This window comes from Pseudomonas sp. NPDC098740 (assembly GCF_044760065.1).
Lineage (GTDB): Bacteria > Pseudomonadota > Gammaproteobacteria > Pseudomonadales > Pseudomonadaceae > Aquipseudomonas > Aquipseudomonas rossensis.
The window spans coordinates 110731-165540 of sequence record NZ_JBIWAM010000015.1 but is presented as its reverse complement, the minus strand read 5'-3'; the positions used below and the strand labels follow the sequence as shown (position 1 = coordinate 165540).

46 protein-coding genes and 2 pseudogenes (1 of these 48 only partly in view) are annotated in these 54810 nt (G+C 58.5%); 28 read left to right on the top strand and 20 right to left on the bottom strand.

What is annotated here, in order from left to right; genetic code table 11:
- Positions 1–6: 6 nt before the first annotated feature.
- Positions 7–1017: a GNAT family N-acetyltransferase gene (locus ACIQU2_RS19630; protein WP_403143437.1), complete on the top strand. Its 1011-nt coding sequence runs from the start codon at positions 7–9 to the stop codon at positions 1015–1017.
- Here ACIQU2_RS19630 and ACIQU2_RS19625 read toward each other — a convergent pair.
- The gene (locus tag ACIQU2_RS19625; protein WP_403143428.1) at positions 1006–1932 is read right to left on the bottom strand and encodes a LysR family transcriptional regulator; all 927 of its coding nucleotides are present in this window, start codon (positions 1930–1932) and stop codon (positions 1006–1008) included. The genes ACIQU2_RS19630 and ACIQU2_RS19625 overlap by 12 nt on opposite strands.
- Positions 1933–2050: 118 nt before the next feature.
- Between ACIQU2_RS19625 and ACIQU2_RS19620 the strand changes: the two genes are divergently transcribed.
- Positions 2051–3046, top strand: a complete 996-nt coding sequence (locus ACIQU2_RS19620) for an aldo/keto reductase (RefSeq protein WP_403143426.1) — start codon at positions 2051–2053, stop codon at positions 3044–3046.
- A 49-nt stretch (positions 3047–3095) separates the two neighbouring features.
- Here ACIQU2_RS19620 and ACIQU2_RS19615 read toward each other — a convergent pair whose 3' ends face one another.
- Together ACIQU2_RS19615 and ACIQU2_RS19610 are read right to left on the bottom strand one after the other, a co-directional pair.
- Complete coding sequence (locus tag ACIQU2_RS19615; protein WP_134420076.1) at positions 3096–3626, bottom strand: hypothetical protein; 531 nt, start codon at positions 3624–3626, stop codon at positions 3096–3098.
- A 264-nt stretch (positions 3627–3890) separates the two neighbouring features.
- A complete protein-coding gene (locus tag ACIQU2_RS19610) occupies positions 3891–4097 on the bottom strand; it encodes a hypothetical protein (RefSeq protein ID WP_403143439.1) in 207 nt (68 codons plus the stop codon).
- Positions 4098–4222: 125 nt separating this feature from the next.
- Here ACIQU2_RS19610 and ACIQU2_RS19605 point away from each other — a divergent pair, with 125 nt between their 5' ends.
- The 4 genes from ACIQU2_RS19605 to ACIQU2_RS19590 all read left to right on the top strand — a co-directional run bounded on the left by ACIQU2_RS19605 (position 4223) and on the right by ACIQU2_RS19590 (position 7181).
- Positions 4223–4669 (top strand): DUF411 domain-containing protein, encoded by a 447-nt coding sequence (locus tag ACIQU2_RS19605; protein WP_403143424.1) that lies wholly within the window; start codon positions 4223–4225, stop codon positions 4667–4669.
- Positions 4669–5103 (top strand): YqaA family protein, encoded by a 435-nt coding sequence (locus ACIQU2_RS19600; RefSeq protein WP_403143422.1) that lies wholly within the window; start codon positions 4669–4671, stop codon positions 5101–5103. Before ACIQU2_RS19605 ends, ACIQU2_RS19600 begins: the two co-directional genes overlap by 1 nt.
- A gap of 85 nt (positions 5104–5188) precedes the next feature.
- On the top strand, positions 5189–6214 hold the full coding sequence (locus ACIQU2_RS19595) for an alpha/beta fold hydrolase (RefSeq protein ID WP_403143421.1): 1026 nt from the start codon (positions 5189–5191) through the stop codon (positions 6212–6214).
- A 13-nt stretch (positions 6215–6227) separates the two neighbouring features.
- On the top strand, positions 6228–7181 hold the full coding sequence (locus ACIQU2_RS19590) for a D-2-hydroxyacid dehydrogenase family protein (protein ID WP_403143419.1): 954 nt from the start codon (positions 6228–6230) through the stop codon (positions 7179–7181).
- Between the two features lie 139 nt (positions 7182–7320).
- On the opposite strand, the gene ACIQU2_RS19585 is transcribed toward ACIQU2_RS19590, so the two are convergent.
- A complete protein-coding gene (locus ACIQU2_RS19585) occupies positions 7321–8094 on the bottom strand; it encodes a methyltransferase domain-containing protein (RefSeq protein WP_403143418.1) in 774 nt (257 codons plus the stop codon).
- 137 nt (positions 8095–8231) lie between these two features.
- Here ACIQU2_RS19585 and ACIQU2_RS19580 point away from each other — a divergent pair, with 137 nt between their 5' ends.
- Genes ACIQU2_RS19580 through pncA form a run of 4 tightly spaced genes read left to right on the top strand, consistent with a single transcriptional unit; the run spans position 8232 to position 10773 of the window.
- Positions 8232–8768 carry a hypothetical protein gene (locus ACIQU2_RS19580; protein WP_403143416.1) on the top strand — a complete coding sequence of 179 codons (537 nt, stop codon included), beginning with the start codon at positions 8232–8234 and terminating at the stop codon, positions 8766–8768.
- A gap of 54 nt (positions 8769–8822) precedes the next feature.
- Positions 8823–9320: a sigma-70 family RNA polymerase sigma factor gene (locus ACIQU2_RS19575; RefSeq protein WP_403143435.1), complete on the top strand. Its 498-nt coding sequence runs from the start codon at positions 8823–8825 to the stop codon at positions 9318–9320.
- Positions 9317–10093, top strand: coding sequence for an anti-sigma factor family protein (locus tag ACIQU2_RS19570; RefSeq protein ID WP_403143415.1), 777 nt, complete (start codon positions 9317–9319; stop codon positions 10091–10093). Before ACIQU2_RS19575 ends, ACIQU2_RS19570 begins: the two co-directional genes overlap by 4 nt.
- A 50-nt stretch (positions 10094–10143) precedes the next feature.
- Positions 10144–10773, top strand: a complete 630-nt coding sequence (pncA, locus tag ACIQU2_RS19565; protein WP_347805169.1) for a bifunctional nicotinamidase/pyrazinamidase — start codon at positions 10144–10146, stop codon at positions 10771–10773.
- 239 nt (positions 10774–11012) lie between these two features.
- On the opposite strand, the gene ACIQU2_RS19560 is transcribed toward pncA, so the two are convergent.
- From ACIQU2_RS19560 to ACIQU2_RS19550, 3 genes are all read right to left on the bottom strand, one after another.
- Positions 11013–13283 (bottom strand): hypothetical protein, encoded by a 2271-nt coding sequence (locus ACIQU2_RS19560; protein ID WP_403143413.1) that lies wholly within the window; start codon positions 13281–13283, stop codon positions 11013–11015.
- Positions 13284–13447: 164 nt separating this feature from the next.
- The gene (locus ACIQU2_RS19555) at positions 13448–14749 is read right to left on the bottom strand and encodes an ATP-binding protein (protein WP_403143411.1); all 1302 of its coding nucleotides are present in this window, start codon (positions 14747–14749) and stop codon (positions 13448–13450) included.
- Between the two features lie 4 nt (positions 14750–14753).
- Positions 14754–15455: a response regulator transcription factor gene (locus ACIQU2_RS19550; protein ID WP_008155184.1), complete on the bottom strand. Its 702-nt coding sequence runs from the start codon at positions 15453–15455 to the stop codon at positions 14754–14756.
- A 266-nt stretch (positions 15456–15721) separates the two neighbouring features.
- Between ACIQU2_RS19550 and ACIQU2_RS19545 the strand changes: the two genes are divergently transcribed.
- The 5 genes from ACIQU2_RS19545 (at position 15722) to ACIQU2_RS19525 (ending at position 22400) form a co-directional block, all read left to right on the top strand.
- Complete coding sequence (locus ACIQU2_RS19545; RefSeq protein WP_347805171.1) at positions 15722–16879, top strand: efflux RND transporter periplasmic adaptor subunit; 1158 nt, start codon at positions 15722–15724, stop codon at positions 16877–16879.
- Positions 16880–16894: 15 nt separating this feature from the next.
- Positions 16895–19993, top strand: a complete 3099-nt coding sequence (locus ACIQU2_RS19540; protein WP_403143409.1) for a multidrug efflux RND transporter permease subunit — start codon at positions 16895–16897, stop codon at positions 19991–19993.
- A gap of 189 nt (positions 19994–20182) precedes the next feature.
- Positions 20183–20824, top strand: a complete 642-nt coding sequence (locus ACIQU2_RS19535) for a DUF1345 domain-containing protein (protein ID WP_403143408.1) — start codon at positions 20183–20185, stop codon at positions 20822–20824.
- Between the two features lie 76 nt (positions 20825–20900).
- On the top strand, positions 20901–21740 hold the full coding sequence (locus ACIQU2_RS19530; RefSeq protein WP_403143407.1) for an AraC family ligand binding domain-containing protein: 840 nt from the start codon (positions 20901–20903) through the stop codon (positions 21738–21740).
- A 51-nt stretch (positions 21741–21791) separates the two neighbouring features.
- Positions 21792–22400: a LysE family translocator gene (locus tag ACIQU2_RS19525; RefSeq protein ID WP_347806384.1), complete on the top strand. Its 609-nt coding sequence runs from the start codon at positions 21792–21794 to the stop codon at positions 22398–22400.
- Between the two features lie 86 nt (positions 22401–22486).
- Here ACIQU2_RS19525 and ACIQU2_RS19520 read toward each other — a convergent pair whose 3' ends face one another.
- Both ACIQU2_RS19520 and ACIQU2_RS19515 read right to left on the bottom strand, forming a co-directional pair.
- The gene (locus tag ACIQU2_RS19520) at positions 22487–25387 is read right to left on the bottom strand and encodes an autotransporter outer membrane beta-barrel domain-containing protein (protein WP_403143405.1); all 2901 of its coding nucleotides are present in this window, start codon (positions 25385–25387) and stop codon (positions 22487–22489) included.
- A gap of 243 nt (positions 25388–25630) precedes the next feature.
- Positions 25631–28447: a hypothetical protein gene (locus ACIQU2_RS19515; RefSeq protein ID WP_403143403.1), complete on the bottom strand. Its 2817-nt coding sequence runs from the start codon at positions 28445–28447 to the stop codon at positions 25631–25633.
- Between the two features lie 245 nt (positions 28448–28692).
- On the opposite strand from ACIQU2_RS19515, the gene ACIQU2_RS19510 reads away from it, so the two are divergent.
- The 5 genes from ACIQU2_RS19510 to ACIQU2_RS19490 all read left to right on the top strand — a co-directional run bounded on the left by ACIQU2_RS19510 (position 28693) and on the right by ACIQU2_RS19490 (position 34077).
- Positions 28693–29718 carry a LacI family DNA-binding transcriptional regulator gene (locus ACIQU2_RS19510; protein ID WP_403143402.1) on the top strand — a complete coding sequence of 342 codons (1026 nt, stop codon included), beginning with the start codon at positions 28693–28695 and terminating at the stop codon, positions 29716–29718.
- Between the two features lie 179 nt (positions 29719–29897).
- Positions 29898–30680: a sugar phosphate isomerase/epimerase family protein gene (locus ACIQU2_RS19505; protein WP_403143401.1), complete on the top strand. Its 783-nt coding sequence runs from the start codon at positions 29898–29900 to the stop codon at positions 30678–30680.
- Positions 30673–31734, top strand: coding sequence for a sugar kinase (locus ACIQU2_RS19500; RefSeq protein ID WP_403143400.1), 1062 nt, complete (start codon positions 30673–30675; stop codon positions 31732–31734). Before ACIQU2_RS19505 ends, ACIQU2_RS19500 begins: the two co-directional genes overlap by 8 nt.
- Before the next feature lie 45 nt (positions 31735–31779).
- Positions 31780–33078, top strand: a complete 1299-nt coding sequence (locus ACIQU2_RS19495) for an MFS transporter (RefSeq protein WP_403143398.1) — start codon at positions 31780–31782, stop codon at positions 33076–33078.
- A gap of 21 nt (positions 33079–33099) precedes the next feature.
- Entirely contained in the window at positions 33100–34077 is a 978-nt protein-coding gene (locus ACIQU2_RS19490; RefSeq protein WP_403143397.1) for an NAD(P)-dependent oxidoreductase, read from the top strand.
- 99 nt (positions 34078–34176) lie between these two features.
- Here ACIQU2_RS19490 and ACIQU2_RS19485 read toward each other — a convergent pair whose 3' ends face one another.
- The 5 genes and pseudogenes from ACIQU2_RS19485 to ACIQU2_RS19465 form a co-directional block, all read right to left on the bottom strand.
- Positions 34177–35364: a pyridoxal phosphate-dependent aminotransferase gene (locus tag ACIQU2_RS19485; RefSeq protein WP_403143395.1), complete on the bottom strand. Its 1188-nt coding sequence runs from the start codon at positions 35362–35364 to the stop codon at positions 34177–34179.
- A gap of 41 nt (positions 35365–35405) precedes the next feature.
- Positions 35406–36005, bottom strand: a pseudogene (locus tag ACIQU2_RS19480) (methyl-accepting chemotaxis protein); the annotation flags it as partial.
- A 306-nt stretch (positions 36006–36311) separates the two neighbouring features.
- A pseudogene (locus ACIQU2_RS19475) lies at positions 36312–37031 on the bottom strand (MCP four helix bundle domain-containing protein); the annotation flags it as partial.
- A gap of 375 nt (positions 37032–37406) precedes the next feature.
- On the bottom strand, positions 37407–38549 hold the full coding sequence (locus ACIQU2_RS19470) for a glycerate kinase (protein ID WP_403143394.1): 1143 nt from the start codon (positions 38547–38549) through the stop codon (positions 37407–37409).
- A gap of 268 nt (positions 38550–38817) precedes the next feature.
- Positions 38818–39948, bottom strand: coding sequence for a sugar diacid recognition domain-containing protein (locus tag ACIQU2_RS19465; protein ID WP_403143393.1), 1131 nt, complete (start codon positions 39946–39948; stop codon positions 38818–38820).
- Positions 39949–40117: 169 nt separating this feature from the next.
- Between ACIQU2_RS19465 and ACIQU2_RS19460 the strand changes: the two genes are divergently transcribed.
- The 3 genes from ACIQU2_RS19460 (at position 40118) to rarD (ending at position 43566) form a co-directional block, all read left to right on the top strand.
- Positions 40118–41428, top strand: coding sequence for an MFS transporter (locus tag ACIQU2_RS19460; RefSeq protein WP_347805560.1), 1311 nt, complete (start codon positions 40118–40120; stop codon positions 41426–41428).
- A 95-nt stretch (positions 41429–41523) separates the two neighbouring features.
- Positions 41524–42531: an aldo/keto reductase gene (locus tag ACIQU2_RS19455; RefSeq protein ID WP_403143391.1), complete on the top strand. Its 1008-nt coding sequence runs from the start codon at positions 41524–41526 to the stop codon at positions 42529–42531.
- 153 nt (positions 42532–42684) lie between these two features.
- Positions 42685–43566, top strand: a complete 882-nt coding sequence (rarD, locus tag ACIQU2_RS19450; protein ID WP_403143390.1) for an EamA family transporter RarD — start codon at positions 42685–42687, stop codon at positions 43564–43566.
- Positions 43567–43641: 75 nt separating this feature from the next.
- Here rarD and hppD read toward each other — a convergent pair whose 3' ends face one another.
- Both hppD and ACIQU2_RS19440 read right to left on the bottom strand, forming a co-directional pair.
- Positions 43642–44718 carry a 4-hydroxyphenylpyruvate dioxygenase gene (hppD, locus tag ACIQU2_RS19445; protein WP_046054072.1) on the bottom strand — a complete coding sequence of 359 codons (1077 nt, stop codon included), beginning with the start codon at positions 44716–44718 and terminating at the stop codon, positions 43642–43644.
- 252 nt (positions 44719–44970) lie between these two features.
- Positions 44971–45915: a DMT family transporter gene (locus ACIQU2_RS19440; protein ID WP_403143388.1), complete on the bottom strand. Its 945-nt coding sequence runs from the start codon at positions 45913–45915 to the stop codon at positions 44971–44973.
- Between the two features lie 79 nt (positions 45916–45994).
- On the opposite strand from ACIQU2_RS19440, the gene ACIQU2_RS19435 reads away from it, so the two are divergent.
- The 3 genes from ACIQU2_RS19435 (at position 45995) to ACIQU2_RS19425 (ending at position 49111) form a co-directional block, all read left to right on the top strand.
- Complete coding sequence (locus tag ACIQU2_RS19435) at positions 45995–46867, top strand: LysR family transcriptional regulator (protein WP_403143387.1); 873 nt, start codon at positions 45995–45997, stop codon at positions 46865–46867.
- Positions 46868–46979: 112 nt separating this feature from the next.
- A complete protein-coding gene (locus tag ACIQU2_RS19430) occupies positions 46980–48515 on the top strand; it encodes an EAL domain-containing protein (RefSeq protein ID WP_403143385.1) in 1536 nt (511 codons plus the stop codon).
- Positions 48516–48748: 233 nt separating this feature from the next.
- Positions 48749–49111 carry a histone-like nucleoid-structuring protein, MvaT/MvaU family gene (locus tag ACIQU2_RS19425; RefSeq protein ID WP_347805566.1) on the top strand — a complete coding sequence of 121 codons (363 nt, stop codon included), beginning with the start codon at positions 48749–48751 and terminating at the stop codon, positions 49109–49111.
- Positions 49112–49285: 174 nt separating this feature from the next.
- Here the strand turns inward: ACIQU2_RS19425 and ACIQU2_RS19420 are convergent, their stop codons facing one another.
- On the bottom strand, positions 49286–49810 hold the full coding sequence (locus tag ACIQU2_RS19420) for a DUF4946 domain-containing protein (protein ID WP_403143384.1): 525 nt from the start codon (positions 49808–49810) through the stop codon (positions 49286–49288).
- 145 nt (positions 49811–49955) lie between these two features.
- Between ACIQU2_RS19420 and gloA the strand changes: the two genes are divergently transcribed.
- The gene (gene gloA, locus ACIQU2_RS19415) at positions 49956–50477 is read left to right on the top strand and encodes a lactoylglutathione lyase (RefSeq protein WP_033055156.1); all 522 of its coding nucleotides are present in this window, start codon (positions 49956–49958) and stop codon (positions 50475–50477) included.
- 176 nt (positions 50478–50653) lie between these two features.
- On the opposite strand, the gene ahpF is transcribed toward gloA, so the two are convergent.
- The 3 genes from ahpF to ACIQU2_RS19400 form a co-directional block, all read right to left on the bottom strand.
- Positions 50654–52216 carry an alkyl hydroperoxide reductase subunit F gene (gene ahpF, locus ACIQU2_RS19410; RefSeq protein WP_403143382.1) on the bottom strand — a complete coding sequence of 521 codons (1563 nt, stop codon included), beginning with the start codon at positions 52214–52216 and terminating at the stop codon, positions 50654–50656.
- 137 nt (positions 52217–52353) lie between these two features.
- The gene (ahpC, locus tag ACIQU2_RS19405; RefSeq protein WP_007975937.1) at positions 52354–52917 is read right to left on the bottom strand and encodes an alkyl hydroperoxide reductase subunit C; all 564 of its coding nucleotides are present in this window, start codon (positions 52915–52917) and stop codon (positions 52354–52356) included.
- 145 nt (positions 52918–53062) lie between these two features.
- A complete protein-coding gene (locus tag ACIQU2_RS19400) occupies positions 53063–54007 on the bottom strand; it encodes a site-specific integrase (RefSeq protein ID WP_403143380.1) in 945 nt (314 codons plus the stop codon).
- 178 nt (positions 54008–54185) lie between these two features.
- Here ACIQU2_RS19400 and ACIQU2_RS19395 point away from each other — a divergent pair, with 178 nt between their 5' ends.
- A protein-coding gene (locus ACIQU2_RS19395; protein ID WP_403143378.1) for a DNA-binding protein crosses the window boundary here: on the top strand, positions 54186–54810 show its 5' portion. It continues 395 nt past the right edge of the window; only the first 625 of its 1020 coding nucleotides appear in the window; it begins with the start codon at positions 54186–54188; its stop codon lies off the right edge, out of view.

The window sequence follows — 54810 nt, the reverse complement described above, 5'->3', positions numbered from 1 at the left end:
GGTCGCATCATGACGTGCTGGCTCCAGAGAGAAAACGGAGTACAGCTTCGGGGATCAACTGCTGGCTTTGAATGTGGGGTTCATGGAGCGGTTACATCCGACGCACGTGCCGTGAGCCAGTTGTTTCGCGAGGTCTATGGCGATCATTACGTTCAGCCGGATGTTTACTTGCCGAATATGATCAATCAGCACAATGCCGAGGGGCGCTGGAAGTCGATGCTGGCGGTGGGCGACGTGCGCGTTCTGGGGCATGCCGCGTTGTGCCATGACACACCTGCGGACACCACCGAGCTGGCCCTCAGTGTGGTGCATCCCGCCGCGCAGGGGCAGAGTATCGCGACCCGTCTGGGACGGGAGTTGCTGTCGCGGTCAGGTTCCATGGGGTTCAAGAGCGTCTCGATCAAACAAGTGACACACCATCCCTACACGCAACGCATGGCAGCAAACATCGGCTTCCACAGCACGGGTTTGCTTCCTGACTACGTCCCTTCGCCCTTCGCTGAGCCGCTGCCGGAAACCATCGTGATGGGTTGTCATGTAGTCGAAGGACATACGCGTCCACTCCCCGACATCCCATGGCCTGACAGCTGCCGGGGGTTTATGCAGCACGTGTGTTCCGTGTTCGGGACTCATCCGGACACGACGCCGTTGTCTTCTCTGCCCTTGCAACTCAAGCAACACCATAAAAGATTCGACATGGTCATTCAGCGTTTGACCAAACGTCTGCTTGAGCAGATCCGGCAATTGCCCAGGCACTGGCTGATCTCGGCCAAACTTCAGTTATCACGGCACTTTGCCCAGGACTTTCGCAATTTGGCGGCCCTTGGCTTCACCTTTACCGGGGTGATGCCTACATCAAACCCCAATGGGTGGTTCGCATTGTTTCATCGAGGGGCGCAGTCTCGACACCTCAACCTGCACTGCCCGCACATGCAACGCTTGCATGACGATTTACAGCAAAACGTTAACACGCAGAGTAGCGCCGAAGCGCTGAACAGAGCCCGCTCAGCCGCGTGAGTCTATTCGATAAAAGTCATTGCCCGGCTGCGCGCAAATCTCCACCAGCCAGTCGACAAATACCCTCACCCGCCGGGACAACTGGCGGTGTGGCGGGTAGAGCGCCGTCAGCGGCATCCCCGGCGTCGGCACCGTCCTGAGGACCTCACACAAACGGCCTTCGCTCAGCTGGCGGGCAACGTGGTAATACGGGGTCTGGACCAAACCATATCCCGCCTCACAAGCGGCCAGGTAACCATCGGCGTTGTTGACCGAAACTTGCTTAGGCAGATCAATGAGCTGAACCTGATCATTGACCATAAACTCCAGCCCATACCGTTTGCCGTTGCTGCTGGAGAAGTACTCCACCATCTGATGACCCTCAAGGTCAGCCAGGCACTGGGGCGTTCCGTATCGCTTCAAGTAGTCAGGGCTGGCACAGGTGACCTGGTCCAGCATGGCCAACGGCCGCGCCACCAGTGAATCGTCCAGTGAGTCGCCGCCCCGCAACACGCAATCGACGCCTTCGCGTATCAGGTCGACAGGCCGGTCGTTCAAGCCGATTTCCAGCTCGATCAAGGGATATCGAGCAGTAAATTGCGGTAATGCCGGGATCACCATCAACCGTCCCACGCCCGCCGGCATGTCCACGCGCAACAGCCCCTTGGGGTTGTTGCGTGCAGCGCTGAACACCGCTTCGGTTTCCTCCAGGTCCGCCAGCAACCGCACGCAACGAGGGTAATAGGCCGCACCGTCGAGCGTCAGGCTGATCTGCCGCGTCGTGCGTTGCAGCAGCTGCACACCGAGATGCGCCTCCAGCTGCTTGATCAGAATGGTCACTGAGGCCCGGGGCAATTGCAGGCTATCCGCCGCCTTGGCAAAGCCTCCCAGTTCGACGATTCGGGTGAACACGCGCATCGCGTTAAAACGGTCCATTGCTTTTGCTTACCGGCTGATTATTTAGAAATTACGAACAGTGATAGCAGTTTTAGCCGGTTTATCTTGTTTCTGTCGAGGTCAACAATGGACTCCACACTCACAGGGAGCTGATTTCATGCAAACACGACAACTGGGCAAAAACGGTCCACTAGTGAGCGCGATTGGTCTGGGCTGCATGGGCATGACCGATTTCTACACGACTGGCGTGGACATACGCGAAGCCACGGCCACTCTGCACCGCGCGCTGGAACTGGGAATCAACCTGCTCGACACCGCCGACATGTACGGCCCGCACACCAACGAAGAACTGATCGGCAAAGCCATCGTCGGCAAACGCGACCAGGTGTTTCTGGCCAGCAAATTCGGTATCGTCCGCGACTCGGCCAATCCGGTTGCGCGGGGCGTCAACGGCCGACCGGAGTACATTCGCGCCTCTATCGACGGCACCCTCAAGCGCCTCGGTGTCGAAACCCTGGATTTGTACTACCAGCACCGCATCGATCCGCAGGTGGCCATCGAGGAAACCGTCGGCGCCATGGCCGACCTGGTGAAAGCCGGCAAGGTTCGGTACCTGGGTTTGAGCGAAGCCTCGGTCGCAACACTTGAGCGGGCACACAAGATTCATCCGATCAGTGCACTGCAAAGTGAGTATTCGTTGTGGAGCCGTGATCAAGAGGAAAACGGTTGTCTGGCCGCGTGTCAGCGTCTGGGGGTTGCCTTCGTCCCCTACAGCCCTTTGGGTCGTGGCTTTCTCACCGGAGCGCTGAAAAGTCCTGATGATTTCGCGGCAGACGACTACCGGCGCTTCAGCCCGCGTTTTCAAGGCGAGAATTTCGCCAAAAATCTGTTGCTGGTGCAGCAAGTGCAGGACCTGGCCGCAGAAAAAGGCGTGACCGCCGGCCAACTGGCGCTCGCATGGGTACTGGCTCAGGGTGATTACGTGATCCCGATTCCGGGAACCAAACAGCGTAAATACCTGGAAGAAAATGTGGCCGCACTGGATGTGAAGCTTAGCGGCGACGACTTGCAAGCGCTGGAAGCAATATTCCCGGCCAATGCCACGGCTGGCTTACGTTACCCGGAGGAAGTCATGAAGTTGCTTGACCGGTAACCGACACCTGGCCCATTCGACAAGTTGAGTGGGCCAGGACAATCGGGCTTCACGCCTTGGAGCTGACGCCCTTGTCGGTCGGCACCGTCGTGCCGTTACCCTTGCCGTAAGTTTGTAAATTCTGCAGCACGTAGATCGCCGTTTTGTATTCAGGGATCAGGCCCACGGCGTACTTGTCACCCCTGATACTGTTGTTCTGAATGGTGTCCAGTTGGGTGGCGAAATACTCCAGTGCGTTGAATTTCGCATCCGGGTCTTTCTGTATCCCAAACCGGTCAAACTTGTCACCGGCATTCATTAGCGTCATCGACGTAATATCGGAAATCAGGCCTTTGCCTCTCAAGAAGGCACTGAGATTGCCCAGCTGTTTGGGGGTGACGTTTTCCGGGTCGAAGCCTTTGATGTTTCTGTGCAGTTTCTGCTCATCCATTTTCGCGGTGTTCAGCAAGGTTGGATTGGTACCCACCAATGCCAGCATCTGCTTGACCCTGGCGTTATGCGTCACAGGCTTGCCGCCCGCCGTGTCCTTGACCAGCAACCCTGCCTTGGCCGTCCAGGCCCCGGTATAGCCGATAGTCATGACCGAACTCCCGACTGCGCTATCTGATGCAGACGTCCGTGTGAGGCGACCATAAAAAGTTCCTTGTTTAATCTGGTTTAGAGCGCGCGAGTATCAGCCTGGCCACTAGCCACACCAACAATTATTTCCGACTTTTTACAATTCTTGTACATTTACGATACAACCGGGCAAGAGTCCTGTTTCATTGGTCTATACATTAATTCAGAAAGTGGTACAGACACTAAATATGTACTACTAACCTGTTGGTTAGTTAGTTTGTATCCATTACGACACCTCGACAACTTCGCCATCGACACCGTCCTGCCGGGTCGCCTCAGCACCCAGATCGCCACGGCCGCCGAGCAGCAAAGCGCGGTGACCGAAGAGATCAACCGCAGCATGGTGCAAATCCGCCACATGGTCGACGAACGGGTGAAAAGCGGTCAGGCCAACCCTATGACCCGAAACTTGCGCTTGCCCGGTGAGGTTCAAGACGGTATCTACAAAGAATGCGTGGCTGCTGAAACTCGTATTACTTCGAAACAATCTCCTGCCTCGATGCTGGCTAAAATGGTCAGAATGCATTTTCTTGGCCGCAATTCGAAACGAGATTCCCCATGCGAACCCACCTGCGTCTGGTCGCCCTGAGCGCCCTGTTCATTTCCTCCCTGGCCCAGGCCGCCAACTTGATCCCGATCGAGGTTCACCGCGATGCCAATTGCGGTTGCTGCAAAAAATGGATCAGCCATCTGGAAGCTAACGGCTTCAAAGTCGAGGATCACGTCGAAGCCAATATGAGCGAGTTCAAGCAACAGCACGGCGTGCCTCCGCGTCTGGCGTCGTGCCATACCGCCTTGATCAACGGCAAATTCGTTGAAGGTCATGTCCCCGCCGATCAGGTGCTGGCCTTGAGCAAGCGCGACGATCTGTTGGGCGTTGCCGCCCCCGGCATGCCCATGGATTCACCCGGCATGGAAATGGACGGCATGAGCGATGCGTATCAAGTGATCGGTCTGAAAAAAGACGGCACTGACGTGGTAGTGGCGGACTACCCCGCCCATTGATGTTCGGTGCGTACATCGGGCTGTTCTTCGCCGCATTCGGTGCGGCAACCTTGCTGCCCTTGCAGTCCGAAGCGGTGTTGGTGGGGCTGTTGCTCAGCGGCAAGTATTGGCTCTGGTCGCTGCTCGCCGTGGCGACGTTGGGCAATGTTCTGGGGTCGCTGGTGAACTGGTGGCTGGGGCGCGGTATCGAGCGGTTTCGTGATCGGCGCTGGTTTCCGGTCAGCCCGCGCCATCTGGAAAAAGCCCGAGTCCAATATCAGCGCTACGGTCATTGGTCGTTGCTGCTGAGCTGGGTGCCCGTGATCGGTGATCCGCTGACCCTGGTGGCCGGCGTGATGCGCGAGCCGCTGGGGCGATTCCTGCTGATCGTGACCCTTGCCAAAGGCGCCCGTTATGGTGTGTTGGCCATGGCCACATTGGGCTGGATGGGTTGAACGATTATCCACGGCGATTGCCTGTGTTTAATGTCGCCCTAATCATGCCGATCCAGCATCGGCCGATTTCCAATGGAGTTCACCCATGTCCCTCACCCGCTCCCGCTGGCTGCCCGGCCTGCTGCTGACCGCTGCATTGCCTGTCATCGCCCACGCCGAAGGCCCGGAATACGGACCGGAGCTGCAAGGTTTCGAGTATCCCTACACGGTCAAGCATTTCGCCTTTGAGTCCCAGGGCAAATCCCTGCAAATGGGTTACATGGATGTCGCCGCCCACGGCAAGGCCAATGGACGCAGCGTGGTGCTGATGCACGGCAAAAACTTCTGCGGTGCCACCTGGGACACTTCGATCAAGGCCCTGAGTGAGGCCGGTTACCGGGTCATCGCCCCGGATCAGATCGGTTTCTGCACCTCCAGCAAACCCGACAATTATCAGTACAGCTTCCAGCAACTGGCGGCCAACACCCAGCAACTGCTCAAGGCCCTCGGCATTCAGAAGGCCAGTTTGCTCGGGCATTCCACCGGCGGCATGCTCGCCACTCGTTATGCGTTGCAATACCCCGATCAAGTCGAACAATTGGCACTGGTCAATCCCATCGGCCTGGAAGACTGGAAAGCCCTCGGCGTGCCCTATCGCACGGTTGATCAATGGTACGAACGCGAGCTGAAACTCACCGCCGACGGCATCCGCACCTATGAACGCAACACCTATTACGGCGGCCGCTGGAAGCCGGAATTCGATCGCTGGGTAGACATGCTCGCCGGGCTGAACAAAGGACCGGGGCATACACAGGTGGCGTGGAATTCGGCGCTGATCTACGACATGATCTTCACCCAACCGGTGTACTACGAGTTCAAGGACCTGAAGGTGCCGACCCTGCTGCTGATCGGTACGTCCGACACCACGGCCATCGGCAGCGACATCGCACCGCCCGAGGTCAAGGCGAAAATCGGTCACTACGACGTGCTCGGCAAGCAGGTGGCGAAACTGATTCCCCAATCGACCCTGGTTGAATTCCCCGGCATGGGCCACGCGCCGCAAATGGAAGAACCGGCGCAATTCCACCAGGCCCTGCTCGCCTGGCTGAACAAAACCAACCCCGTTCATTGATGAGGTAAGGGTGATGGCAGTGCAGATTGCGGTGATTGATGACTGGCAGGACGTGGCCCGTGATGTGGTGGACTGGTCGGTGCTGGACCTCATCGGCCAGGTAAGCTTCATCCATGACTACCCTGCCGACAACGAAACCCTGGCGGCACGGTTGGGCGAGTTCGAGGTGATCTGCGTGATGCGCGAGCGCACCCGGTTCGATGAGGACCTGCTGCGGCGCTTACCGAAACTCAAGCTGCTGGTCACCGGCAGCATGCGTAACGCCGCCCTGGACCTGAAAGCCGCCGCCGCGCAGGGTATCCAGGTTTGTGGCACTGACAGCTACAAGCACGCCGCGCCGGAACTGACCTGGGCGCTGATCATGGCGGCGACCCGCAACCTGGTGGTCGAAGCCAACGCCCTGCGCGCCGGTTTATGGCAGCAATGCCTGGGTGGCGACCTGCACGGCAAGACCCTGGCGATCCTGGGTCTGGGCAGCATCGGCACTCGCGTTGCCCAGTTCGGTCAGGTGTTCGGCATGCGGGTGATTGCCTGGAGCGAGAACCTGAGCGCCGAGCGCGCAGCCGAAGTCGGCGTGACCTACGTCAGCAAACAGGAACTGTTCGAACAGGCCGACGTGCTGTCGGTCCATCTGGTGCTCAGCGATCGCAGCCGAGGCTTGGTGGACGCCCAGGCGCTGGACTGGATGAAACCCTCGGCGCTGCTGGTCAACACTGCCCGTGGTCCGATTGTCGATGAGGCCGCGTTGATCAAGGCGTTGCAGAAACGGCGACTGGCAGGCGCTGCGCTGGATGTCTTCGAGCAAGAACCCTTGCCGCCTCATCATCCGTTCAGAACCCTGGACAATGTGCTGGCCACGCCCCACGTCGGGTATGTCAGCCAGCAGAACTACCACCAGTTCTTTTCGCAGATGATTGAGGACATTCAGGCCTGGTCAGCGGGAGAGCCGATTCGCGTACTGAGCTGATAGCAATCAGTTAAGCACTTGCACACCGCAGACCTTGTGGGAGCGAGCTTGCTCGCGATGGGGCCGACACATTCAAAGTCAATGTTGGCTGAAAGTCCGCCATCGCGAGCAAGCTCGCTCCCACAAAGTTGCGGTCTGGCTAACCGCCTTTCACCGCCACAAACGCCGCCGTCTCATAGGGCACCGTGACTACGTCTCTCCCACGCAGGTCAGACTCCGCCGCGATCATCGCCCTGATCTGCTCGTCAACCTTCGCCCGCTCCTCCGCTGGTAATGCCGCCACAAAACTGGTGGAGCGCACGCGGTTGAAAATCACATCTTCCGGCGAACCTATATGCCCATGGCTGAAACGCTGTTCCGCCAGCGATCCGAACGCCGCATGCGCAAACGCCTGCCGCCAGGGTCCCGTGTAATAGCGCGGCGTATCGCCCTCCAGCGCATTGACGATCGCATCCAGTTTCGGCACCCAACTCACCCGGGAATCGCGCTGATTCCACACCAGCCCCAGCTTGCCGCCGGGTTCGAGTACACGGGCAATTTCGGTCAGTGCCTCGGTGCTGGCAAACCAGTGAAACGCCTGGGCGCAGATCACCACGTCCACCGACGCATCCGGCAGCGGCAGGTCCATGGCGGTGCCGCTGACGGCCAGCACTTCTGGGAAGGCTTCGGACAATTTCTCGAGCATCTGCGCCACTGGCTCCACCGCAATCACTTGCGCACCGGTCGCCACCAGCCGACCGGTGAACTTGCCAGTGCCGGCGCCCAGATCAACCACGGCTTTGTCCGCGTGCAAACCAAGAGTGCCCGTCAGCCAATCGGCCACTTGCGGCGGATAGTCCGGACGACCGCGAACGTAGATCTCGGCGCCGGTTTTATAGCCGGCAGCCGCCGAGTGATGGACCTGATCTTTCATGGCAGTGCTCCAGATCGACAACGAATGCTGTCGAGCATAGCGCCTCGATTTGAGCTTTCCTTGCACAGACCGCCAGAAAGAAATGAATAATTGTTCACCCTGTGGTGTTCATCTCTCACCGACCAGGAGAATTGCCCATGACTATCCGTTTTGCTGTTTTCACCGCCCCGCTGTTGCTCGCCGTCGCGTTCTCCAGCTCGCTTGCGTTGGCTAACGGCGACGACGAAGAAGAGCCTGCCAAACCCAATTGCCCCAAAGGCCAGGTCTGGGACAGCAAGCAGCAGAAATGCCTCAAGCAAACCAGCAGCCTGGTACCGGACGCCGATCGCACCGATTATGCCTATCGCCTGGCCAAGGACGGTCGTTATAAGGAAGCGCTGGCCCTGCTCGACACCCTCAAACAGCCAAACACCGCCAAGGCCTTGAACTATCGCGGCTACGCCACGCGTAAACTGGGGCGCACCGACGAAGGCATCGGTTATTACCTGCAATCGGTCAAACTTGACCCACACTACGCGCAAGTTCGCGAATACCTCGGCGAAGCGTATGTGATCAAAGGTCGGCGGGACCTCGCTCAGGAGCAGTTGCAGCAGATCAAAACCATCTGCGGCAGCAACACCTGCGAGGAATACCAGGACCTGGCCGAAGCCATCAACGATTCATCGAAAACCTGACACACCGAGCAGACGGAGGTCGCCATCGCCAGCGATCAGGCAATACGGGCAGAACTGGGCCAGCACCTGGCGCGTTTATGGCGCTACGGCCTGCTGTTGTCCCGGCAACGGCATGTCGCCGAAGACCTGGTGCAGGCGACCTGCGTGCGGGCACTCGAGCGAGCCGGGCAGTTTGTCCCGGGCACCCGCATGGACCGCTGGTTGCTGAGTATTCTGCATTCGATCTGGCTCAACGAAGTTCGCTCCCGAAGAGTGCGTCATGGACAGGGGCTGGTGGATGCCGACAACGCTTTGTCGTTCGACGGTGAATACGCGGCGCAAACCCATGTCCTCGCGGCTCAGGTGATCAGGCGTGTGGATGCCCTGCCCGAAACCCAGCGGGAAACAGTGTTTCTCGCCTATGTCGAAGGTTTGTCCTACCGCGAAGTGGCCGACGTGCTGGACGTGCCCATCGGCACCGTCATGAGTCGCCTGGCCGCTGCACGCGCGAAACTGGCCGAGTACCCGCCATTGCACACCGTGCCGAACCCTTCCACTGGAGAACGTCGATGAATGATCACGCACGCCCGACGATACCCTCGGATGAGCAACTGGTGGCCTACCTCGACGACCAGCTCGACAGCGAACAACGCACTCGCATCGACGCGGCCATTGCCGAGGACCCGACGCTCAACCTGCGCCTGCAATGGCTGGCCCGCAGCAGCCTGCCGTTCAAGGAGGCCTACGATGAGTTGGGTCGACAGGCGCCCGTGGACCGCTTGCAATCGATGCTCGACACCCTGCCTTCACCTGAACGCCCGACCATGAATCGACGCTGGTTTCTCGCAGCCGCCGCCGGGTTGGTGCTGAGTGGCGTGGTGGCGGATCGGTTGTTCCTCGGTTGGCAGTTGAGTCAGCAAACTACCAACTGGCGCGGGCTAGTGGCCGAGTACATGTCGCTTTACGTACCGCAAACCCTGGACCACTTGCCCACTGACGAAGCCGCTCAGCGAGCACAACTGCGGACCATCGATGCGCGTCTGGGCCTGAATCTTGTGCCGGCGCAACTGGCCTTGCCACGCTCCGAGTTCAAGCGCGCGCAAATCCTCGAGTACGACGGCGTCGCCATTGCCCAAATCACCTACCTGGACCCGGCGCACGGCCCCATGGCGCTGTGCGTCACCCGCTCCAACAGCGGCAGCCGGCATTTCACCCGCGAGCGCCGGCATGGGATGAACATTGTCTATTGGGCTGACATGCAACATGCCTGGATGTTGATCGGGCATAACCCGGTGGCGGAACTGGAGGACATGGCGAAATTGTTGAGAGGCCGGCTTAGCGCGTGATCCGTTTTGTCACTATGCTGGGTGTCTCATTTCCAAGGAGGAACCTACCCATGCCGATTGCTTCACGCACAGCCTTGCTGGTCATCGACGTACAGAACGACTTCATCCCCGGCGGCCATCTACCGGTGCCGGAGGGCGACCGGATCGTCCCATTGATCAATCGCCTCGGCGCCCGATTCACCCAAGTCATCATCGCCCAGGACTGGCACCCGGCCGGACATGCGTCCTTCGCCTCCAGCCACCCGGACCGAAAGCCTTACGATGTAATTGAACTGCCGTACGGCGAACAGACGCTCTGGCCGGACCATTGCGTGCGGGCCACGCCCGGTGCCGAGTTGCACAAGGATCTGCACTTGCCCCACGCCCAATTGATCATCCGCAAGGGCTGCAACCCGGACATCGACAGTTACTCGGCGTTTCTGGAGGCGGACCGAACGACCACCACAGGCTTGGCCGGGTACTTGAAGGAACGCGGTGTCGACACGGTCTATCTGGTTGGGCTGGCACTCGATTTCTGCGTGATGTTTTCCGCACTGGATGCGCGGGCGGCAGGGTTTAACGCGTTTGTGGTGATGGATGCGTGTCGGGCGATTGATCTGGAAGGCTCGCTGGCCGCGGCAATCGATCGGATGCAGGGAGCTGAGGTTGGGTTGATTCAATCAACCGAAGTGCCAGGCTAACCCCCTGTAGCAGCTGTCGAGCAGCGCGAGGCTGCGTTCGGCTCGGTCCGCGCTCGGGCGAAGCAGCCGTAAAATCAAGCACTCCGTTCTTTCAGGAAAACCGCATCCGCCGGGTTGGCGAGGACTTCGCCCTCGAACGCAGCCTCGCAAGCTCGGCAGCTGCTGGTATCTACGAGAGAATGCAGACGCTAACTGACCGGTAAATAAATCCGTCCCGTTATTTGCTAGTTCCGATACAGTCAACGACTCAAAACAAATGAAAAGTTATCTAACACAAACCAGTCGTCACTTGAGCTTTGGATCTCTATTCGAACAATGCCTGGCTCAGAAAAAACAATTTCACTGGGACCTGGCCCGGTCCTAAGCAAAGATCGCTGCCCTAATAGGCCGTTTACCCCATAGAAATATGCATTCGTGGCGTAATTAATCGCCGCATACCAGAACGAGACTTCAAGGCATGGATACTTCAGGGTCAAAGCAATGAGTTGTCGCCCTACATTTTCATAACTTAAATGCAAAGTTTGACGTTCTAATTTCCCCGGGAAGGACACACCCGGAATACGTGCAATCCCCGCCCGCCCGCTCCCTGATAAAAACCCAATCTTCATAGTTGAGGTTTCAATCACTTGACCTGAAGTTATAATTTGCGTCAATTGATCATCAAAGTTTTCAGTGAGAATCGTAGGTGAAACTCGTACATTCAATTCACGCATCGGAAACAGAACCGACCTTACCTCATCAGTTTTCTGACCTAGCAAACCACTCAAACTCACCTTAAACGTGCTGTCATTTTTCAATCCCTGCAGTTTCCCCCGCGGCACCGGTACACTCAGCCCCGAGTTCATCTCCGCCGCCGTCACTTTATGTGCTTCCAACAGTGGAATCACATACTCAACACCCCCGCTATCTATCCCTACACACTTCAGTTCAACTTCTTGCCCTTCCCGAATCCCCAACCACGGCAACACCCTCACCTCGGCATCACCTTCAAACTTACTCAAATCCAACACCTTGTCATCCGGCGCCTGAGGCACCTTCGGCGTTGGCAGTCTCGAATCCCCATCGGCAATTTTCTGAACCGTCAGCAATGTCGGTTTCGAGCGGGTCTTGATGCCGTTTCGCGTCAGTTCCCACGGCAAGCGGATCACCGTGCCGTGTCGGGCAACCAGGTCTTCAATCGTCAGCGTGTTATTGACCCGTTTATTAGCATTGAACGCCTTGGCGGTAAATGTCGGCAGGCCATCCGCCGTCACGGGGCGGGCAAAGAGTTGGCATTGGTCGCCCGTCTGCGCTTGGGCAAATTCGACGCGCGCGATTTGGCCAGCCAAACTGGCGAGCGGATCAACCACCAGTCCCGGTACACCCACAACCGTCACCAGCGGCAGATCGATCAGCGCCTCGCCAATCACATCGACCCGAGTCGTGAAGGACCGGCCTACCTCTTTGCCCGCGCGCAGCAGCTTATATTTGAACGTGGCTGAACCACCCACCGCTGCCACGAAGTGAGCGTGGGGCACCGACAGTTTGTAAATGAATGGTGCACTGACGACCGTTTCTTTCAGGATCAGCACCTCCGTCGAGCCCGTCGCGGACGTGAACGTGCAGGTCAGTTCGATAACGTCTTGGCGCTGCCAGGACCGCTGCGCATGCACTTGGGCAATCGCCGGCCTTCCTCCAAGCTTGCCCAAATCGATACTGTCCGGATCGTCCGAGGCATCGTTCGGGTCTTCGCTCACCAGCGGTGGTTCCAGCCAGATGCCGTTCAGGCTGACGAACAGTTCGAGGGCCGCCGACCAGAGTGCGTCCAGGTCAACGCTGTTGCCAATCCAGTCCCATACGGTATAGGTCAGAACGCATTTCGCGGTGTCACCGACCTCTTTGAACACCGCTTCCTCGATCCGCACCTGAACGGGGTCGCCAGATCTAGCCTCATCCTCGGTGACTACGTGGTCGATCGTTTCGCCCCCGCACCTCACGCGAATCTTGTCGAACGCTCTCGTCAAAGGATAAGACGCGGTACAAATCACCCCTTGCCGGGCCTGTTCAGGGTCTACCCCGTCGTCCAGCACGTTGGGCGGCAACACATTGATCGCCAGTTCCGAGTGCCACTCGTGGTTACCTTCAAGGTCCTTGAGTCCTGGACGTAGCTTGTGGAACCACGCCCGCAACGTCGTCGAGGAGTCGATATTCTCCGAGCCGCGCCGGACGGTGTAGTGGAGGGTATTGAGTCCGTCGAGCAGCGCTTTTACGGGCAGGTATAGGCTAAACAGCTTGTCCGTCGTGGACTTGACGATAGCCACATCCACCACAACGCCATTGAGGTAAAGATCGATGCTGTCTTCGGCCAATTGTTCCAGATAAGCGTCGACCAGTACTTTTACCCCTTGTCCGGGATAGAGATAGGTCAGCGCCAGTGGAATCCCGCCGTGAGCGTTGATTGCGCCAGGCACAACATCTTTCCAGCCTGGAATTCGTGGCGCGTATAGCGTCAGTACGGACATGTCGGTCATGGAAGCGCTCCCTGTCATTGGCAGCGTTCCGGGGATGGAAAAGGTGGAAGGCTGTGGAGGCTATGGAACATCCATGGCGCCTGTCTGGCTACTGTCAAATGTGACAGGTCAGGCCGAAAACAGCCCGACAATCACTACCGTCCGTCGATTCGGGTGTTCTCGATTCAAGCCGTAGCTGGCAACCACAAACGGAACCGTGCCCCACCCAGCGGCGACGCTTCAACGGTGAGCGTGCCGCCCTGTGCTTCCAACGCCCGACGACTGATGGCCAACCCCAGACCAAACCCGCCAGTGGCCCGATCCCGACTGCGATCCAGCCGATAGAACGGTTCGAAAATCCGCTCACGCTCCTCATCCGGAATACCGATCCCGTCATCGTCCACCCAGATTTCAGCCCCCTTGGCACACACCCGCACACCAATCTGAATGCGTTTTTCGCAGTAGCGCATCGCATTGCGCAGCAGGTTCTGAATAGCGCGGGCAGTCAGCCTTGGGTCGAGGGCGAAGCGTTCAAGTTGTCCGTGCAGGAGCACATCGATAACGATGTCCGGGGATTCCAGTTCTTCGTCGACGCTGCCAAGGATGCTGTCGATAAACTCATCCAGCGACACCTCGACCCGCTCCGGCAGCCGCGCCGGGTTTTGCAGGCGGCTGTAGGACAGCAGTTCCAGCACCAGCTCATCGAGTTCGCGAATGTGCGCAACCAGACCTTGCAGACGCTCGCGGCTGGCGGCTGGCAAATCGTCGGACAGTGCCAGCGCCAGGCCGAAATCCAGTCGTGTCAGGGGCGTGCGCAATTCGTGAGAGACGGCATTGAGCAGGTCGCGCTGCTGGTTAAGCAGGTTCTCGATGTCGCCGGCCATGGTGTCGAAGACATTGGCCAGGCTGCCGATGTTGGAGCTTTGGGGAATCTGTGTGCGCTCGCTCAGGTGGCCCTTGCCGAAACGTTCAGCCGTACCTTTGAGGCGTTCCAGGTCGCGCCAGTGCGGGCGCAGCCACAGCAACAGGCAGGCGAGCATGGTCGCGCCGATCAGCACGTTGATGCTCCAGTACAACAGGCTGACGTCCATCGGGTCCGGCGGCACGACCATCTTCACCACCGTCCGCTCGTTCAGCGGCGACACCGCCAGGGTGCGCCAGCCCCAGTCGCCAATGCGCACGACGTTCTCGCCACGCTGCAAACGCTTGCGCTCATCGGGGGTGAAATCAGCATCGTCGTTACCGGTGAGCACGATGTGCAGCGGCTGGAATTCCTTGTCCATCTCCGCGGCCAATGCCGACCACTGCTCCGGGGGCACGGCGTGAAACTGTTTGACGATGAGGGTTTGCAGCCCGCGCGAATAATCGAGGTTGTAGGTGACAAAGCGCTCCTGGAAGACCTTGATCACCACGTCAGGTACCAGATAGATCGCCGCGCTGTACGAAACGATGGTCACCAGGTACAGGCGAAACAGGATTCTGAACATCGACTCAGCATTCCCACTCGGAACGGCTGAACAGATAACCCTTGCCCCACACGGTCTTGATCTTGCGCGCCTCGCCAGCGTGGTCGTCGAACTTGCGCCGCAGCTTGGAAATCGCCACGTCCACCGAGCGGTCGGTGCCGTTGAACTCGATGCCGCGCAGGCGTTGCAGAATCTGGTCGCGACTGAGCACTTCGCCGGCATGCCGGGCCAGCACCACCAGCAGGTTGTATTCACCGCTGGACAGTTCGACCAATTGCTCGCGCCAGGTCACGGTGCGCTCGGACAGGTCGATGCACAGATTACCCATCAGAATGCGGTCGTTGGCCGTCTGCGGTTCGGTGAGGCTGCTGCGCCGCAGCAACGTCCGCACTCGGGCCAGCAACACGCGCGGTTCGCAGGGTTTGGTGACGTAGTCGTCGGCGCCCATTTCCAGGCCCAGCACCTGATCGTGACTGTCGTCGCGGGCGGTGAGCATCAGGATCGGCAACGTGGCCGAATCGGCGCGCAGCAAGCGGCATACTTGCAGGCCATCGAGCCCCGGCAGCATCAGGTCGAGGATCACCAGGTCCGGCGGATTGACCCGCGCACGTTCGCGCACATGGTCACCACGGCTGATCACGCTGACGCTATAGCCGTTGCGTTCCAGGTAACTGGCAATCAATTCGGAGAGCGCGGTGTCGTCTTCGACCAGGAGGATGTTGGGCATGGGGTGTTCCAGAAAGTGCTGTGGCGATGCTTAGGGCCTCTTCGCGAGCAAGCTCGCTCCCACAGGGGAATGCATTTCAAATGTGGGAGCGAGCTTGCTCGCGATAGCGGCATAACAGTCGCAGAAAAAATCAAGTCGCCAAGGATATACGCCCTCGCCCATGCCTGAGTAAAACCCTTACACAATTTCACACAGCGCCTACAAAGCTTCACCGCTACCCTCGTCGCCTCCCCGTAGGATGCGGGGGGTCATTATTGGGGTATTACATGTCAAAGAATCTGCTTGCCAGGCTCAGCCTGATTGCACTGGCGGTGACGCTGAGCGCTTGTGACAAGGCCTCGACGGCCGAAGAACAGGCGCCTCTGGCCACGGTTCGCATCGAAACCATCCAAGCCAGCCCCCTGTCGATCACCAGTGAACTGAGCGGGCGGATTGCCGCGCCACGCATTGCCGAAGTCCGCGCCCGGGTTGCCGGGGTGGTGTTGCAACGGGCGTTCCGTGAAGGCAGTGATGTGAAAAAAGGCGAAGTGTTGTTCCGTATCGACCCGGCGCCGTTCAAGGCAGACCTGGACAGCGCTGAAGCGGCGCTGCGCAAGGCTGAAGCCAATGCGTTCCAGGCGCGCCTGCAAGAGCAGCGTTACGCGCAGTTGATCGAAGGCAATGCCATCAGCGGCCAGGATTATGACAACGCCCGGGCCAGTGCCCGGCAAACGGCTGCCGACGTCGCTGCGAACAAAGCCGCCGTGGAACGGGCGAAACTCAACCTGGGTTACGCCACGGTCACGGCGCCGATCTCCGGGCGCATCGGCCGCGCGTTGGTGACCGAAGGCGCACTGGTCGGGCAGAACGAAACCACACCGCTGGCATTGATTCAGCAACTGAACCCGATCCACGCCGACCTTACCCAATCGACCCGCGAACTCAACGACCTGCGCCGGGCGTTCCGTTCCGGCCAGTTGCAGCAGGTCGGTCAGGACCAGGCCAAAGCCACGCTGATCCAGGACGACGGCAGTCTCTATCCGTTGCCCGGCAAGTTGCTGTTCGCCGACATCACCGTCGACCCCGGCACCGGCCAGATCATTCTGCGCAGCGAATTCCCCAACCCCGACCTCGACTTGCTGCCGGGCAGCTTCGTGCGCGTGCGTCTGGAGCAAGCGGTCAATCACCAAGGCATCAGCGTGCCGCAACGGGCCATTCAGCGTGACAGTGCCGGCATCGCCCAAGTGCTGTTGCTCGACGCCGAACAGCGGGTCGGCCAGCAACCGGTCGAACTGGGCGCCGTGCAGAACGATCGCTGGATCGTCACCGGCGGCCTCAAGCCCGGTGATCGCATCGTCACCGAAGGCCTGCAGCACGCTCGTCCCGGCGAACAGGTGCAGATCGACGACACCCCTCTTCCACTTGCCCAGGCTTCTGGTCAGTAAGCAGGACGCTTCTTTATGCCGCAGTTCTTTATCGATCGCCCGGTGTTCGCCTGGGTGGTTGCCCTGTTCATCCTGTTGGCCGGCGCCCTGGCCATTCCACAGTTGCCGGTGGCGCAATACCCCAACGTAGCGCCGCCGAAAGTCGAAATCTACGCCGTGTACCCCGGTGCTTCGGCGCAAACCGTGGACGAAAGCGTGGTCAGCCTGATCGAGGAAGAACTCAACGGCGCTGACCATCTGCTGTATTTCGAATCCCAGAGCAGCCTCGGCAGCGCCACCATCACCGCGACGTTCCAGCCGGGCACCGATCCGGAAATGGCTCAGGTCGATGTGCAAAACCGCTTGAAAGTGGTCGAGTCGCGTCTGCCTCAAGCGGTGACACAGCAGGGTTTGCAGGTGGAGAAAGTCTCCGCCGGCTTCCTGCTGCTGATCACCCTCACCTCCAGCGACGGCAAGCTCGACGACGTGGCGCTCAGCGATTACCTGGCGCGCAACGTGATGAACGAGATCAAGCGTCTGGACGGCGTCGGCAAGGCGCAGCTGTACGGTGCCGAACGGGCCATGCGGATCTGGATCGACCCGCAAAAGCTGATCGGTTTCAACCTGACCCCGGCCGACGTCAATGCCGCCATCGTCGCGCAGAACGCGCAAGTGTCGGCGGGCAGCATCGGCGACTTGCCGACCCGCACCACTCAGGAAATCACCGCGACCATTCTGGTCAAAGGCCAGTTGTCGACACCGGAAGAATTCGCCGACATCGTCCTGAAAGCCAATCCCGACGGCTCAACTGTGCGCATCAAAGACGTGGCGCGCGTCGAGATCGGCAGTCAGGAATACCAGTTCTCCACCCGCCTCAACGGCAAACCGTCGACCGCCGTCAGCGTGCAGTTGGCACCGGGCGCCAACGCCTTGAGTACCGCGACCCTGGTGCGGGCGAAGATGGACGAACTGGCGCGCTACTTCCCGGCTGGCGTGGAATACAAGATCCCGTATGACACCTCGCCCTTCGTCAAAGTCTCGATCACCAAGGTGGTTTACACCCTCGGCGAGGCGATGTTGCTGGTGTTTGCGGTGATGTTCCTGTTCCTGCAAAACATCCGCTACACGCTGATTCCGACCCTGGTGGTGCCGGTGGCGCTGATGGGCACCTTTGCGACCATGTTGGCCCTCGGCTTCTCGATCAACGTGCTGACCATGTTCGGCATGGTACTGGCGATCGGCATCCTGGTGGATGACGCGATTGTGGTGGTGGAAAACGTCGAGCGGATCATGGCCACCGAAGGCCTGTCGCCCAAAGAGGCAACGCGCAAGGCGATGAAGCAGATCACCGGGGCGATCATCGGTATCACGCTGGTGCTGGTCGCGGTGTTCATTCCGATGGCGTTCATGCAGGGGTCGGTCGGGGTGATTTACCGGCAATTCTCGCTGTCCATGGCGACTTCGATTCTGTTCTCGGCGTTCCTCGCCCTGACCTTGACCCCGGCGTTGTGCGCGACGCTGCTCAAGCCGATTGCCAAGGGCGAACATCACGAGAGGCGCGGGTTCTTCGGCTGGTTCAACCGGCGTTTCGAGCAACTGACCGAGCGTTATCAGGGCTGGGTCGCCTATGCGCTGAAACGCACGGGACGTTACTTGCTGATCTACGGCGTGCTGCTGATCGGATTGGGCGTGTGCTTCAGTCGACTGCCCTCCTCGTTCCTGCCGGTGGAGGATCAGGGTTACACCATCACCGACATTCAACTGCCGCCGGGTGCGAGCAAGAACCGCACGGTGCAGGTGGTCGAGCAGATCGAAGCCCACAACGCTAACGAGCCGGGCGTTGGCGACAGCACGGTGATTCTCGGTTTCAGCTTCTCCGGTAGCGGGCAGAACGCCGCGTTGGCGTTTACCACGCTCAAAGACTGGTCTGATCGGGGCAGCGATGACTCGGCCAGTTCCATTGCTGATCGCGCCAACATCGCGTTGAGCCAGATCAAGGAAGCCGTAGCTTTTGCGGTACTGCCGCCGCCGGTTGACGGTCTTGGCACCTCCAGCGGTTTCGAGTTCCGCCTGCAGGACCGTGGCGGTCTTGGCCATGCCACGCTGATGCAGGCACGCAGTGAATTGCTCGCTGCCGCCGAAAAAAGCCCGATCCTGATGAACGTGCGCGAAAGCGCGCTGGCCGAAGCGCCGCAGGTGCAACTGGTAGTCGACCGCAAACAGGCGAACGCGTTGGGCGTTTCCTTTGCCGACATTGGCAATGTGCTGTCCACCGCCGTCGGTTCGGCCTACATCAACGACTTCCCCAATCAGGGGCGGATGCAGCGGGTGGTGGTTCAGGCCGAAGGCGATCAGCGCAGTCAGGTCGCCGATCTGCTGAAGATTCACGTGCGCAACAGCGTCGGGAAAATGGTGCCGTTGTCGGCCTTCGTCCAGGCCAAGTGGACCCAGGGGCCGGCGCAATTGACTCGCTACAACGGCTACCCGGCGATCAGCATTTCCGGCGAACCGTCGCCCGGTCACAGCACCGGCGAAGCCATGGCCGAAATCGAACGGCTGGTGGCGCAAGGGCCGGCGGGATTGGGCCAGGAATGGACCGGGTTGTCGTTGCAAGAACGCTTGTCCGGCAGTCAGGCTCCGATCCTGCTCGGGCTGTCGCTATTGATCGTGTTTCTGTGTCTGGCCGCGTTGTATGAGAGCTGGTCGATTCCGACCTCGGTGCTGCTGGTGGTGCCGCTTGGCGTGCTCGGCGCGGTACTGGCCGTGACTTTTCGCGGGATGCCCAACGACGTGTTCTTCAAGGTTGGATTGATCACCATCATCGGGCTGTCGGCGAAGAACGCGATCCTGATCATCGAATTCGCCAAGAGCCTGTACGACGAAGGCCATGACCTGATCGACGCCACCCTGCAAGCCGCGCGCCTGCGACTGCGGCCGATCGTGATGACGTCGATGGCGTTCATCCTCGGCGTGGTGCCGCTGGCGATTGCCACCGGTGCCAGTTCGGCCAGTCAGCAGGCCATCGGTACGGGGGTGATTGGCGGGATGATCACGGCGACGCTGGCGGTGGTGTTTGTGCCGGTGTTTTTTGTGGTGGTGATGAAATTGGTCCGCAAGCGGCATAACGACCTCTAACCCACACCACCTACCCTGTGGGAGCGAGCTTGCTCGCGATGAGGCCATAACAGTCGATACCCATGTTGGCTGTTATGCCGCTATCGCGAGCAAGCTCGCTCCCACAGGGATCCTCATTGGTTTCACCAGTGGTCACAACGAACTGCGCTGGGCTAAGGTGTTTGCAAAGCCCTGACGCATCGAGTTCACATGCCCTTCCTCGCCCGCACCCACCCTCGCCTCTCCTCCGCCGCCGCGCTTGGCATTGCCGTGGGCATTCTGACGCCGGCCGACTCGATCATCAGCAAAATCCTCTTCGGCTGGAACGCCGGGGTCTGGACTTACCTGGTCCTGATGCTCTGGCTCACCGCGCGCGCCAAAGCGCCGGACGTGAAGCGCATTGCCGAGGTCGAAGACGAAAACGCCGGGCTGGTGCTGTTTGTTGTATGCATCGCCGCGGTGGCGAGCCTGGCGACCATCGCCTTTGAACTGGCCGGCAGCAGGGACCTGGAAACGACCCGCAAACTGTTGCACTACGGCTTTACTGCATTGACCGTGATCGGTTCATGGCTGCTGATCGGGGTGATTTTCAGCGTGCACTACGCCCGTCTGTTCTACACCTGGGACGGTAAGGACTTGGCGCTGCGCTTTGCAGAAGGGCTGGAAACCCCCAATTACTGGGACTTTCTGTATTTCTCGTTCACCATCAGTGCGGCGGTACAGACGTCCGATGTCGGCGTGGCAACTCGGGATTTGCGCAAGATTGTCCTGGCGCAGTCGCTGATCGGCTTTCTGTTCAACACGGCCATTCTCGGGTTCTCGATCAACATCGCGGCGGGACTGTTCAACTGATCCCTGCACAAACGTTCTAGTCATCGCCCTCGGCGCAGGCGTTAAATAAGTCGGCTAACCGTCTCACAGGTGCAGCATGACGACTCACAACTGGATCGACCTGGCCCAGGACGCCGACACCGGCATCGAGACCCTGCGCGCGCATTTCGAAGGACATGCCTACGACCCGCACTGGCATGACAGCTATCTGGTGGGCGTCACCGAACAAGGGGTTCAGCAGTTTCACTGTCGGCGAGCAAAGCACCAAAGCACGCCGGGCAAGGTGTTTCTGCTCGAGCCGGGTGACATCCACGACGGTGAAGCGCCGACCGAAGACGGTTTCACCTACCGCATGCTGTACCTCGACACGCAGTGGCTGAAACGTGAACTCAGTGCAGTCTTCGAAAATGCCCCCGACAACAGTCAATTGAGTTTCGCCAACACCCTGGCCAGCGACTCGCGGCTCGCCCACGCCACCAGCCTGGCGTTTCAAACCCTGCATCACGGTGAGCTGAAAATCGTCCGCCAGACCGCCCTCGACGGTTTGCTCGAACGCCTGACCAGTCATCTGCACTGGCGCGCCCGGTATGGCGAGGATCCGCGCCTGCCGCTGGTGGCGCAGAAGGCACGGGAGTACCTGCACGCCAACGCTCAATACGACATCGGCCTCGACCAACTGGCTGTCGCAACAGGCGTTGACCGCTTCCGCCTGACCCGCGCCTTCAAGGCCGCTTATGGCATGGCACCCCACGCCTACCTCGTGCAATTGCGCCTGGCGACCGCCCGGCGAAAGCTGGCCCGTGGCGAGCAACCGGCGACGGTGGCGATGGAACTGGGGTTTGCCGATCAGAGTCATCTAGGGCGCTGGTTCGTCCGCGCTTATGGTTTGACGCCGGCGCTGTATCGCAAGCGCTGCTCAAATCTTCCAGACGCATGACCCGGACTTTGTGAGGATCGGCTCCTGAGATCATTCAAGGAGTCCGATGCCATGTTGTCCACCTTTCCGACGCTGTTGCCATTTTTGCTGTTCGCTTTCGTCGCCTCCATCACGCCGGGGCCGACCAATATTCTGGTGCTGAGTAATAGCGCGAGGTACGGTTTCAAAGCCGCATTGCCGATCATTTTTGGCGCCTGCGCCAGTGCGGCATTGATTGTGTTGTTAGTAGGCAGCGGTGTTGGTCAGTCACTTGCCGGACTACCACGGGTGCAATCGCTGATGAAATGGAGCGGAATCGCCTGGCTTAGCTATTTAGCCTGGCAAATATTCCATACACCGGTCACGACCTTCGATGTTGATGAAGGACACAAGCAAAGGTTTGGATTATGGGCGGCCGCTGGCTTACAACTGGTCAATCCCAAGACCTGGATGATGGCCTTTGCCGTGGTCGGTGTATTTGCCGGATCCGGCGATAATCGACAGTTGCAAATTGTCTGCCTGTCGCTGGCATTTTTCCTGGTCTCGCTGCCGTGTCTGGGTGTTTGGGCATTGTTGGGAAAGGGAGCAACCAGATGGCTTGGCTCGGCAAAAGCCATCCAGCGGTTTAATCAGGCAATGGCACTGCTGCTACTGGGTTCTGCCTGGCTCACGTTGACTTGACGCACTGCGTCAGCACAACAGGTATAAAAATGCCCCGAAACATTCGGGGCATTTTTGTGTTGAATGGCCGCAAGCCACTCCCTCTATTAGAAGAAGTAACTCAGCCTCAAGCTACCGCTCCAATCCTGACTGACCGTTGTACCTTTGCTGCCACCCACTTGGCCGGAAACCTGCCAGTTGCGTTGCGCCGGTGTCCACTTCAAGCCGGCGCCATATTCGATAGAGCTGCTGGCGCGATCATCATCGAAGCTGTCGTCGTTGATCTTGACCTCGTTGGTTTTCACAAACTCATGATTGACCGCTGTGGACAGGCTCGGCTCTAACAGGCTGCCGTTGTCGAGGGTGATGACACGTCCACCACGAACACCCACCTTGCCTTGAAAGGAACGCATGGTATCGGCTTTGACTTCGAGACCATTGTCGAGCTTGTAGCTCTCACTTTGGATGACCCCCGTCGAGACCTGTACTTGAGGCTCGACAAAATAATCATCCTTGAGACGGATATGCTTGCCTACGGCCACCGATCCACTGGCGCCCAAGGCCTTGTAATCACCCTTGGCCCGAGTGCCATCACTCATGGTGACCTTGGCCTTGTTATCGAACTGGTTGATCTTGGCCATGACATTGACGAATACACCGCTTTCAACATCGAACGTGCTGCCGTAAACACCGGCATTCAGGCTGTCGACGGTGGCGCTGGAGTCGTATTTGAGGTCCATTTTGGTATGGCTTGTTCCGACGAATCCGCCCAACACCCAAGACCTGCCACCAAGATCCACTGTTGTGTCGGCACCACCAGTAATGCCGGTCTGATTCTGGGTGTAGCCATCACCATAGGCGTTACCCACGTTGTACTGGTTGCCATAAGTGCGAACCCAGACACTGTTGCTGAGGTTTTTCACCGAGCTGTCGTTCATCGAGCGCATCGATGCTTCCGGTCGGACGCTCAGGCTTCGGTCTCCCAATTGGTCGCTGAGCATGGCCCCTTCAGCATTCAGCACACTGCGCGCACTCCCGGCCAGGGCCAACGCAGTATTACTTGAAGTACTGACGGTTTCCTTGTCCGGGTTCAGGTACAAACCCTGACCTTCCTTGGCCAATCGGTACACAAACGTACCTGCGTCCACGGTTTCACGACCGCCCAGCGAGAAGCTCGCGTCGCCAGCGGCGATATTACCGACCTTCACCGCTTCGGCCGTGACAGGTGTCGTACCGGTAGCGGTGATCTGCAGTTGATGTTGCCCGCTCGCGTTGCCGGTGACGTTCAGGAAATCGGTGTCACCGTTGCCCAGATCGCTGCCCATCACAAACGTACCCTTACCGGAAAGATCACCCACGTTCAGTTGCTGGAACTGCTCGTTGGTACCCATGCGAACCACGCCGTCATTCAGGGCAAGTCGTTGCACGTTACTGTCGCCGGTCATCACCCACTGCGCTGCGTTGTTGATATTGAGGTTGCCGGAATTGTTGATCTGGCCGGTCAGTACCGAACTGTTGTCCAGCAGCACGCTGCCATTGGTATCCGTACTGACGTCCCCGGTCATGCTGCTCGCATTGTTCAGCGACAGGCTGGCGACATTTTCGACATTGCCGTTGATCGCAGAGCGGTTGTTCAGGTCGACCGTAGCACCCGTGCCTGCAACTGCCAGCACATTGCCGTTCAATACGCTGCCGGTGTCGAGAGTTACCCGCGAGCTGCCGGTGTCCATGTTTACGTCCCCGGTCATGCTGCTCGCATTATTCAGCGACAGGCTGGCGACATTTTCGACATTGCCGTTGATCGCAGAGCCGTTGTTCAGGTTGACCGTGGCACCCGTGCCTGCAACTGCCAGCACATTGCCGTTCAATACGCTGCGGGAGTCGAGATTTACCCACGAACTGCCGGTATCCGTGTTTACGTCCCCGGTCATGCTGCTCGCATTGTTCAGCGACAGGCTGGCGACATTTTCAACATTGCCGTTGATCGTAGAGCCGTTGTTCAGGTTGACCGTGGCACCCGTGCCTGCAACTGCCAGCACATTGCCGTTCAGTACGCTGCGGGAATCGAGATTTACCCGCGTAACGTTTTGAAGATTGCCTTCGATAGACGCTGCGTTTTGCATCGACAGCGCGACGGTACTGCCGGTGTCGACAATCACATTACCCTTCAAGGCACTGGCGTCGACGGTAAGATTGGCAGTAGAACGATTTGTCGCTTGCAACAACGTACCGTTGCCGCCAATCAGTTCAGTGCTGCCGAGAACATTGATGTTGGCGACTGCGCCGGCGGCCCCGGACGAACCCAGAACGATTGCCGAACCCGTTCCGCCCGTCACGCGGGTATTGTTGAGTGTTACCGTGCTGGCGTTGACACCAGTATTGTCGGTAATGATTTGCAAGCCATCTTGCACGCCGGAAATGGTGCTGCCCGTCGAGGAAAGCGTTGCCCCGCCTAACTGAACGCCATAGCTGGTTGCTCCTGTGCCGCGGACTGTGGAGTTTTCAAGTTTCAACACCGCAAAACCAACGGCATTGGCGCCGCCTGGAGCACCGGTGATTACACTTCCACCGGTGACCGTGGCGCTTGATGAGGCAGGGGTGTTGATGTTGCGTCCTAACAAAAGCCCAAAACTATTGGTGCTGGTGATCGTGCTGAAGTCGATAGTGGCAGAACTATCGATCAGCTGAATTGCCCCCCTTCCGGCAGCGCTGTCGACTGTAGCCCTCGAGAGATTCAAGGCCGAGGTATTGGCATCTATGCGAAGGCTCTGGCCACCATTGAAAACGACATTTGCACGTTGTGCGCTGATTGTAAGAGCCTGCCCCCCATCGATGGTAAGCGTTCCGCCATTGGAAACACCCCAGTTCTCAAGGGGAGATGCATTGTTGACTATGGCGCTGTTACCGGGTGGAAGTATTGCAGCGAAAGCATTGGAAGAAACTAAAACTACGGAACTGAGTAAACAAGCGGCTGCGCCACCGCGAACCGAACACGAAATACGAGACATTGTTTTTACCTGACAAAAGACGACACCGCAAAAATGACTTCTCCGACAGGATATAAAGATCTCCCCCCAGAAAGCGTCCGACAGAATAGTTACCGAGCCCCACCCTGAATGTAGGAATAATCCTGCATGCAAAGCGGAAAATCCGAGCGCTGTTGTGCGTTAATTCGCTAATGTCGCTGCGACACATAACGACATCTGCCAAGGGAGATCACTCTCCCCTGACAGATTCGACCCTTGCTTTTGTTACGGTGCAGGTGCAGGCAATCGGTCACAGTAATCGAAACTTGTATTAATGATGTCAAACGACTTGACCACCGGCTCCGAGGTCTGAACACCACCAATATCTGTTTCGTACCAATACTTGCCGAATGCTACTGCACCTTGTACCGGCTGATTCAGTTTAAACTTATCAGCTGTACCGACTTGCGCGATGTCGGGTGTACCTGGAGCCTTGATGGAATACACAACCGAATCTCGAGTGCCCGGCACTTCTGTAGCGCCAGTTAAATCTGTCACACCAGCAAAAAAGACGGTAACCGATTTACCTTGTGGCAAGTTCACTGGATCTTTGGGAATTGTAACGGCCAATTTCCAGTTAGTTGTCGCAGTATCCATTGCAAAACAGGCGATTTCGTCGCGGCTTCGAATACGAATCGTCGGCACTTGAAGCAAGACTTTCCTGGCATTTATCACCACATCCCGTTCACGAGACTTGATGATATTTTTGTCGCTACCCGCTCTTTTAACCGTGTAGTACGCCTTTACTGTTGCGGTTGGCAATGCTCCAAGAAACAATGCTTCAATGTCTGCCGAAAATTCGGTCTCGCCGCCAAAAGGCTTGAAATTACCGGCGAACTTACCGTCGATGTAGAAATCGATTTCCTCACCGTTCGCAACAGCCGGAAAATCAAACCAAACCGGTACTTTGACTTTGCCAGGCTTGTCTCGATCACCCGGCAGAATGGTGTTATCCGTATTGGACGCGCCAGTCACCGTTACCAGTGCCAGATCAGTGTTGGTCAGGTCAGGTAAATCAGGATTTGACGGACCGGCGTGCACAAAGTCCAGATCAATGAAAATACCCGGGCCATCCAGTATTTTCCCATCCCGAACATGCTCGTACCAAACTTTTACTTCTTTAGATTCAGTAGCACTGCCAAATAGCTTTGCAAGTTCGGTGTAATCAAGTGTGAAGCTTACATCTGCGGTACCGAGCGGAAGCGGACCGAACTCAACGAACACCGTCGGATCAGCAGCATCTTCGATGATCAGTTTGATGTCATCCGTTGCGATACCATGCAGTGGTTGTTTGACCACCGCAAGAACCGGAGGAACGCCGGCTACAAAGTCATCCAGATAAAGAGGAATGCTCTGGTTTGGATCGGTCTTGGATACTTGCGGGGGGAGCAAAACAGGGTCTTGTGCAAGCCGCAGATCAAAAATAGGTGCAGCGTCAGAACGCGAGCTCAGGTTGCCAGGTAAATCCTGCCATTCGTACAAGTGAGAAACCCGTGTCAGATTTGGCAGTTTGCGTAGCTCGGCGGTATCAACCTCAAACACGCCTGTTGAGGGAACCTCACCTTTGAAAACCTCAATGACGGTAGTTCCAGAACTCACAAAATACCGAAGTTCGTCATCAAGTCTCCGCAATGGGTAAGCGACGGGCACTGTGCAAAGCAGTTTCGGGTTAGCCGTCATCCATGTCTCATCCACAATACGTGCCGGCGCCGCAGGCAGGTTGGAAATGGTCACGGCTGGAGTGGGTTTGTTTTTTCGACGTGCGGGGGTTTTGACTTCGTACGGGGCTGTACGGTCGATGACAAACGTGATGATGTTCGAGTCATCCGATGTACCACCACCGCCTTTGAAAATTTCATACCTGACTTCGTATCGCGTAGGGGCAGCGGGTGTCAACTCCTCAGGGAACAGACTTGCATCAACTTCGAGTTCAACCGGGTATTGGCGTCCTGCCGCTGCTCCCAGCTTAAATGTCCCAGCTGGTGTATCCGAGCCGCCCACGACCTTGTAATAAACATCAATTTCGTCGTTATCTTGAGGATCCGCAAAATTATCCGCCTTGAAAACTATCTTCCCCGAATCCAGAACGCTTACTGGAATAGAGTCATCTGCCAGTTTGTCGACGGACGCATCCACCACAAGCGTTCCAGAGCGCGCTGACATCAACCGAAGTATGGGAGGCAACATTTCATATTTCATTTTTGAAACTCCTTGTATACCAAATGAACTTACGCTTAAGCCATACGGCCCATTTTCTCCAGGGGTTACCCTATCGATCTTTACTAATCCTTTCTTGGATTCAGCAATCAGGCGACTGCCTCTGAACAGGCGACAAACAACAACTGCCGAGTCATTATCGATCAATGGTCGCACGTATTTTTCGAATGGAATCGTCTGCGAATAGCCTCTTTCAACATCATTCGAATTTAATTGCTTTGACCAAACACCCTCAGTGCCTTGCACTGGATTGCCACTGCCATTGAGACTGGAATATCCCCTCCAGTGCACTTCATTGACATCATCAACAAGAGCAATATTTCTGCTGTGCGGAACAAAGACAATGACACCTTGAGTTAATGGCGGCACGGTATTGTTATTGAGATACCCCCATAGCGTTGCATGAGGAAACTCTGGCTCTTCCATCAACAGCAAAGGTGTGTGATCAATGGTCAGCTTACGAAGGGGAGAATCATCCGAATTACCACCGCCGCGTTTCCAGACCCGGTATTGGACAAATGCAATTCCATCCATAGACATTTGTTGTGGTGATAACGGCACTTCAATAACCGGGTCGTTTACCCTCGCGCGAAGCACATCATCGAAGATGATTGTGCTGAAGTCACCTTGCAGCCAAGTCACCACCAATTGATCGTTGATTCCGGGATCCGCCCAAAGCGGAACAATAATGAGCGTACCTTTTAATAGCAGCTCCAGAGGCAAATGTCCGTCCGGATCGTTTTTATCCACGCCATTGACAATCAGAGGATCCGCCAGAATACCAATAGAGCTGAGTCCTAATGATGGCGATTGTGAACTTGTCATGAATCAACTCCGTTCTGACTCGCGTGTAAATAAATCGAAGATTCGTAAGAACATTGCATGGAGAAATTAAGCGCTAGCACTAACGTTTCGCCAACTGTCATATATGACAGGTTTTGCTACCGTTCGTCGGATACACACCTGTTTTAACGTTTTCTATGGGGCTTCCTTCACTTGACGTAATACGGCAAGGTGGTGTTGTATGAAACCGGTTTCAGGAAATACCACCAATAACAAGAGTTCCTGCCGTGAACGACTTCTCCACCGCCCAGCGCAGCCGCGTGACCATGCTCGACGTCGCCGAACACGCCAAGGTCTCCAAGGCCAGCGTCTCGCGCTTCATCGGCGATGACCGCGCCCTGCTCTCCGATGCCACTGCCTTGCGCATCGAGCAGGCGATTGCCGAACTGGGCTATCGCCCGAACCAGATGGCTCGCGGTCTGAAGCGCGGCCGAACCCGCCTGATCGGTATGCTGGTCGCCGATATCCGTAACCCTTATTCGATTGCCGTGATGCACGGGGTGGAAACCGCCTGCCGTCAGCACGGTTACAGCCTGGTGGTGTGCAACACCGATCGCGATGACGAGCAGGAACGCCAGCACCTGGCCCTGCTGCGCTCCTACAACATTGAAGGGCTGATCGTGAACACCCTCGGCCATCACCGCGACGAATTGCGCGAACTGCATCGGGAAATGCCGCTGGTACTGGTGGATCGCAAGGTCGAGCAGCTGGAGAGTGATCTGGTCGGGCTGGACAATCCTGCCGCCGTTGAAATGGCCCTCGCCCATTTGCAAGAACGCGGCTATCGCGACGTGCTGCTGGTCACTGAACCCTATGACGGCACCAGTTCGCGGATCGAGCGGGTCAGCAGCTTCAAGGCGCAGATCGAACAACGCCCGACCCTGCGCGGCACCCTCCTCGAAACCGGTAGTGAACTGACCGCCAAACTGAAAACCTTCCTCGAAACGCCCGGCCCCGGCCCGAAAGCGCTGTTCTGCGCCAACGGAATCGCCGCGCTGGCCAGCACCCATTCGTTGCGTGAACTGAAGTGCAATCTGTTCGAGGACGTCGGCCTGATCGCCCTCGATGATCTGGATTGGTACCCGCTGGTGGGCAGCGGCATCACCGCCCTCGCCCAGCCAACGGCCGAAATTGGTGCCCGTGCGTTTGAGTGTTTGCTCAAGCGTTTGCGCGGTGATGTCGGGCCAGTGCGGACCCTGGATTTTTCGGCGCGGTTGATTGTGCGTGGGTCGACTCTTGGGAATTCTCGGTGATAGTTCTGGCCTCATCGCGGGCAAGCCCGCTCCCACAGGGGGCGGTGGTGGATTCAGATTTATGTTCCACCTCAATCAACTGTGGGAGCGGGCTTGCCCGCGATGAGGCCCTGAAGGTCACCACGCAATCACAGACTTTTTTTGAACAAAAATGAAACCGGTTTCAGAGGTATACAACAATGAATAAACCACCCGTTTCCATCAGCCTGTCGAGCTACGGCGCCGACCTTGTTCGCCAACGCGGCCAGGGATCGTTTATCGACGTGTTGGCCGCCGCGGGCGCCACGCGCATCGAATGGCGCGAAGAACTGCTGACCGTCGAAGACCCCGCGCAACTGGCTGACGCCACTCAGGCTCGAGGCCTCGAAAGCGTGTATTCCTCGCCGATGGAGTTGTGGCTGGCCGGCCAGTCCAAACCCAATCCCGAACTGATCTCTGCGTTACAGCGCGCCCAGGCATTCGGTGCCAAATGGCTGAAAGTGTCCCTGGGTTATTTCACCGACAACAGCGACCTCCAGACCTTGTCCCGCGTACTGGGCAAAAGTGCTGTGCAGTTGCTGGTGGAAAACGATCAAACCTTGCACGGCGGCCGCATCGAGCCGTTCCAACGGTTTTTTACTGAAATCGAGCAACACAACCTGCCGGTCAAAATGACCTTCGACATCGGCAACTGGCATTGGCAAGACCAGTCCGCCGCCAGCGCCGCGCGGTTGCTCGGTCGCCACGTCGGCTATGTGCACTGCAAAGCCGTGACGCGCCGGGCTGACGGCAAACTGGTCGCCATACCGCCGGCCGCCAGTGACCTGCATCTGTGGGAACAACTGATGCGGCACATGGCCCAAGGCGTCATGCGGGCGGCGGAATACCCGCTGCAAGGCGACGATCTGGTGCAGTTGACCACCGAGCACGTCGCCACCCTCGCCCGCCTCGGTCAAACCCGATTGGAGAGCGCTCATGTCTGAGATCGATATCCTGTCGTTCGGCGAAACCATGGCGATGTTCGTCGCCGAGCAGAACGGCGACCTGGCCGATGTCGGCCACTTCCACAAACGCATTGCCGGGGCTGACAGCAATGTCGCCATTGGCTTGTCGCGGTTGGGTTTTAACGTGGCCTGGTTGAGCCGGGTGGGCGCTGATTCGCTGGGACGGTTCGTGATCGACACCCTGGAAAAAGAAGGCCTGGATTGCAGCAACGTCGCCATCGACACCGCACACCCCACCGGTTTTCAACTCAAGTCGCGCACCGACGATGGCAGCGATCCGGTGGTCGAGTATTTCCGGCGCGGGTCGGCGGCGAGTCATCTGTCGCGGCAGTCGATCGCGCCTGAATTACTGAACGCCCGGCACTTGCACGCCACCGGTATTCCCCCGGCGCTGTCCGAAACGGCCCGGGAAATGTCTTTCGAATTGATGACCCGCATGCGCGATGCCGGGCGCAGCGTGTCCTTCGACCCGAACCTGCGCCCGAGCCTGTGGGCCAACGAGCAACAGATGATTACCGAGATCAACCGCCTCGCCGCCCTCGCCCACTGGGTGCTGCCGGGGTTGAGCGAAGGCCGATTGCTGACCGGTTGCGAAGACCCGGCCGACATCGCGGCGTTCTACCTCGACCTGGGCGCTGAAGCCGTGGCGATAAAACTGGGCCCGCACGGTGCGTATTACCGCACCCATCTGGACCAGGGTTTCGTGGCGGGCGTGCCGGTGGAAACGGTGGTCGACACCGTCGGTGCCGGCGATGGATTCGCCGTTGGCATGATCAGCGCCCTGCTGGAAAACCACAGCTTTGCCGACGCCGTGAAGCGCGCCAACTGGATTGGCAGCCGCGCGGTGCAGAGCCGTGGGGATATGGAGGGGTTGCCTAATCGATCCGAAATGATCGCCGAATTTGAGGCCGCCATCGTCGGATCGCCGCCCGGAGACAAGCTCGCTCCCACATTGGATCGGGGTCGAACACAAATCACCTGTGGGAGCGAGCTTGCTCGCGATGAGGCCCGCACAGTCACTGCAAATCTTTAACCCGTTACCTGCTGCGACAAAAACAACAAGCTCAGGAGCACCACTATGAAAACCGCAACACTCGCCGCCCGTCGCTGGTGGTACATCATGCCCATCGTGTTCATCACCTACAGCCTGGCGTACCTGGACCGCGCCAACTACGGGTTCGCCGCCGCCTCCGGGATGGCGGCCGACCTGATGATCACGCCGGGCCTGTCGTCGATGCTTGGCGCGCTGTTCTTCCTTGGCTACTTCTTCTTCCAGGTGCCGGGCGCGATCTACGCCCAGAAGCACAGCGTGAAGAAGCTGATTTTCGTCAGCCTGATCCTCTGGGGTGGCCTGGCCACGTTGACCGGGATCGTCTCCAACGCCTACTGGCTGATCGTGATTCGCTTCATGCTCGGCGTGGTCGAAGCCGCGGTGATGCCGGCGATGCTGATCTATCTATGCCACTGGTTCACCCGTGCCGAACGCTCGCGCGCCAACACCTTCCTGATCCTCGGTAACCCGGTGACCATGCTCTGGATGTCAGTGGTGTCGGGCTATCTGGTACAGCATTTCAGCTGGCGCTGGATGTTCATCATCGAAGGTTTGCCGGCGGTGCTATGGGCGTTTATCTGGTGGCGTCTGGCCGATGACCGTCCCGCTCAAGCCAAGTGGTTGACCGATCAAGAGAAGCAGGATCTGGAAAGCGCCCTGGCGGCCGAACAGGTGGGCATAAAAGCGGTGAAGAACTACGCCGAAGCCTTCCGTTCGCCGAAAGTGATCATCCTGGCCCTGCAGTTTTTCTGCTGGAGCATTGGCGTTTACGGCTTCGTGCTGTGGCTGCCGTCGATCCTCAAGGCCGGCGCGCAAATGGACATGATCGAAGCCGGCTGGCTTTCCTCGCTGCCGTATCTGGCGGCGGTGATTGGCATGCTGCTGGTGTCCTGGGGCTCGGACAAAATGCAGAAGCGCAAACGCTTCGTCTGGCCGCCGCTGCTGATCGCCTCGATTGCTTTCTATGGCTCCTACGCCTTGGGCGCTGAACACTTCTGGTGGTCCTACACCCTGCTGGTGATCGCTGGCGCCTGCATGTACGCGCCTTACGGTCCGTTCTTCGCGATTATTCCGGAAATCCTGCCGGCCAACGTGGCCGGGGGCGCCATGGCGTTGATCAACAGCATGGGCGCGCTCGGTTCGTTTGGCGGTTCGTATCTGGTTGGCTACTTGAACAGCTCAACCGGCTCGCCGGGTGCTTCTTATCTGTTGATGAGTGGCGCGTTGATGCTCTCGGTGGTGCTGACGATTTTCCTCAAGCCCGGCGCCAGTGACCGGGTCGTGGCCAAGGCCGTTGTGCAACGGTCCACGGCCGCTCATTCCTGAATTGAAGTTGAGATGATGACGATGAAAAAGCAGGTTGTGCTGTACAAGAAACTCTCGCCGCTGCTGATGGCTCGCCTGCACGAGCAGACCGAGGTGACGCTGATCGACAACCTCAATGCCGACGGCCTGGCAACGCTGCGCGAGGCCCTGCCCCGCGCCCACGGGTTGCTCGGTGCGAGCCTGAAACTGGATGCCGGATTATTGGATCTGGCACCAGACCTGGAAGCCATCGCCAGCGTCTCCGTGGGGGTCGACAACTACGACATCGACTACCTGACCGAACGACGAATCCTGCTCAGCAACACCCCGGACGTGCTTACCGAAACCACCGCCGACACCGGTTTCGCGCTGATTCTGGCGACCGCCCGGCGCGTGGTGGAACTGGCGAACATGGTTCGCGCCGGTCAGTGGAACCGCAATGTCGGTCCGGCGCAATTCGGTACCGATGTGCACGGTAAAACCCTGGGTATCATTGGCATGGGGCGGATCGGTGAGGCACTGGCCCAGCGTGGGTATTTCGGTTTTGGCATGCCGGTTATCTACCACAGCCACTCGCCGAAACCGGCGGTGGAACAACGATTCAACGCGCAATACCGCAGCCTCACCGCGTTGTTGCAGCAGGCGGATTTCGTTTGCCTGACATTGCCGCTGACCTCTGAAACCGAAGGGCTGATCGGCGCAGAGCAATTCGCCCTGATGCGCCCCGAAACCATCTTCATCAACATTTCACGGGGCAAGGTGGTGGACGAGGCGGCGCTGATTCAGGCCTTGCGTGACGGGCAGATTCGCGCTGCGGGGCTGGATGTGTTCGAACGCGAGCCGTTGAACACCGATTCGCCGCTGTTGCAGCTGAACAACGTGGTGGCAACGCCGCACATTGGCTCGGCGACGCATGAAACGCGGGAGGCGATGGCCACGTGTGCGGTGGACAATCTGCTGGCGGCGCTGGCGGGTGAGCGGCCGAAGAATCTGGTGAATGCCGGGGCGTGGAAAGGCTGAAATCAAAAGATCGCAGCCTGCGGCAGCTCCTACGCCGACCGCAGTGCTGCACAAATCCCTGTAGGAGCTGCCGAAGGCTGCGATCTTTTGCTGTGGCGATCAGGCCCGGCGAGCCTCCAGAAGGTTCGCCGCACACAACGCAATCCGCTGGCACGCATCCGCCAGCTTCAGCTGATCCACCACCAACCCCAGTCGAATATGCCCCGCCGCGCTCGGTCCGAACGCTTCACCCGCCAGCACTGAAACGCCATAACCTTCCAGCAGCCGCTCGGCAAAACTCTGGGCACACAACCCGGTCTGGCGTACATCGATCATCACGAACATCCCGCCATCAGGCCGGATCGGCCGGATGCCCGGGCAATCGCGCAGACTCGCGCACACCAGGTCGCGACGCTGGCGATACTCCTCGCGCATCAGCGCCACTTCCGGCAAGTCCTCATCGAGCGCCAATTGCGCAGCATTCTGAATAAAATCCGGAATACCAAACAGCATGCACAACGACAGGTGCACCAAGTGTTCGGCCAAAGGTTTCGGCCCGATCACCCAGCCCACACGCCAACCGCTCATGGCGTGGGATTTGGACAGGCTATTGATGGTCGCGGTGCGCTCGGCCATGCCCGGCAGACTGGCCGGGCTGATGTGCTCGCCTTCGTACAACAGATCGCTGTAAACCTCGTCGCTGATCAGCCACAAGTCGTGACGAATACACAGCGATGCCAGTTCCTGCCAGACCATCAGCGGCAAACTGGCGCCGGAAGGATTGTTCGGACTGTTGAGCACGATGGCGCGGGTTTTAGGCGTGATCAGTGCCGCGACATCCGCCGGATCGACCCGAAAGCCGTTCTCGGGGCGCACCGCCACCGGCACCACTTTGGCCGCGCAGGCACCGAACACGCCTTCATAGGTCACGTACATCGGCTCGGCGACGATCACTTCATCGCCGGGGTCGAGCAGGCATTGCGCGACTGAATACACCGCACATTGCGCACCCGGCAGCACGATCACATGATCGGCATCCACCGCTTGACCACTGCGACGTCGATGGCGGTTGGCAATGCTATCGCGCAACCCCCGACTGCCACGTATTGACGGGTAGTGGGTGTCACCGGCCAACAAGCTATCGATGCACGCCTGAACGATGGGCTGCGGCGTATCGAAGTCGGGATCGCCGATCGATAGCAGCAGCACATCAACGCCCTGCTCAAGTAATTCCAGTGCTCGATCATGAATCTGCCAGGCCGCTGCGCCGTCACCGGCAATTCGTTTGGTCAAGGCTGAATAGCGCATGTAATTCTCCAGTCGCGCGGGTTCCAAGCCACAACCCTATCTCAAATCACGAAACGCGCCACCATGGCATTTAAATCCACGGCCAGGCGCGACAGTTCGTGCGTCGCGGCGCTGGTCTGGTTGGCGCCAGCGGCGGACTGGGTGGCCAGGTCGCGGATGTTCACCAGGTTGCGGTCGACCTCGCGGGACACCTGGGCCTGTTCTTCGGACGCGCTGGCGATCACCAGGTTGCGCTCGTTGATCAGCTGGATCGACTGAGTGATCTGCTCCAGCGCCACACCGGCGGCGCGGGCCATTTCCAGGGTGCTTTGGGTGCGTTGATTGCTTTGCTGCATTGAGGAGACCGCTTGGCCGGTACCGTTCTGGATGCCGGCGACCATTTTTTCGATTTCCTGGGTCGATTGCGCGGTGCGATGGGCCAACGCCCGAACCTCGTCCGCCACCACCGCAAAACCGCGCCCGGCTTCACCGGCACGGGCGGCTTCGATTGCAGCGTTGAGGGCCAGCAGATTGGTCTGTTCGGCGATGGCGCGGATCACGTCCAGCACCTTGCCGATGTCGCGCCCCTGAGCGGCCAGGCCTTCGATCATCACCGAGGTGTTTTGCACATCGTGGGTCATGGTCTGGATCGCGCCGACGGTTTCCACCACACGGTCGCGCCCTTCACGGGCAGCCTGGGTCGACTGGTTCGAGGCTTCGGACGTCGACACCGCGTTGCGTGCCACTTCTTCCACGGCGGCGGTCATTTCGTTGACGGCAGTGGCGGCCTGTTCGATTTCGTTGTTCTGCTGTTGCAGACCGCGGGAGGCTTGTTGGGTGACCGTGCTGAGTTCTTCAGCGGCGGCACCCAGCTGGGTGGCGGAGCCGGCGATCTGTTCGATGGTTTTGCGCAGGTTGGTTTGCATCGTGGACAAGGCACCGAGCAAACGGGCCGGTTCGTCCATACCGTCGATGTCGATGGTTTTAGTCAGGTTGCCGCCCGCAATGGTTTCAGCCGCCTGGAGCGCACGGTTGAGCGGCGTGACGATGCTGCGGGTCAGCAGCCAGGCCAGCAGCACGGTCATCAGCGCCGCAATCACTGCCACTGCGATGATGCCGGTCACGGCGTTGCTGTAGTGCTCACCCGCTTCGGCCGAGGCGGTTTTCGCATATGTGTTGTTGAACGCTACCAGTTTGTTCAGCTGCTCGCCCATCTGGTCCGTACCGTCCTTGATCCGGGTGTTGATCAGCGTGCGCATCTCATCGAGTTTGTTCTGCCGCGACAGCTCCAGCATCTGATTCTGGTCTTGCATATAGCTGTCCAGTGTTGTCGTGAACGTCTCGTACAGCGCGGCTTCTTCCGGGGTGGCCGGCAACGCTGCATAACTGGCTTGTGCGCTGCGAACCTTGTCGACCAGCACGCCGGTACGTGCCTGGGCTTCCTGCAACGCGTTCGGATCACGGTTGACCAACACCCGGAAAGAAAGAATGCGCAGGCGCAGGATGTTTTCTGTCAGGTTGCCGAGAAACACGATGCTGGGCAGCTGCGTGGTTGCCATGTCGATGGAGGCTTGGCGGATGGTCGACATGCGGTTCACGGCAAACACACCCAGCACGATGACGAGTAAGGCAATGAAGGCAAAACCCAGGAAAGCTCGAGGCGCGATATTCAGATTACGCAGTGACATAGGATGATTCTCGGGTGATTGAGGCTGCGAGCATCCTTGCGTGATCGCTGAATGGCGGGCGGTGGCGCACGCGCTTTCAGTTTGGCGCCACTGTTGGAATAGGTTTGTGTGGGCCTATTGGCTGTATCGGCCGGGGATGAGGTTTCCTGCGGGGATTGGAGAAAAATACTTCAAGGGATTACAAGTGTTTCACCCATGAAACACTCTATCTCTATGTAGCAGCTGCCGAGCCTGCGAGGCTGCGTTCGGCGGCGAAGCCGTCGTAGTCCGGCGAATGCGGTCTACCTGATGCAACGCGGTCTCAGGTTTTACGACGGCTTCGCCGCCGAACGCAGCCTCGCTGGCTCGGCAGCTGCTACAGGATCGCGGGGGTTTTCAGATTTTGCGAGCGGCTATTCGCCAAACCCGCGCAACATCACTCGCCCGCTCCCGCAACAACCGCGGCGCCTCGGCACACGCCTGCTCCAGCGTCATCGGCCCACTGGCCAAGGCAAACGCGGCATCGATGCCATGTTCGTACAGTGCTTGATAACCCTCCCCCAGTGTTCCGGCGAGGACGATCACCGGCACGCCATGCTGCCGAGCAATACGCGCCACACCAAACGGCGTCTTGCCACGCAGGGTCTGAGCGTCGAAACGACCTTCACCGGTGATCACCAGGTCGGCGCCCTTGACCGCATCGTCCAGGCCGACCAGTTCGGCGACCACTTCGACGCCAGCCTTGAACTGCGCCCCCAGAAACGCCTTGGCAGCAAACCCCAGGCCGCCTGCCGCACCGCTACCCGGTTCGTCACGTACATCTTTGTTCAGGACCTGAGCGCACCGTTCGGCAAAGTGCCCGAGCGCGCGATCCAGTTGTTGGACTTGCTCGGGTGATGCCCCTTTTTGCGGGCCGAAAATTGCTGAGGCACCGTGAGGGCCGCACAGTGGATTGTTGACGTCGGCGGCGATGTCGAATTGCACCTCGGCCAGGCGCGGGTCGATTTCAGTCATGTCGATTCGCGCTAATTGCGCGAGGGCCAAGCCGCCCGGTGCCAGTGTTTGGCCCTGGGCGTCCAGCAGTTTGACGCCCAAGGCTTGCATCGCACCCGCCCCACCGTCGTTGGTGGCGCTGCCGCCAATCGCCAGAATGACCCGTTGCGCCCCGGCATCGAGCGCCGCGCGGATCAACTCGCCGGTGCCGAATGTACTGCTGATGCAGGCATCACGCTCGCCCGGCGGAACCAGTTGCAAGCCACTGGCCTCGGCCATTTCGATGATCGCGGTATGGCTCTGGGGCAGCCAGCCCCAAGCGGCCTCAACCGTTGCGCCGAGCGGCCCACGGACTTGGGTGCGGTGCAGTTCGCCCTCGCACGCCGCCAGAATAGACTCGACGGTCCCCTCCCCGCCGTCCGCCATCGGGCATTTGACCAGGAGCGCATCGGGCCAGACCTGCGCCAACCCCAGAGCAATGGCATCAGCCACACCCTGGGCACTCAGGCTGTCCTTGAACGAATCGGGGGCGATGACGATTTTCATGCGAATTCTCCAGTTCCAATGCGTTCCATGCTGCCAGCAGGCAAGAACAATAACGCCGGTCCGCTGCACAAGCGGCCATGACGATTATTGTTCATTTCCACAAAACCTCCCTCCACACCGTTCGTTGTAGCAGCTGCCGAGCAGCGCGAGGCTGCGTTCGGCTGCGAAGCAGTCGTAAATTCTGCAAGCACGGTTTACCTGATGCTCCGCGGCGCATGATTTCACGACTGCTGCGCAGCCGAACGCAGCCTCGCAGGCTCGGCAGCTGCTACGGATTGGTGTTGGGGAGTTCGGTTTGGGGAAGGAGCTGGACACCGAGATAAAGCGCCAGCATTCCGTCCAGCCTTAACGGGTCAACACCGCTGAGCTCGGCAATCCGCTCCATCCGGTAACGCAAACTGTTGCGATGGATGCCCAGCGCATCGGCACAGGCCTGGCTCTGACCATCGTGATCGCACCAGCTGCGCAGGGTCGCCAGCAGTTGGCCGTTGCCATCCTTGGCGATGACTTTGCGCAGCGGTTTGAGCAACTCGTCCAGCGCGTCGTCGTTGCGGTGCCGCCAGAGCATCACCGGCAACCGATAACGGTTGAGCGTCAGCAAACGGGAGTGCGGTAACACATCGCGCCCATAGGCCAGCAAGTCGCCGACGCGTCGATAGCAACGACGCAGCCCGGACAATCCATCCGCCTGCCCGCCTACGGCGATGCGCAGAATGTTCCAGCCCAGGCCGTCGAGTTTTTCCAGCAGCCGGTCATTCTCGATCGCCTGCGCCGCCGGTCGGCACCAGAGCAACGATGACTTGGCCGAACTCACGCACCAACTGTCCGGGTAGCGCGAAGTCAACCAGGCGCTGAGCGCCTCGACGGTTTGCCCCGGACCGTGTTCCATCCCTAACTCGAACAGGTACGGCACCCGCGTCATCTGCGGCTTGAGCCCCAGCTGCTGTGCTTCATCGATCAACCGCGGCGAATCCCCGGCCTCACTGAGTAGCAACGCCAGCAGATCGTCGCAACGCTGGCGCCGCCATTGCTGTTCGGCCTGCTGATTGCGCTGGCCGACCAACATCTCGGCCGTCATCCGCACCAGTTCCGCGTAGGTGCGCAATTGCTCGGGCTTACCGGTGATGCCCAGCACGCCAATCAAGCGCTGATCGAGCAACAGCGGCAGGTTGATGCCCGGCTGCACGCCTTTCAAATGAATCGCCGTCTGGGCGTCGATCTCTACTACCCGCCCGTTGGCCAGCACCAGTTGCGCGCCTTCATGCCGGGTGTTGACCCGCTCCGGTTCGCCGCTGCCAAGAATCAGGCCCTGGCTGTCCATGACGTTGACGTTGTACGGCAGGATGGCCATCGCCCGGTCGACGATGTCCTGGGCCAGGTCGTGATCGAGTTCGAACATAGCGGGGATCCTTGAGAGCGTGATAGAGCGGATTGTTCACCCGCACAGGCCTTGGTTGCAAACCCTGTGCTCAGGCACAAAGACAATGACCCAAGCGGTGGCCGAGACTCACTAGGCGGTCAACGTTACCCTTGCATCGCAAAAAATCATAATAAAGAGAGAGCCCGCCATGTCACAGAGCGCCGCCGCTACCCAGGCCATCGTTGACGAGAAAAACGCCGTCTACAAACGCATTACCCTGCGTTTGATTCCCTTCATCTTCATCTGCTACCTGTTCAACTACCTCGACCGGGTGAACGTTGGATTTGCCAAGCTGCAGATGCTCGACGCGCTGAAATTCAGCGAAACCGTGTACGGCCTCGGGGCCGGGATCTTCTTTATCGGCTACGTGTTGTGCGGCGTCCCCAGCAACCTGGCCCTGACCAAATTCGGCCCGCGCCGCTGGATCGCGCTGATGATGATCGTCTGGGGCACGCTCTCGACCTGTTTGCTGTTCGTCACAACCCCGACCGAGTTCTACACCTTGCGCCTGTTCACCGGCGCAGCCGAAGCCGGGTTCTTCCCGGGCGTGGTGCTCTACCTTTCGCAATGGTTCCCGACCTTCCGCCGTGGCCGCATCATGGCGCTGTTCATGTCGGCGATCCCGGTGTCCGGCCTGCTCGGCAGCCCGTTTTCCGGCTGGATTCTCAACCACTTCGGCGCGGGCCAGGCAGGTTTGGCGGGCTGGCAGTGGATGTTCTTGCTGCAAGGTATCCCGACCGTGATCCTCGGCGCCCTCGCCTACTTCCTATTGAGCGACAGTTACGCCAATGCCAAATGGCTCACGCCATTCGAGCGCTCGGTGCTGGAAGCCGACCACGCCGAAGACCTGGCCAGCAAACCGAAAACCAGCACCGACTCGCTGCTGGCCGTGTTCAAGAACCCGGCGATCTGGGCCTTCGGTCTGATCTATTTCTGCATCCAGAGCGGCGTCTACGCGATCAACTTCTGGCTGCCGTCGATCATCAAAAACCTGGGTTTCAGCGATAACCTGGTGATCGGTTGGCTCAGTGCGATTCCGTACCTGCTGGCGGCGCTGTTCATGTTGATGGTCGGCCGCTCGGCGGACCTGCGCAAAGAACGCCGCTGGCACTTGGTGGTGCCGATGCTGATGGGCGCAGTGGGTCTGCTGATCGCCGTCAACTTCGCCGCCCACCCGGCCATCGCCATCCTCGGCCTGACCATCGCCACCATGGGCGCCCTCACCGGCCTGCCGATGTTCTGGCCGGTGCCGACTGCACTGCTCAGCGCCGGTGCGGCGGCGGGTGGTTTGGCGTTGATCAACTCCATGGGGCAGATGGCCGGGTTCCTGAGTCCGTATCTGGTGGGTTGGGTCAAGGACAGCACCGGGTCGACCGATGCCGCGCTTTACCTGCTGGCGGGCGTGATTGTGTGCGGGAGTTTGTTGGCGCTGCGTATGACGCGGACGTTGCGGGTTTAAGGTTGATCGGCACGGGGTGTTCGATATTTCAGTTTGCCCCGTGCGGTTGTTCTGGTATTTGATTGAGCCTTTCCCACCGGTAAAAGGATTTAGTCATGAGCTATCGCACGCTGGGTCATTCGGGTTTACAAGTGTCGACCCTGACCCTGGGCACGATGATGTTCGGCGAACAGACCAGCACCGAAGATTCCCTGCGGATCATCGACAAGGCCTGGGACCAGGGCATCAATTTCATCGACACCGCGGACGTTTACACCAACGGCCGCTCCGAAGAGATCGTCGGCGAAGCGATTGCCGGTAACCGCCACGAATGGGTGCTGGCGACCAAGGTCGGTTTCGGCCCGGTGGACGGTGTGCCGAACCGCAGCGGTCTGAGCCGCAAGCACCTGTTCAATGGCATCGACGCCAGCCTGACGCGTTTGGGCACCGATTATCTCGACATCTATTACCTGCACCGCGAAGACCACAACACGCCGCTGGAAGTCACGGTGTCGGCCATCGGCGATTTGATCCGCCAGGGCAAGATTCGCTATTGGGGTTTGTCGAACTACCGTGGCTGGCGCATCGCCGAGGTGATTCGTGTAGCCGATCAACTGGGCGTCGACCGGCCGGTGATCAGTCAGCCGCTGTACAACATCGTCAACCGCCAGGTGGAAACCGAGCAGATCACTGCCGCGCAAAACTATGGCCTGGGCGTGGTGCCTTACAGTCCGCTGGCTCGTGGTGTGCTCAGCGGTAAATACGCGCCGGACGTGAAGCCGGATGCCAACAGCCGCGCCGGCCGCGCAGATAAACGCATTCTGGAAACCGAATGGCGCGTCGAATCCCTGCGCATTGCTCAGCAGATCCAGCAGTACACCCAGGGTCGCGGCGTGGGCATCGTGGAATTCGCCATCGCCTGGGTGCTGAACAATAGCGCCGTGACTTCGGCCATCGTTGGGCCCCGGACTGAAGAACAGTGGGATGCCTACACGAAGGCTCAGTCGGTGAAGATTACGGCTGAGGATGAAGCGTTCATTGATTCGCTGGTTGTGCCTGGGCATGCGTCGACGCCTGGGTTTAATGATGTGAGCCACTTTGTGTCAGGGCGTAAACCGCGCTAACAGCAAAAGATCGCAGGCTTCGCCAGCTCCTACCTGGATCGGTGCACCCCAGTAGGAGCTGCCGAAGCCTGCGATCTTTTATCTGGCGACACATTCTCCGGCCGAACCACGTATTCTCTGCGCCCGTTTCACGTTCAACTTCGCGAGGACAGTTTGTCTAAAGGTATCGCTCTATCGGTTTCAGCCTCGGTGCTGTTTGCCGTCATGTATTACTACACCTCGTTGCTCACGCCCTTGAGCGGCGTAGAAATCTTCGGCTGGCGCATGCTGCTGACCCTGCCATGCATGTCCGTGTTCATGGTGGTCTCCGGTGAGTGGAAGCGCGTAGCCGCCCTTTTTCGGCGGCTGGTTGGCCAACCAAAACTGCTCGCCGGCCTGATCGTTTCCGCGACTTTGCTGGGCCTGCAACTCTGGCTGTTCATGTGGGCGCCGCTCAATGGCTATAGCCTCGATGTGTCCCTGGGCTACTTCCTGTTGCCGCTGTCCATGGTGCTGACCGGGCGGGTCGCCTATGGCGAGCGACTGTCTTACCTGCAAAAGGTTGCCGTGTTTTTTGCTTCCCTCGGCGTGCTCAACGAGCTGTACCAAGTCGGCGGTTTTTCCTGGGCGACCTTGCTGGTCGTCATCGGTTATCCGCTCTACTTCATCCTGCGCAAACGACTGGCGACCGACAACCTCGGCGGTTTGTGGATGGACATGGCCTTGATGTTGCCCGTGGCGTTCTGGTTCGTTCAAGGCGGTGAACAGGGTTTCGCCGTGTTCGATCAGCACCCGTGGCTGTCGCTGCTGATCCCGTTGCTCGGCGTCATCAGTGCTTCGGCGCTGGTGGTTTACATCATCGCCAGCCGACTGCTGCCGTTCAGCCTGTTCGGGTTGTTGAGCTATGTCGAGCCGGTGCTGTTGCTCGGCGTTGCGTTGCTGCTGGGGGAAAGCATCAAGGCCGGTGAATGGCTGACGTACATCCCGATTTGGTTGGCTGTTGTGGTGTTGGTATTTGAAGGGTTCAAGCATTTGATGCGACATCGACGCCCTTAAAAGCAAAAGATCGTCCGAACTTAAAAAGCCCGGCCAGCATTGCTGCTGACCGGGCTTTTTTACATCTGAGACGGTTTAGTCGGTGGAAAGCACACCACGACGAACCTGGTCGCGCTCGATGGATTCGAACAGCGCCTTGAAGTTACCTTCGCCGAAACCATCGTCTCCTTTACGCTGGATGAATTCGAAGAACACCGGGCCCATCAGGGTTTCCGAGAAGATCTGCAACAGCAGACGCTTGTCGCCCGACTCGGACGAACCATCCAGCAGAATGCCGCGCGATTGCAGTTGATCAACCGGCTCGCCGTGGTTCGGCAAACGGCCTTCGAGCATTTCGTAGTAGGTTTCCGGCGGCGCGGTCATGAAGCGCATGCCGATGCTTTTCAGGTGATCCCAGGTCTTGATCAGGTCATCGCTGAGGAAGGCAACGTGCTGGATGCCCTCGCCGTTGAACTGCATCAGAAACTCTTCGATCTGCCCGGCGCCCTTGGACGATTCTTCGTTCAACGGGATGCGGATCATGCCGTCCGGCGCGGTCATGGCCTTGGAGGTCAGGCCGGTGTATTCGCCTTTGATGTCGAAGTAACGGATCTCGCGGAAGTTGAACAGCTTCTCGTAGAAGTTGGCCCAGTAGGCCATGCGACCGCGGTACACGTTGTGGGTCAGGTGGTCGATGATCTTCAGGCCGGCCCCGACCGGGTTGCGGTCAACGCCTTCGATGAACACGAAGTCGATGTCGTAGATCGAGCTGCCTTCACCGAAACGGTCTATCAGGTACAGCGGCGCGCCGCCGATGCCCTTGATCGCGGGCAGGTTCAGTTCCATCGGGCCGGTTTCGATATGAATCGGCTGGGCGCCCAGTTCCAGGGCCCGGGCAAACGCCTGCTGGGCATTCTTGACGCGGAACGCCATGCCGCACACCGACGGACCGTGCTCGGCCGCAAAGTACGAAGCGACGCTGTGGGGTTCGTTGTTGAGGATCAGGTTGATCTGGCCCTGGCGATACAGGTGCACGTCTTTGGAACGGTGGGTCGCGACCTTGGTGAAGCCCATGATCTCGAAGATCGGCTCCAGGGTGTTCGGGGTCGGCGATGCGAATTCGATGAATTCAAAGCCCATCAGGCCCATTGGGTTTTCGTATAAATCTGCCATGGTTGGCGCCTCATCATTTTCTTGTCAATTAACGGATCGTTAGTTGCTAGCAATGCTGAGACCGGCGGGTGGCGCGCAGGAGATGCCCCGCACGCTGCGGGCGAGGAAGTCACCGTAGATCAATTGAAACCCAAAACTCTTCATTGTCGACCCAAGGCAATTGCGGGCGAGGCTTCTGCTGCCAGAAGACGATTATTCTTATATGCGTAACCCGATTCTACACAGCGTAAATGGGTTTGTCCGCCTTCTGTATCAAATCCCCTTTTTCCCTGCTCGCGCAAGGGGTTTGTTGCACAGGAAAATCCCCGCGAGGATCAGCCCTCCTCCCAGGCACATCGCCAGGGTCAACTGCTCGCCTAACAACAGCGCACCGAGGATCACCGCCGTCAGCGGGTTCAGGGCGATGAACACGCCTGAACGCGTCGCGCCGATTTTGCGAATGCCGTCGTAATAGCCGATATAGGCCAGCGCCGAACCCAATACGCCCAGGTACATCAGGCTCATCCATTGCTTTGGTCCGAGACTGGCGAGTGCAGCCACACTCAACTCACCGCGAACAGCACTGGTCACCCACAGCATCAGCGTGCCCAACAGAATCGAGTACGTCACCGTTTGCACCGGCCCCAGGGTTTGATTCAAATCTTTGGAGAACAGCGAATAAACGCCCCAGCCAAGCACACAGCCGAAGATCAACAGATCGCCGATCCAGGCATCGGGATTGCCAGCCAGCAATTGTGGGTTACAGCTGACGATCACCAGGCTCGCCCCGGCAATGCAGATCGCGATCCCGAAAACCTTTGCTCGACTCAAGTGCTCCTTGAACAACAGCCATGACGCCAGCCCGATCACGGCCGGGTTCAATGCCACGATCAATGACGCCCGCGAGGCATTGATGTAGTGCAGCCCATAAAAGAAGCACAGGTTGTAGAAAAAAATCCCGAAAAAACCCAGCAGCGCCAATTGAAGCCATTGCCTCGGCCTGGGCCTTGCGAGAGGCACGCGGGCCAGTAGCAGAAACACCAGCAACGCCGCGCTGGCCAGCAGAAATCGCAGGCTAGCGGCAAACAAGGGGCTGAGGCTATCGGCCAGAAACCGCCCGGCGACAAAGGTGCCGCCCCAGATCATGGTGACGGCTGCCAGTTTCAGATAAACCGGGACATCCGAAGGGTTGGACAGGCTCTGCTCATAGGTCGTCATAGGTTTCCAGAACGAGAAATCGGGGGAGATGACGTATCATTCGACTAATACCTTCTCATCGTAAAATGAGTAAACACTCATGACCCTTACCCAACTCGAGATATTTTCTCTGGTCGCCGAGCTTCAAGGTTTTACGGCGGCAGCCAATCGCTTGGGGATTTCCCAATCCGCGGTCTCTCATGCCCTCAAGTCGCTGGAACAAGAATTGGGCGTCGAGCTGCTGCGCCGGCATCAGTCCCGGGTCGAACTTAGCGACATCGGTCAACAGCTTTTACTGCGCGCCCGGGCGATGCTGGGCCTGGCCAACACCTTGCGCCAGGAAGCGGCCGATGCGCGCGGGATGAAACGCGGCTCGTTGCGCATCGGCTCGTTTGGCCCGACCTCATCGATCAGACTGCTGCCGCTGATCCTGCAGCACTACCGCGCGGCTCACCCGGGTATCGAGGTCCACATTGACGAAGGTCCGGACCGGCAGGTGATCCAGTGGTTGGAGGAGCGGCGTATCGATATCGGCTTCGTGGTGTTGCCCGAGGACCGGTTCGACACCTTTGCGCTGATAGAAGACCAGATGGTCGCGCTGCTGCCCGTCGATCATCCGCTGGCCCGCCACGACAGCCTGAGCTTGAGCGATTTGTGCAACGACCCGTTTGTCTTGACCGAGGCCGGTTCGTCAGAACTGGTGTCGCGGCTGTTCAGTGCCGCCCGGCTGACACCGAACATCCGTTATCGCTGCTCGCAACTACTGAGTACGCTGGACACCGTTGGCCGAGGCGACGCGCTGACGGTCGTCGCCGAAAGCTCATTGCCCGACGACCGCAACAGTCGCTACGTGAAAAAACCGCTGTCGCCACCGGTCGCCCGTCAGGTCGGTCTGGCAGTGCTTGATCAGCGCCAGTCATCACCCGCGACGCTGGCTTTTATCAAACTGGCCGAGCGCCTGAACGACCGTTGAGCGGCGCACGCGCCGCGGGCCAACTATCATGGCCTCTACCTGAACTCTTTTTGGAAGGCGTCCGGTCCTGCCAGCATTTAAGAGCCCTATTTCATCGTGACAGGTTTCGCAAATGCCACTGAACGTCAAAACCCCCCGCAAACGCGGCATCAGGATGGCGGTGACGCTACTGAGCGGATTACTCCCGGTGTTGTTGGGGTTCGCCATTCTTTATATGCAGGCTGAGCGTACGCTCAAGCAAAGTACTGAACAGACGTCCGAAGAAGCCATTCGCCAATTCGAATTGATGCTCGACAACACCGCCCAGGCCGCTCGGGAGCTTCTGCCGCTGGCCGGCCAAAACTGCAACGACGTCAAACTGGCCTTGCGCGAACAGGTCACCCGCCGGCCGTTCGTGCGCTCGACCAATCTGGTGTGGGACAACACCATTTACTGCAGCTCTTTGTTCGGTGACGTTCAGGAAACGATCGTTTCCGGCGACTACAGCGAAGGCGCGTTATTGCTGATGAAAGGCAACCCGGTCACGCCTGATACCGCATTGCTTGTGTATCGGCTCAGCAAAGAAAAACAGGGCGCGATGAGCACCCTGGACGGGTATCACTTGAGTAACGTACTGCGGCTGATCGGCCGCAAGACATTGCTGCTATTGCAAGTCGGCCCCCATTGGTTGTCCGCCGATGGCAAATTCCATCAAGGTGCCCTGCCTGCCTTTGCGGTGGCGCAAACCAGACTGGCGTCATCGCGTTACGCCTTTTCGGTGGCGGCCGGGTTTCCTGAAGGCGAAACCTGGCGCTTCATGAGCAGTGAGTATCCGCCGCTGTTCAGCTTGCTGATCTTCTTCGGCGTGATTTCCGGCTTGATCGGGCACTTTGTGCAAAAACGCTCGTCATCACCGAGCAATGAAATGCGGCGCGCCCTGGAAGCTGCGGAGTTCATTCCGTACTTTCAACCTGTGGTGCATGGCGACAACAAGAAGTGGTCCGGCGCCGAGGTGCTGATGCGCTGGAATCATCCAAAAGAAGGTCTGGTGAGCCCGGAGCTGTTCATTCCGTTTGCCGAACACTCCGGGCTGATCGTGCCGATGACCCGCTCATTGATGCAGCAGACCGCCGAATGGTTGGCGCCTGTTTCATCTTCCTTCGAGGGCGCTTTTCACATCGGCATCAACATTACCGCCAGCCACTGCAAGGACCTGGAACTGGTCGACGATTGCCGTCAATTCCTCGCTGCCTTCGCACCGGGCGCCGTCAGCCTGGTGCTGGAACTCACCGAGCGCGAACTCATCGAACCCACGGCCATCACCCACCAACTGTTCGAGCAGCTTCACGCGCTGGGCGTGATGATCGCGATCGATGACTTCGGCACCGGTCACTCAAGCCTGGGTTACCTGCGTCAGTTCAATGTGGACTTCCTGAAAATCGACCAGAGTTTTGTCGGCATGATCGGCGTTGACGCCCTCTCACGGCATATCCTGGACACCATCATCGAACTCTCGGCCAAGCTCGACCTGGGTATCGTCGCCGAAGGCGTGGAAACCACGGAGCAAAGTGATTATCTGACCGCCCACGGCGTGAACTTCTTGCAAGGTTATCTGTTCGGCCGGCCAATGCCCGGCGCGGACTTCATTAACGCATTAAGTCACCATTAACTAGCGGCGCTAAGCGACGAGACAAGGAGATCGCGCACCAATTTGAATCAAAAGACTACTGTTGTTACATGAAGAAAAAGACAGGATTTACTCTTGGCCAATTAACTACTACAATTTTTCATGCCTGCGCTAGATTGGCAGGTGAGCCATTATCACCGAGTCGCTTCAAGGCTCTTGGCTTATAGCTTTGTTTGCGGTTGGTATCAGCCAAACACACTATTGGAGTAAAGATATTGTCCAGACTCGCTGAATTTCGTGCAGCTGAAAAGGCCCTTCAAGAGCAGCTCAAGCAGCTGGAAAACCTGAAGAATGATGCCGGGCTCAAGAAAGAAATCGAATTCGAAGAAAAGCTCCAGGGGCTGATGAAAACCTACGGCAAGAGCCTGCGCGACATCATCGCCATTCTCGATCCGAACCCGGCAAAATCCGGTCTGCAACAGGCAACGCCTAAAACCCGCCGCGCTCGCGTGGTCAAGGTTTATCAGAATCCGCACACCGGTGAACTGATTGAAACCAAGGGTGGCAACCACCGCGGCCTGAAAACCTGGAAGGAACAATACGGTGCAGCTACCGTTGATTCCTGGCTGCGAGGCTAAGCACTCGCGGTGACAAAAAAGCCCTGCCAATGCAGGGCTTTTTCATGGACGCCTTCTAAATGCAACGATTGGCGTCGATCAACTCGCTACTTGTCGAATAACTTTGTGCTTAATCCGTTTGGGTATCTAAAAATTTCAGAATGCGCTGAAACCGGCAGCCATTGAAATCTTTAACTAAAGTTTCAAGCTGTTACGGGCTGCCTCTATTTCATCCTGACTCGCCTTATAAACCTCAGCCTGCCCCGCGTAGGAAAGAACATAGGCTTTATCGGCATCCACGGCGGCAACCAATGTTTGAGAGAGCACATGCCTTCCGTTCTGCGTGATCGTGCAGGTAGTTTCCAGCGCTGATAAGCGGCTCAACGTCGTCGGGTGAATCTTGTTGCAGACACTTTGATAACCGCCTTGAAAGAAGTCCTTCTGCACTGACTTGCGCATCTCCAGCAACACGCCTTGCAGATTCACCTGATGACCACTTTCCACCTGAGTCATGGTCAACTCCATCACCATCACCGGCGTGCCGTCCTGATCGTTTTTCACCGCACGCTGGCGGGAAACGTGGGTGTTGGCGTCATCTTGCGGGACAGCTTCGACCTCCCAGCCGTTGGGCCAGGTCATGATTGGCTCATCTGCGTGAGCGCTGTTAACACCTGAAAGCACGCAGATCAGGACGAACATCGATTTACAGAAACGAATCATTGCAATGAACACTCACGGATTGAACCGTAAAGTCTGAGCCTCGCCCGTCTATCAGGCAATAGCCGACGCTTTGGGTTTGGTGATGTCCGAGCCCTTGCGTATCATTGTCGCCATTCGTTAGCCCCACTTATTTTCCGGAGGGCCCATGAGCCTGCACGAATTGAACACCTTCCCAGGCGTGACTGCCCAACCTGACACCGCCACCCAGAAGTTCGTCTTCAACCACACCATGCTGCGGGTCAAGGACATCACCAAGTCCCTGGATTTCTACACGCGCATTTTGGGTTTCTCGCTGGTGGAAAAACGCGACTTCCCGGAAGCCGAGTTCAGCCTGTACTTCCTGGCGCTGGTCGATAAAAACCAGATCCCGGCCGACGCTGCTGCTCGCACCGAGTGGATGAAGTCGATCCCCGGCATTCTCGAACTGACCCACAACCACGGCACCGAGAACGACGCGGATTTCGCTTACCACAACGGCAACACCGACCCGCGCGGTTTTGGCCACATCTGCATCTCGGTGCCGGATATCGTTGCTGCGTGCGAGCGCTTCGAAGCGCTGGGCTGCGACTTCCAGAAACGCCTGAATGACGGCCGCATGAAGAGCCTGGCGTTCATCAAGGATCCGGATGCTTACTGGGTTGAAATCATCCAGCCTGCTCCTATGTAAGCCACACCACACACCCCTTGTGGGAGCGAGCCTGCTCGCGAAGGCGCTGTATCAGCCAACATTCAGTTGAATGACCCACCGCTTTCGCGAGCAGGCTCGCTCCCACATTGAGAATGCGCAACGCACAAAAAACCCCATGGTCGCTCATGGGGTTTTTGTGTTTTCAGCGTCGGGTTTTATGCTGGAGCCGAGGTCCGGATCAGGTGATCGAATGCGCTCAGGGAGGCTTTGGCGCCCTCGCCCACCGCAATCACGATCTGCTTGTACGGCACGGTGGTCACGTCACCGGCAGCGAACACGCCCGGCATTGAAGTCTCACCGCGGGCATCGACGATGATCTCACCGCGAGGCGACAGCTCGATGGTGCCTTTGAGCCAGTCGGTGTTGGGCAACAGACCGATCTGCACGAAGATCCCTTCCAGCTCGACGGTACGCAACTCGTCCGACTGACGATCCTTGTAACGCAAGCCGTTGACCTTCTGACCGTCGCCCAACACTTCAGTGGTTTGCGCACTGGTGATCACGGTGACGTTCGGCAGGCTGTGCAACTTGCGCTGCAAGACCGCATCGGCGCGCAGCTGCACATCGAACTCCAGCAGTGTTACGTGGGACACGATGCCCGCCAGGTCGATGGCCGCTTCGACGCCGGAGTTACCGCCGCCAATCACCGCCACGCGCTTGCCTTTGAACAGCGGACCATCGCAGTGCGGGCAGTACGCCACGCCTTTGTTGCGGTATTGCTGCTCACCCGGGACGTTCATTTCACGCCACCGCGCACCGGTCGCCAGGATCACGGTCTTGGCTTTCAGGGTCGCGCCGCTGGCGAAGTGGACTTCGTGCAACTCGCCGTTCTTGCCCGGCACCAACTTGTCGGCGCGTTGCAGGTTCATGATGTCGACGTCGTATTGCTTGACGTGCTCTTCCAGCGCCACAGCCAGTTTCGGCCCTTCGGTTTCCTGCACGGAGATGAAGTTCTCGATGGCCATGGTGTCGAGCACCTGCCCACCAAAACGTTCAGCCGCCACACCGGTACGAATGCCTTTACGGGCAGCGTAGATCGCGGCCGAAGCACCGGCCGGGCCACCGCCGACGACCAGTACGTCAAAAGCTTCTTTGGCGCTGATCCTCTCGGCCTGACGCTCGATGCCGCTGGTGTCGATCTTGGCGAGGATCTCTTCCAGGCCCATACGACCCTGGCCGAAGTTCACGCCGTTCAGGTAAACGCTTGGCACGGCCATGATCTGACGGTCATCGACTTCAGCCTGGAACAGCGCGCCGTCAATGGCGACGTGGCGGATGTTCGGGTTAAGCACGGCCATCAGGTTCAATGCCTGGACCACGTCCGGGCAGTTCTGGCAGGACAGCGAGAAGTAAGTCTCGAAGCTGAACTCGCCTTTGAGCGAACGGATCTGTTCGATCACTTCAACACTGGCTTTCGAAGGATGGCCGCCGACTTGCAGCAAGGCCAGCACCAGGGACGTGAATTCGTGGCCCATCGGGATGCCGGCGAATCGCAGGCTGATATCGGCACCCGGGCGGTTGATCGAGAACGATGGTTTACGTGCATCGTCACCGTTGTCGAGCAACGTAATCTGGTCGGAAAGACTGGCAACGTCTTTGAGTAATGCGAGCATTTCCTGGGATTTCGCACCGTCGTCGAGGGATGCAATGATCTCGATCGGCTGGGTGACCCGTTCCAGGTATGACTTCAACTGGGCTTTAAGATTGGCGTCCAACATACGGGCGATTTCCATGCTGTTTGGTGAAGAGACGAAAACATAAAAAAACGCCCGAGCGAATCTCGCCCGGGCGTTTTTGAGGGCGGTTGCAGCTTACTTAGGTGCGGAAACCCGCCCTGATGATGCGATCCATAGACTTAGATCTTGCCGACCAGGTCCAGGGACGGAGCCAGAGTGGCCTCGCCTTCTTTCCACTTGGCTGGGCAAACCTGACCTGGGTGAGCAGCGACGTACTGTGCGGCCTTGATTTTGCGCAGCAGCTCGGAAGCGTCACGGCCAACGCCGCCGTCGTTCAGTTCGACGATTTTGATCTGGCCTTCAGGGTTGATCACGAAGGTGCCACGGTCAGCCAGACCTGCTTCTTCGATCAGTACGTCGAAGTTGCGGGAGATGGCGTGAGTCGGGTCGCCGATCATGGTGTACTGGATTTTGCCAATGGCTGGCGAAGTGTTGTGCCAGGCTGCGTGGGCAAAGTGGGTATCGGTGGAAACGCTGTAGATCTCGACGCCCAGCTTCTGGAACGCGTCGTAGTTGTCAGCCAGGTCTTCCAGTTCGGTCGGGCAAACGAAGGTGAAGTCGGCAGGGTAGAAGAACACGACAGACCACTTGCCTTTCAGGTCAGCGTCCGACACTTTTACGAAGTCGCCATTTTTAAAGGCGTCAGCTTTGAACGGTTTAACTTGGCTGTTGATGATAGGCATCGATGACTCTCCGTCAGGGTTGAAAAGTTTGGTTGAGAAGTTGATGGAGTGAATCCTACCGACTCGATTGCCGGATGGCTCATTGGCAAAGCTCATGCTGCTCATTGGTTTTCGCTATTAGCCGAACGTATTAATAGAAGAAAACTTACTTAGCAGCGCCAATGGTTTTTTCTGCGAGCGGTGTCATCCCGAGAAACGGGCTGGCTTCAACATAGCGCATGGCGGACTTCATATCCTTCCAGCCCACGTAACTCATCAACGACTTCAAGTCCCACCCGCTCTGATGGGCCCAGGTGGCAAAGCCGCGCCGCAAGGAGTGACTGGTGTAGTGCTCGGCCGGGATGCCGGCGCGCTCCAGCGCCTGGCGCAGTAACGGGATCACGCTGTTGGCGTGCAGCCCCTCCTCGCACAGGTGGCCCCAACGGTCGATGCCCCGGAATACCGGTCCACGGACCAGCGCGGCTTCGGTGATCCAGTCGATGTACGCCTGCACCGGGCACAGGTGCTGCAACGCTGGCGTCTGGTAAGTCTTGCCGAGGTTTTCGCGGTCGCTCTTGGTTCGCGGCAAATAGAGCGTGATGCCTGAGCCGGCAGCCGCTTGCACGTGTTCGATCTGTAGCCGGCACAACTCATCACTACGAAAGCCGCGCCAGAAGCCCAACAGAATCAGCGCGTTGTCACGTCTGGCCCGCAACAGAGCCGGTTGATCGTGTTCAGATTTCGCGGTTTGTGCTTCTTGCTCCAACCAGGCAACCACTTGCTCCAGATGCTGAAGCTGTAACGGCTCGGCCTGTTTTTCTTGAGCCGGGTGTAGCGAGCGAATGCCCTTGAAGACCTTGCGCACAACTGGCGCCTTGGTGGGGTCAGGAAAACCCTGACTGTTGTGCCATTGCGCCAGCGCTGACAAACGCAACTTCAAGGTATTGATCGACAGCACACCCGCATGAGCGACGAGGTAGCGCGCCACGCTATCGCTGGTCGCCGGCAGGAAGCCGCCCCAACTGACTTCGAAATGCTCGATAGCCGCCCGGTAGCTGCGACGGGTGTTGTCGCGGGTGGCGGCTTGCAGGTAACGATCCAGCTCAGTCATGGGCTCAACTCTCTAAAACGTACCGCTTTGGCGGGTGAAAACGCGCCACAGGGCTCATCACACGGGGTAATACCAGTATATCCCGCATGAATACCTATCGTATTTTAAGTTTTTCATTAGCGTGGTACATTGTGTACTTAAGTGGCATGTACCACAGTACGAATTCGTAGGAGAACTCATGGCTCGTGGCGGTGTAAATAAAGCAGTGGTCCAGGCAGCACGCTTGGCAATTTTGGCTCGCGGCGAAAACCCAAGCATTGATGCGGTACGGATCGAAATGGGCAACACGGGCTCGAAAACCACGATTCATCGCTATTTGAAGGAGCTCGATGACGGCGCCGAACGCGCCGAAGCGTCGTCAGAACCCATTGATGACGAGCTGGCGGGACTGGTCTCGCGGCTGGCACAAAGACTCAAGGAGCAGGCTCAGGAGCCCATCGATCAGGCCCGCGAGCAGTTCGACAAACAAAAGAAAGAGTTGGATACGCAACTGCATGAAGCCCAACAAGCCAACACGCAATTGCAGCAGCAGTACGAGATTCAAAGCCTGGCACTGACTCAAGAGTCCGAGACCCTGCAAGAAACCGGCGCCATGCTGCAGACCGAACAAACCCGCAACGCCGGACTGAACCAGGCGCTGGCCGATTTCGAATTACGCTTGCAAGACAAGGATGAGCAGATTCGCTCACTGGAAGAAAAGCACCTTCACGCTCGCGACGCTCTGGAACATTATCGCAACGCCATCAAAGAACAGCGCGAGCAGGAACAACGCCGCCACGAAAGCCAGGTGCAGCAGATTCAGA

What these genes read in the sequence shown, in the direction of transcription:
- ACIQU2_RS19525 (WP_347806384.1), top strand. Translation starts at nt 21,792, where the DNA reads ATGTTGTCCACCTTTCCGACGCTGTTGCCATTTTTGCTGTTCGCTTTC.
- ACIQU2_RS19585 (WP_403143418.1), bottom strand. Translation starts at nt 8,094, where the DNA reads ATGAAAGATCAGGTCCATCACTCGGCGGCTGCCGGCTATAAAACCGGC.
- ACIQU2_RS19455 (WP_403143391.1), top strand. Translation starts at nt 41,524, where the DNA reads ATGAGCTATCGCACGCTGGGTCATTCGGGTTTACAAGTGTCGACCCTG.
- ACIQU2_RS19440 (WP_403143388.1), bottom strand. Translation starts at nt 45,915, where the DNA reads ATGACGACCTATGAGCAGAGCCTGTCCAACCCTTCGGATGTCCCGGTT.
- ACIQU2_RS19560 (WP_403143413.1), bottom strand. Translation starts at nt 13,283, where the DNA reads ATGACCGACATGTCCGTACTGACGCTATACGCGCCACGAATTCCAGGC.
- ACIQU2_RS19600 (WP_403143422.1), top strand. Translation starts at nt 4,669, where the DNA reads ATGTTCGGTGCGTACATCGGGCTGTTCTTCGCCGCATTCGGTGCGGCA.
- ACIQU2_RS19605 (WP_403143424.1), top strand. Translation starts at nt 4,223, where the DNA reads ATGCGAACCCACCTGCGTCTGGTCGCCCTGAGCGCCCTGTTCATTTCC.
- ACIQU2_RS19495 (WP_403143398.1), top strand. Translation starts at nt 31,780, where the DNA reads ATGAAAACCGCAACACTCGCCGCCCGTCGCTGGTGGTACATCATGCCC.
- ACIQU2_RS19435 (WP_403143387.1), top strand. Translation starts at nt 45,995, where the DNA reads ATGACCCTTACCCAACTCGAGATATTTTCTCTGGTCGCCGAGCTTCAA.
- ACIQU2_RS19520 (WP_403143405.1), bottom strand. Translation starts at nt 25,387, where the DNA reads ATGTCTCGTATTTCGTGTTCGGTTCGCGGTGGCGCAGCCGCTTGTTTA.
- pncA (WP_347805169.1), top strand. Translation starts at nt 10,144, where the DNA reads ATGCCGATTGCTTCACGCACAGCCTTGCTGGTCATCGACGTACAGAAC.
- hppD (WP_046054072.1), bottom strand. Translation starts at nt 44,718, where the DNA reads ATGGCAGATTTATACGAAAACCCAATGGGCCTGATGGGCTTTGAATTC.
- ACIQU2_RS19555 (WP_403143411.1), bottom strand. Translation starts at nt 14,749, where the DNA reads ATGTTCAGAATCCTGTTTCGCCTGTACCTGGTGACCATCGTTTCGTAC.
- ACIQU2_RS19430 (WP_403143385.1), top strand. Translation starts at nt 46,980, where the DNA reads ATGCCACTGAACGTCAAAACCCCCCGCAAACGCGGCATCAGGATGGCG.
- gloA (WP_033055156.1), top strand. Translation starts at nt 49,956, where the DNA reads ATGAGCCTGCACGAATTGAACACCTTCCCAGGCGTGACTGCCCAACCT.
- ACIQU2_RS19595 (WP_403143421.1), top strand. Translation starts at nt 5,189, where the DNA reads ATGTCCCTCACCCGCTCCCGCTGGCTGCCCGGCCTGCTGCTGACCGCT.
- ACIQU2_RS19400 (WP_403143380.1), bottom strand. Translation starts at nt 54,007, where the DNA reads ATGACTGAGCTGGATCGTTACCTGCAAGCCGCCACCCGCGACAACACC.
- ACIQU2_RS19470 (WP_403143394.1), bottom strand. Translation starts at nt 38,549, where the DNA reads ATGAAAATCGTCATCGCCCCCGATTCGTTCAAGGACAGCCTGAGTGCC.
- ACIQU2_RS19540 (WP_403143409.1), top strand. Translation starts at nt 16,895, where the DNA reads ATGCCGCAGTTCTTTATCGATCGCCCGGTGTTCGCCTGGGTGGTTGCC.
- ACIQU2_RS19465 (WP_403143393.1), bottom strand. Translation starts at nt 39,948, where the DNA reads ATGTTCGAACTCGATCACGACCTGGCCCAGGACATCGTCGACCGGGCG.
- ACIQU2_RS19500 (WP_403143400.1), top strand. Translation starts at nt 30,673, where the DNA reads ATGTCTGAGATCGATATCCTGTCGTTCGGCGAAACCATGGCGATGTTC.
- ACIQU2_RS19570 (WP_403143415.1), top strand. Translation starts at nt 9,317, where the DNA reads ATGAATGATCACGCACGCCCGACGATACCCTCGGATGAGCAACTGGTG.
- ahpC (WP_007975937.1), bottom strand. Translation starts at nt 52,917, where the DNA reads ATGCCTATCATCAACAGCCAAGTTAAACCGTTCAAAGCTGACGCCTTT.
- ACIQU2_RS19545 (WP_347805171.1), top strand. Translation starts at nt 15,722, where the DNA reads ATGTCAAAGAATCTGCTTGCCAGGCTCAGCCTGATTGCACTGGCGGTG.
- ACIQU2_RS19580 (WP_403143416.1), top strand. Translation starts at nt 8,232, where the DNA reads ATGACTATCCGTTTTGCTGTTTTCACCGCCCCGCTGTTGCTCGCCGTC.
- ACIQU2_RS19460 (WP_347805560.1), top strand. Translation starts at nt 40,118, where the DNA reads ATGTCACAGAGCGCCGCCGCTACCCAGGCCATCGTTGACGAGAAAAAC.
- ACIQU2_RS19615 (WP_134420076.1), bottom strand. Translation starts at nt 3,626, where the DNA reads ATGACTATCGGCTATACCGGGGCCTGGACGGCCAAGGCAGGGTTGCTG.
- ACIQU2_RS19590 (WP_403143419.1), top strand. Translation starts at nt 6,228, where the DNA reads ATGGCAGTGCAGATTGCGGTGATTGATGACTGGCAGGACGTGGCCCGT.
- ACIQU2_RS19535 (WP_403143408.1), top strand. Translation starts at nt 20,183, where the DNA reads ATGCCCTTCCTCGCCCGCACCCACCCTCGCCTCTCCTCCGCCGCCGCG.
- ACIQU2_RS19515 (WP_403143403.1), bottom strand. Translation starts at nt 28,447, where the DNA reads ATGACAAGTTCACAATCGCCATCATTAGGACTCAGCTCTATTGGTATT.
- ahpF (WP_403143382.1), bottom strand. Translation starts at nt 52,216, where the DNA reads ATGTTGGACGCCAATCTTAAAGCCCAGTTGAAGTCATACCTGGAACGG.
- ACIQU2_RS19550 (WP_008155184.1), bottom strand. Translation starts at nt 15,455, where the DNA reads ATGCCCAACATCCTCCTGGTCGAAGACGACACCGCGCTCTCCGAATTG.
- ACIQU2_RS19420 (WP_403143384.1), bottom strand. Translation starts at nt 49,810, where the DNA reads ATGATTCGTTTCTGTAAATCGATGTTCGTCCTGATCTGCGTGCTTTCA.
- ACIQU2_RS19505 (WP_403143401.1), top strand. Translation starts at nt 29,898, where the DNA reads ATGAATAAACCACCCGTTTCCATCAGCCTGTCGAGCTACGGCGCCGAC.
- ACIQU2_RS19485 (WP_403143395.1), bottom strand. Translation starts at nt 35,364, where the DNA reads ATGCGCTATTCAGCCTTGACCAAACGAATTGCCGGTGACGGCGCAGCG.
- ACIQU2_RS19620 (WP_403143426.1), top strand. Translation starts at nt 2,051, where the DNA reads ATGCAAACACGACAACTGGGCAAAAACGGTCCACTAGTGAGCGCGATT.
- ACIQU2_RS19625 (WP_403143428.1), bottom strand. Translation starts at nt 1,932, where the DNA reads ATGGACCGTTTTAACGCGATGCGCGTGTTCACCCGAATCGTCGAACTG.
- ACIQU2_RS19490 (WP_403143397.1), top strand. Translation starts at nt 33,100, where the DNA reads ATGAAAAAGCAGGTTGTGCTGTACAAGAAACTCTCGCCGCTGCTGATG.
- ACIQU2_RS19530 (WP_403143407.1), top strand. Translation starts at nt 20,901, where the DNA reads ATGACGACTCACAACTGGATCGACCTGGCCCAGGACGCCGACACCGGC.